The organism is Pantoea sp. B65 (genome assembly GCF_047308185.1).
Classification (GTDB): domain Bacteria; phylum Pseudomonadota; class Gammaproteobacteria; order Enterobacterales; family Enterobacteriaceae; genus Erwinia.
Window position 1 is genome coordinate 1 of sequence record NZ_JAHXPU010000036.1, and the last position, 57,671, is coordinate 57,671.

Annotated in this window: 51 protein-coding genes, 3 tRNA genes, 1 other RNA gene and 1 other annotated feature (1 of these 56 running past the window's edge); of the genes, 26 read left to right on the plus strand and 29 right to left on the minus strand. The window is 54.5% G+C overall.

Annotated features, from left to right (window positions below; all coding sequences use genetic code 11):
* Positions 1-1,405: RHS repeat-associated core domain-containing protein (locus tag JWF83_RS14335; protein ID WP_413650970.1), on the plus strand; the 1,405-nt coding region annotated here is incomplete at its 5' end.
* A gap of 92 nt (positions 1,406-1,497) precedes the next feature.
* Here JWF83_RS14335 and JWF83_RS14340 read toward each other — a convergent pair.
* Positions 1,498-1,587, minus strand: a complete 90-nt coding sequence (locus JWF83_RS14340) for a YnhF family membrane protein (protein WP_267141644.1) — start codon at positions 1,585-1,587, stop codon at positions 1,498-1,500.
* Positions 1,588-1,887: 300 nt separating this feature from the next.
* Here JWF83_RS14340 and purR point away from each other — a divergent pair, with 300 nt between their 5' ends.
* Complete coding sequence (gene purR / locus JWF83_RS14345) at positions 1,888-2,913, plus strand: HTH-type transcriptional repressor PurR (RefSeq protein WP_413650971.1); 1,026 nt, start codon at positions 1,888-1,890, stop codon at positions 2,911-2,913.
* A 31-nt stretch (positions 2,914-2,944) separates the two neighbouring features.
* Here purR and punR read toward each other — a convergent pair whose 3' ends face one another.
* A complete protein-coding gene (punR, locus tag JWF83_RS14350; protein ID WP_413650973.1) occupies positions 2,945-3,853 on the minus strand; it encodes a DNA-binding transcriptional activator PunR in 909 nt (302 codons plus the stop codon).
* 113 nt (positions 3,854-3,966) lie between these two features.
* Here punR and punC point away from each other — a divergent pair, with 113 nt between their 5' ends.
* Together punC and cfa are read left to right on the plus strand one after the other, a co-directional pair.
* Positions 3,967-5,172 (plus strand): purine nucleoside transporter PunC, encoded by a 1,206-nt coding sequence (gene punC / locus JWF83_RS14355; RefSeq protein WP_413650975.1) that lies wholly within the window; start codon positions 3,967-3,969, stop codon positions 5,170-5,172.
* 407 nt (positions 5,173-5,579) lie between these two features.
* Entirely contained in the window at positions 5,580-6,728 is a 1,149-nt protein-coding gene (gene cfa, locus JWF83_RS14360) for a cyclopropane fatty acyl phospholipid synthase (RefSeq protein WP_413650977.1), read from the plus strand.
* 106 nt (positions 6,729-6,834) lie between these two features.
* On the opposite strand, the gene JWF83_RS14365 is transcribed toward cfa, so the two are convergent.
* Positions 6,835-7,485, minus strand: a complete 651-nt coding sequence (locus tag JWF83_RS14365; protein WP_413650978.1) for a riboflavin synthase subunit alpha — start codon at positions 7,483-7,485, stop codon at positions 6,835-6,837.
* Between the two features lie 233 nt (positions 7,486-7,718).
* On the opposite strand from JWF83_RS14365, the gene JWF83_RS14370 reads away from it, so the two are divergent.
* The 4 genes from JWF83_RS14370 (at position 7,719) to JWF83_RS14385 (ending at position 9,543) form a co-directional block, all read left to right on the plus strand.
* On the plus strand, positions 7,719-9,092 hold the full coding sequence (locus tag JWF83_RS14370) for an MATE family efflux transporter (protein WP_413650979.1): 1,374 nt from the start codon (positions 7,719-7,721) through the stop codon (positions 9,090-9,092).
* A 151-nt stretch (positions 9,093-9,243) separates the two neighbouring features.
* Positions 9,244-9,320 (plus strand) — tRNA-Val (locus tag JWF83_RS14375).
* Positions 9,321-9,334: 14 nt separating this feature from the next.
* Positions 9,335-9,411, plus strand: a tRNA-Val gene (locus JWF83_RS14380).
* Positions 9,412-9,466: 55 nt separating this feature from the next.
* Positions 9,467-9,543: transfer RNA gene (locus tag JWF83_RS14385), tRNA-Val, on the plus strand.
* 46 nt (positions 9,544-9,589) lie between these two features.
* On the opposite strand, the gene JWF83_RS14390 is transcribed toward JWF83_RS14385, so the two are convergent.
* Entirely contained in the window at positions 9,590-10,432 is an 843-nt protein-coding gene (locus JWF83_RS14390; RefSeq protein WP_413650980.1) for an alpha/beta hydrolase, read from the minus strand.
* A gap of 598 nt (positions 10,433-11,030) precedes the next feature.
* Here JWF83_RS14390 and pykF point away from each other — a divergent pair.
* Positions 11,031-12,443 carry a pyruvate kinase PykF gene (gene pykF / locus JWF83_RS14395; protein WP_413650981.1) on the plus strand — a complete coding sequence of 471 codons (1,413 nt, stop codon included), beginning with the start codon at positions 11,031-11,033 and terminating at the stop codon, positions 12,441-12,443.
* Positions 12,444-12,747: 304 nt separating this feature from the next.
* Positions 12,748-12,984, plus strand: a complete 237-nt coding sequence (locus JWF83_RS14400) for a major outer membrane lipoprotein (protein WP_413650982.1) — start codon at positions 12,748-12,750, stop codon at positions 12,982-12,984.
* 138 nt (positions 12,985-13,122) lie between these two features.
* On the opposite strand, the gene JWF83_RS14405 is transcribed toward JWF83_RS14400, so the two are convergent.
* The 7 genes from JWF83_RS14405 to sufA form a co-directional block, all read right to left on the minus strand.
* Entirely contained in the window at positions 13,123-14,163 is a 1,041-nt protein-coding gene (locus JWF83_RS14405; protein ID WP_413650983.1) for a L,D-transpeptidase family protein, read from the minus strand.
* A gap of 70 nt (positions 14,164-14,233) precedes the next feature.
* Positions 14,234-14,650: a cysteine desulfuration protein SufE gene (gene sufE / locus JWF83_RS14410; RefSeq protein WP_413650984.1), complete on the minus strand. Its 417-nt coding sequence runs from the start codon at positions 14,648-14,650 to the stop codon at positions 14,234-14,236.
* 28 nt (positions 14,651-14,678) lie between these two features.
* Positions 14,679-15,902, minus strand: coding sequence for a cysteine desulfurase SufS (gene sufS / locus JWF83_RS14415; RefSeq protein ID WP_413650985.1), 1,224 nt, complete (start codon positions 15,900-15,902; stop codon positions 14,679-14,681).
* Entirely contained in the window at positions 15,892-17,181 is a 1,290-nt protein-coding gene (gene sufD / locus JWF83_RS14420) for a Fe-S cluster assembly protein SufD (protein WP_413650986.1), read from the minus strand. Before sufD ends, sufS begins: the two co-directional genes overlap by 11 nt.
* Complete coding sequence (sufC, locus tag JWF83_RS14425) at positions 17,156-17,902, minus strand: Fe-S cluster assembly ATPase SufC (protein WP_413650988.1); 747 nt, start codon at positions 17,900-17,902, stop codon at positions 17,156-17,158. Before sufC ends, sufD begins: the two co-directional genes overlap by 26 nt.
* Positions 17,903-17,953: 51 nt before the next feature.
* Positions 17,954-19,450 carry a Fe-S cluster assembly protein SufB gene (gene sufB / locus JWF83_RS14430; protein WP_413650989.1) on the minus strand — a complete coding sequence of 499 codons (1,497 nt, stop codon included), beginning with the start codon at positions 19,448-19,450 and terminating at the stop codon, positions 17,954-17,956.
* An 8-nt stretch (positions 19,451-19,458) separates the two neighbouring features.
* The gene (sufA, locus tag JWF83_RS14435; protein WP_413650990.1) at positions 19,459-19,833 is read right to left on the minus strand and encodes a Fe-S cluster assembly scaffold SufA; all 375 of its coding nucleotides are present in this window, start codon (positions 19,831-19,833) and stop codon (positions 19,459-19,461) included.
* A 394-nt stretch (positions 19,834-20,227) separates the two neighbouring features.
* On the opposite strand from sufA, the gene JWF83_RS14440 reads away from it, so the two are divergent.
* Positions 20,228-20,632 (plus strand): hypothetical protein, encoded by a 405-nt coding sequence (locus JWF83_RS14440; RefSeq protein WP_413650992.1) that lies wholly within the window; start codon positions 20,228-20,230, stop codon positions 20,630-20,632.
* A 21-nt stretch (positions 20,633-20,653) separates the two neighbouring features.
* On the opposite strand, the gene JWF83_RS14445 is transcribed toward JWF83_RS14440, so the two are convergent.
* Positions 20,654-21,469 carry a helix-turn-helix domain-containing protein gene (locus JWF83_RS14445; protein ID WP_413650994.1) on the minus strand — a complete coding sequence of 272 codons (816 nt, stop codon included), beginning with the start codon at positions 21,467-21,469 and terminating at the stop codon, positions 20,654-20,656.
* A gap of 289 nt (positions 21,470-21,758) precedes the next feature.
* Here JWF83_RS14445 and JWF83_RS14450 point away from each other — a divergent pair, with 289 nt between their 5' ends.
* The 5 genes from JWF83_RS14450 to JWF83_RS14470 all read left to right on the plus strand — a co-directional run bounded on the left by JWF83_RS14450 (position 21,759) and on the right by JWF83_RS14470 (position 29,152).
* A complete protein-coding gene (locus JWF83_RS14450) occupies positions 21,759-23,150 on the plus strand; it encodes an MFS transporter (RefSeq protein WP_413650996.1) in 1,392 nt (463 codons plus the stop codon).
* Between the two features lie 28 nt (positions 23,151-23,178).
* Positions 23,179-25,167 carry a glycoside hydrolase family 127 protein gene (locus JWF83_RS14455; RefSeq protein WP_413650998.1) on the plus strand — a complete coding sequence of 663 codons (1,989 nt, stop codon included), beginning with the start codon at positions 23,179-23,181 and terminating at the stop codon, positions 25,165-25,167.
* A gap of 320 nt (positions 25,168-25,487) precedes the next feature.
* Complete coding sequence (locus JWF83_RS14460; protein WP_413650999.1) at positions 25,488-26,501, plus strand: iron ABC transporter substrate-binding protein; 1,014 nt, start codon at positions 25,488-25,490, stop codon at positions 26,499-26,501.
* 37 nt (positions 26,502-26,538) lie between these two features.
* Positions 26,539-28,113 (plus strand): ABC transporter permease, encoded by a 1,575-nt coding sequence (locus JWF83_RS14465; RefSeq protein WP_413651001.1) that lies wholly within the window; start codon positions 26,539-26,541, stop codon positions 28,111-28,113.
* Between the two features lies 1 nt (position 28,114).
* Positions 28,115-29,152, plus strand: a complete 1,038-nt coding sequence (locus JWF83_RS14470; protein ID WP_413651003.1) for an ABC transporter ATP-binding protein — start codon at positions 28,115-28,117, stop codon at positions 29,150-29,152.
* An 80-nt stretch (positions 29,153-29,232) separates the two neighbouring features.
* Here JWF83_RS14470 and JWF83_RS14475 read toward each other — a convergent pair whose 3' ends face one another.
* Positions 29,233-29,661 carry a hotdog fold thioesterase gene (locus JWF83_RS14475; RefSeq protein ID WP_413651005.1) on the minus strand — a complete coding sequence of 143 codons (429 nt, stop codon included), beginning with the start codon at positions 29,659-29,661 and terminating at the stop codon, positions 29,233-29,235.
* Positions 29,662-32,715: an FAD-binding and (Fe-S)-binding domain-containing protein gene (locus JWF83_RS14480; RefSeq protein WP_413651007.1), complete on the minus strand. Its 3,054-nt coding sequence runs from the start codon at positions 32,713-32,715 to the stop codon at positions 29,662-29,664.
* A 230-nt stretch (positions 32,716-32,945) separates the two neighbouring features.
* Between JWF83_RS14480 and ydiK the strand changes: the two genes are divergently transcribed.
* From ydiK to JWF83_RS14495, 3 genes are all read left to right on the plus strand, one after another.
* Complete coding sequence (gene ydiK / locus JWF83_RS14485; RefSeq protein WP_413651008.1) at positions 32,946-34,073, plus strand: AI-2E family transporter YdiK; 1,128 nt, start codon at positions 32,946-32,948, stop codon at positions 34,071-34,073.
* 248 nt (positions 34,074-34,321) lie between these two features.
* Positions 34,322-34,430, plus strand: an RNA gene (gene rprA, locus JWF83_RS14490) — antisense sRNA RprA.
* Between the two features lie 286 nt (positions 34,431-34,716).
* The gene (locus tag JWF83_RS14495) at positions 34,717-34,917 is read left to right on the plus strand and encodes a hypothetical protein (RefSeq protein WP_413651010.1); all 201 of its coding nucleotides are present in this window, start codon (positions 34,717-34,719) and stop codon (positions 34,915-34,917) included.
* Positions 34,918-34,926: 9 nt separating this feature from the next.
* Here the strand turns inward: JWF83_RS14495 and ppsA are convergent, their stop codons facing one another.
* Positions 34,927-37,305 (minus strand): phosphoenolpyruvate synthase, encoded by a 2,379-nt coding sequence (ppsA, locus tag JWF83_RS14500; protein ID WP_413651012.1) that lies wholly within the window; start codon positions 37,303-37,305, stop codon positions 34,927-34,929.
* Between the two features lie 485 nt (positions 37,306-37,790).
* Between ppsA and JWF83_RS14505 the strand changes: the two genes are divergently transcribed.
* The 7 genes from JWF83_RS14505 (at position 37,791) to JWF83_RS14535 (ending at position 45,885) form a co-directional block, all read left to right on the plus strand.
* On the plus strand, positions 37,791-38,624 hold the full coding sequence (locus tag JWF83_RS14505; protein WP_413651014.1) for a pyruvate, water dikinase regulatory protein: 834 nt from the start codon (positions 37,791-37,793) through the stop codon (positions 38,622-38,624).
* Between the two features lie 220 nt (positions 38,625-38,844).
* On the plus strand, positions 38,845-39,891 hold the full coding sequence (locus tag JWF83_RS14510; RefSeq protein WP_413651016.1) for a 3-deoxy-7-phosphoheptulonate synthase: 1,047 nt from the start codon (positions 38,845-38,847) through the stop codon (positions 39,889-39,891).
* Positions 39,892-40,180: 289 nt separating this feature from the next.
* Positions 40,181-42,196: a TonB-dependent hemoglobin/transferrin/lactoferrin family receptor gene (locus JWF83_RS14515; protein WP_413651018.1), complete on the plus strand. Its 2,016-nt coding sequence runs from the start codon at positions 40,181-40,183 to the stop codon at positions 42,194-42,196.
* A 48-nt stretch (positions 42,197-42,244) separates the two neighbouring features.
* Positions 42,245-43,276, plus strand: a complete 1,032-nt coding sequence (locus JWF83_RS14520) for a hemin-degrading factor (protein ID WP_413651020.1) — start codon at positions 42,245-42,247, stop codon at positions 43,274-43,276.
* Complete coding sequence (locus JWF83_RS14525; RefSeq protein ID WP_413651022.1) at positions 43,273-44,091, plus strand: heme/hemin ABC transporter substrate-binding protein; 819 nt, start codon at positions 43,273-43,275, stop codon at positions 44,089-44,091. Before JWF83_RS14520 ends, JWF83_RS14525 begins: the two co-directional genes overlap by 4 nt.
* Positions 44,088-45,089 carry a FecCD family ABC transporter permease gene (locus tag JWF83_RS14530; RefSeq protein ID WP_413651024.1) on the plus strand — a complete coding sequence of 334 codons (1,002 nt, stop codon included), beginning with the start codon at positions 44,088-44,090 and terminating at the stop codon, positions 45,087-45,089. Before JWF83_RS14525 ends, JWF83_RS14530 begins: the two co-directional genes overlap by 4 nt.
* A complete protein-coding gene (locus tag JWF83_RS14535) occupies positions 45,082-45,885 on the plus strand; it encodes a heme ABC transporter ATP-binding protein (RefSeq protein WP_413651026.1) in 804 nt (267 codons plus the stop codon). Before JWF83_RS14530 ends, JWF83_RS14535 begins: the two co-directional genes overlap by 8 nt.
* Here the strand turns inward: JWF83_RS14535 and JWF83_RS14540 are convergent.
* The 14 genes from JWF83_RS14540 to infC all read right to left on the minus strand — a co-directional run.
* The gene (locus tag JWF83_RS14540; protein ID WP_413651027.1) at positions 45,882-47,321 is read right to left on the minus strand and encodes a protein adenylyltransferase SelO; all 1,440 of its coding nucleotides are present in this window, start codon (positions 47,319-47,321) and stop codon (positions 45,882-45,884) included. The genes JWF83_RS14535 and JWF83_RS14540 overlap by 4 nt on opposite strands.
* A gap of 172 nt (positions 47,322-47,493) precedes the next feature.
* The gene (locus JWF83_RS14545; protein WP_413651029.1) at positions 47,494-48,234 is read right to left on the minus strand and encodes an EAL domain-containing protein; all 741 of its coding nucleotides are present in this window, start codon (positions 48,232-48,234) and stop codon (positions 47,494-47,496) included.
* Between the two features lie 381 nt (positions 48,235-48,615).
* Positions 48,616-49,074: a C40 family peptidase gene (locus JWF83_RS14550; RefSeq protein ID WP_413651030.1), complete on the minus strand. Its 459-nt coding sequence runs from the start codon at positions 49,072-49,074 to the stop codon at positions 48,616-48,618.
* A 76-nt stretch (positions 49,075-49,150) separates the two neighbouring features.
* Positions 49,151-49,903, minus strand: coding sequence for a vitamin B12 ABC transporter ATP-binding protein BtuD (gene btuD / locus JWF83_RS14555; protein ID WP_413651031.1), 753 nt, complete (start codon positions 49,901-49,903; stop codon positions 49,151-49,153).
* Positions 49,904-50,449 (minus strand): glutathione peroxidase, encoded by a 546-nt coding sequence (locus tag JWF83_RS14560; RefSeq protein WP_413651032.1) that lies wholly within the window; start codon positions 50,447-50,449, stop codon positions 49,904-49,906.
* Between the two features lie 33 nt (positions 50,450-50,482).
* Entirely contained in the window at positions 50,483-51,472 is a 990-nt protein-coding gene (gene btuC / locus JWF83_RS14565) for a vitamin B12 ABC transporter permease BtuC (protein WP_413651034.1), read from the minus strand.
* Between the two features lie 93 nt (positions 51,473-51,565).
* Positions 51,566-52,000 carry a DUF2502 domain-containing protein gene (locus JWF83_RS14570; protein WP_413651035.1) on the minus strand — a complete coding sequence of 145 codons (435 nt, stop codon included), beginning with the start codon at positions 51,998-52,000 and terminating at the stop codon, positions 51,566-51,568.
* Between the two features lie 319 nt (positions 52,001-52,319).
* Positions 52,320-52,619, minus strand: coding sequence for an integration host factor subunit alpha (gene ihfA, locus JWF83_RS14575; protein ID WP_017802142.1), 300 nt, complete (start codon positions 52,617-52,619; stop codon positions 52,320-52,322).
* 4 nt (positions 52,620-52,623) lie between these two features.
* On the minus strand, positions 52,624-55,011 hold the full coding sequence (gene pheT, locus JWF83_RS14580; protein ID WP_413651037.1) for a phenylalanine--tRNA ligase subunit beta: 2,388 nt from the start codon (positions 55,009-55,011) through the stop codon (positions 52,624-52,626).
* Between the two features lie 15 nt (positions 55,012-55,026).
* Positions 55,027-56,010: a phenylalanine--tRNA ligase subunit alpha gene (pheS, locus tag JWF83_RS14585; RefSeq protein ID WP_413651038.1), complete on the minus strand. Its 984-nt coding sequence runs from the start codon at positions 56,008-56,010 to the stop codon at positions 55,027-55,029.
* 75 nt (positions 56,011-56,085) lie between these two features.
* Positions 56,086-56,211, minus strand: a sequence feature (Phe leader region).
* Positions 56,162-56,206, minus strand: coding sequence for a pheST operon leader peptide PheM (pheM, locus tag JWF83_RS14590; protein ID WP_106120997.1), 45 nt, complete (start codon positions 56,204-56,206; stop codon positions 56,162-56,164). It overlaps the preceding feature by 45 nt.
* Positions 56,212-56,464: 253 nt before the next feature.
* Positions 56,465-56,821 carry a 50S ribosomal protein L20 gene (gene rplT, locus JWF83_RS14595; protein ID WP_413651039.1) on the minus strand — a complete coding sequence of 119 codons (357 nt, stop codon included), beginning with the start codon at positions 56,819-56,821 and terminating at the stop codon, positions 56,465-56,467.
* 109 nt (positions 56,822-56,930) lie between these two features.
* Positions 56,931-57,128, minus strand: a complete 198-nt coding sequence (gene rpmI / locus JWF83_RS14600; RefSeq protein ID WP_010275699.1) for a 50S ribosomal protein L35 — start codon at positions 57,126-57,128, stop codon at positions 56,931-56,933.
* A 94-nt stretch (positions 57,129-57,222) separates the two neighbouring features.
* Positions 57,223-57,671, minus strand: the 3' portion of a protein-coding gene (infC, locus tag JWF83_RS14605; protein ID WP_040462415.1) for a translation initiation factor IF-3. It continues 103 nt past the right edge of the window; the window shows 449 of its 552 coding nt (coding positions 104-552); its start codon lies off the right edge, out of view; the stop codon is at positions 57,223-57,225.

Here is a 57,671-nt window from a genome sequence, read left to right on the forward strand (position 1 = left end):
CGAATGTTACCGCTATGGCAGCGACGGCATGCGTATCAGTAAAGTCAGCCGCCGCCAGAGCGGCAACAGCCTGCAGACGCAGAGGGTAACCTATTTACCCGGCCTTGAGCGGCACACCAGCCATACCGGCGAAACCCTGAAGGCGGAGCTGCACACCCTCACCGCCGGTGAAGCCGGTGCGGCGCAGGTGCGGCTGCTGCACTGGCAGAGCGGACTGCCCGCCGGTATCAGCAATAACTCGCTGCGCTACAGCTACGATAACCTCACCGGCAGCAGCGGGCTGGAAGTGGATGCGCAGGGCGAGTTAATCAGTCAGGAGGAGTATTACCCGTATGGCGGTACGGCGATCCGCACGGCAAGAAGCCAGGCGGAAGCGGAGTATAAAACCCGCCGCTACAGCGGCAAGGAACGCGATGCCAGCGGGCTGTATTACTACGGTTACCGTTATTATCAGTGCTGGGCCGGGCGCTGGCTGAGCGCCGATCCGGCCGGGAACCTGGCCGGGCTCAATTTGTATATAATGGTAATCAATAACCCGGTGAGCTATCGTGATCCTGATGGGTTAATGCCACATAGAATTTATCCACCTGGCGAGCACCCCGATACTGATCAACGCATCTATAAAAAACTATCACAATGGACGGCAATGCATGGTGCTGAAATTATCGCTGAGAATCTGACGATCATTGCACAACAAGATAAAGAGAAACGGGTAGTGATTGAAAATAGTTTAAAACGCGCTAAAACGGTACTGGATAGGGCTCTGCTTATGGCACATAGTCATCCTTCCGCCACACAAACGCTGCTTGAACCCTATATAGGTAAAGCTGATGTTGAGTTATTTTCATCATTAGTCAAAGTTTGGGCGATGACCAGAGATGTTATTCAGACGATTCGGAATGATACAGTAAAACGCTCGCGATTTTCCCTAATAAGATATTTGCATGAAAAATCCGATGTTATCGCTGCGGCAATAGCTGATGAGGGCGCAGTTATTCTGGCTGAAAGCTTTTTTAGCGACTCCCCTGAGGTCAGGGTTAAAAATCTGATTCACGAATACAGCCATATGGAAACATTCAAAGATACCGCTTTGGGATTGAGTGTAACCGGTCCGGAAACGACCGATTACTGGTATCTTGATGATGAAATGACGGCAGAGCATTCCACAGATATTTTGTCACAGGGTATTATGGGGATCAAAGAAGAGGAAGGGATTTTCCAGACGGATGCTATCAGGAATAAAATAAGAGAATTAACCGGATACCCTACCCTGACGCGCAGGCAAGCTGTACGCGGCTTTAATAAATATCTTTGGATCCGTCAGGCGCTGGGGGTGCTTAATCCCGATACTGTCGCCGGATCGGGGATGGCGATTTACCGTGCCAGCGCTCACTATTTTGCGTAACATCAACGCATAGATGCAAAAAAAAACGCCTGACGCATACCCCATCAGGCGTTTCTTACCGCTAGTGGAAAAACCGCCGGGTGGTGAGAAAATCAGTTCATCACCGCAACAAAGCTAAAAGCGATAATCACTAACAGTGAGCCAACGGTGGTCATCAGAGATAACTTCAGATTGGTATCCATACTACGCTCCTAAAAGACCCATAAGTCATGAGTATACAATCAATAACTGTGTGGATTTTCCCACAGTTGCAAGTAAAAATCTCGTTTTCTTCTCACAGCCTTGATAGAATTCTTTTTTTCCGTTGCGCAACAACTGCAACACCGCGTTACTTGCCGTGTTTCCTGACGTCATTCTCCTTCCCGACGTCACTCAGAATGCAACAATGAACCCCCATGGCCGCCTGAAAATCGCCAGGGGTACGCAAACGTTTAACATGCTATTTATCAATGCGTTGAGATAAGCGCAGGAGTACCAGTTTAATGGCAACAATTAAGGATGTGGCGAAACGCGCCGGTGTTTCCACCACCACCGTTTCACATGTCATCAATAAAACACGCTTTGTCGCTGAAGATACGCGCGAAGCGGTTTGGGCCGCCATCAAAGCGCTGCACTACTCGCCCAGCGCCGTTGCACGTAGTCTGAAGGTTAACCATACCAAATCGATTGGTCTGCTGGCGACCTCCAGTGAAGCGCCCTACTTTGCTGAAATTATTGAAGCGGTAGAGACCCGCTGCTTTGCCAAAGGCTATACGCTGATCCTCGGTAACGCCCATAACGATCTGCAAAAGCAGCAGGCGTATCTGTCGATGATGGCGCAAAAACGCGTCGATGGCCTGCTGGTGATGTGTTCTGAGTATCCGGATGACCTGCTGAAAATGCTGGAAGAGAATCGCAATATCCCGATGGTGGTGATGGACTGGGGCGAATCGCGCGGCGACTTTACCGATACCGTGCTGGATAATGCCTTTGAGGGTGGTTATATGGCGGGTCGCTATCTGATCGATCGCGGCCACCGCGATATCGGCGCGATCCCCGGCCAGCTGGAGCGTAATACCGGCGGCGGCCGTCATGCCGGTTTTCTGAAAGCGCTGCACGAAGCCAGCATCCATGTGCGCGATGAGTGGATTGTGCAGGGTGACTTTGAACCGGAATCCGGTTATCGCGCCATGCAGCAAATTCTGTCGCAGAAGCAGCGGCCAACCGCAGTGTTTTGCGGCGGCGATATTATGGCGATGGGGGCGATTTGCGCCGCCGATGAGATGGGCCTGCGGGTGCCGCAGGATATTTCGGTGATCGGTTATGATAATGTGCGTAACGCGCGCTATTTCACACCGGCGCTGACCACTGTGCATCAGCCAAAAGAACGTCTCGGGCAAACCGCCTTTGATATGCTGCTGGACCGCATTACCAGTAAACGCGAAGATCCTCAGACCATTGAAGTGCATCCTTCACTGATCGAGCGCCGTTCCGTCGCCGATGGCCCATTCCGCGATTATCGTCGCTAATCTTCTGGCCGGCCACGGCGGTGGCCGGTGATCACGCCTCGTGCAACCACTCGGCATTCATGGTTTCCGCATCGCCCAGATAATCCAGTAGCCAGCTCAGCGCCGGCGACGCGCTCTGTTCTGCCCAGCTGACGCAACATGGGCTGTCGGGAAAACCCGCCGGCAGGCTCAGCTCCGTCAGTTCGCCACTGGCGAGCAACGGTGCGGCGAAGTGCCCGGGCACCATACCAACGCATAATCCCGCCAGCAGACAATCAAAGGCGGTATCCCAGTCCGGCGCCACCAGACGCCGCTGATTATCCAGCGTCCAGGTAATCCGCTTCGGTAAGCTGCGCGAGGTATCTTCCAGCACCAGCGACGGCCACTGACGAATCGTCTCTTCCTCTATCGTTCCCTGCTGCCGCGCCAGCGGATGTCCGGCACTGACCACGCAGCGCCAGTTTAGCGCCCCCATATCGCGAAAACCAAAACGCCCGCCGACCGGGATCGCCTGGGTGGCGCCAATCGCCATATCAACCCGCCCGTCCACCAGCGCATCCCAGACGCCATTAAATACCTCATGGGAAACCAGCAGTTCCATATCCGGGAAATGGCGATAGAAATCGAGTACCAGCTGGCGGCTGCGCTGCGGTTTAACAATCAAATCGATCGCGATACTTAACTGCCCGCGCCAGCCATTGGCCACCTGCTGACACTGACGGCGGGTGGCAAGCATTTTTTTGATAACAGCGCGGCCTTCCTGAATAAAAACTTTACCGGCAGCGGTAAGTACCACATCGCGATGGCGGCGTTCAAACAGCTGAACCGCCAGCCACTGCTCCAGCTGACGTACGGTATAGCTGACCGCCGAGGGCACACGATGCAGCTCACTGGCGGCGGCGCTAAAACTGCCGGTACGTGCAACCGCATCAACCACTTCAAGAGAATGTTCTGACCACATATCCTGCCTGCAAAATTTTTCAACGCAATAGGCAAATATTAGCGTTTCACAAGCCACAGTGCACCCGCTTACACTCTGCGCGTTACATCACCTGCATAAAAAAGAGTTATCTGATGATCAAGTCAAAAGGATTTATTGTTTACCTGGCGCTGTTAAGCATGCTGGGTTTTCTTGCTACCGATATGTACCTGCCGGCGTTTGGCGCCATGCAACAGGACCTGCACACCCATCCTGGCGCTATCAGCGCCAGCCTGAGTATCTTCCTTGCCGGTTTTGCCTGTGCGCAACTGTTCTGGGGGCCACTGTCGGATCGCATCGGGCGTAAACCGGTGCTGGTAATGGGGCTGAGTCTGTTTGCCCTCGGTTGCGCCGGTATGCTGCTGGTGCAGGATGCCACCCTGCTGCTGGTGTTGCGCTTTATCCAGGCGGTGGGGGTCTGTTCCGCAGCGGTCAGCTGGCAGGCGCTGGTCGTCGACCGCTATCACGGTGCGCAGGCTAATCGTGTCTTCGCCACCATTATGCCGCTGGTAGCGCTCTCTCCGGCGCTGGCGCCGCTGCTGGGCGCCTGGCTGCTGAACCATTTTAGCTGGCGCGCGATCTTTGTCGCACTGCTGCTGATTGCGCTGGCATTGCTGATCCCGACGCTGCGGCTTAAATCTGCGACAGTAAAAAACCGCGTCAGCGTGCAACCCCTGGTCAGCTTTCTGCTGTTGCTGAAATCGCGCATCTGGAGTGGCAATGTGCTGATTTATGCCGCCTGTTCCGCCAGTTTTTTTGCCTGGCTGACCGGTTCGCCGTTTATTCTTGCCGATCTGGGGCTGACGCCAGGCGATATCGGTCTGAGTTATATTCCGCAAACGCTGGCTTTTTTACTGGGTGGTTTTGGCTGTCGCGCGTTGCTACAGCGTCTGGCAGGCGCCACCCTGTTGCGCTGGCTGCTGCTGGGTTATGCCATCAGCATCAGCGCCATCTTTGCCGTGGCGCTGTCCGGCCAGGTAACACTGACGGCGCTACTGGTCCCGTTTTGCGGTATGGCGATGGCGAATGGCGCGATCTATCCGATTGTGGTGGCTAACGCACTGCTGCCCTTCCCCGAGGCCACCGGAAAAGCCGCAGCATTACAGAATATGCTGCAACTCGGTCTGTGCTTTCTCGCCAGCATGGCCGTATCGACGCTAATTGCCGAAACGCTGCTGACCACCACCGCAATTATGTTGCTGACCGTTGTTCTTGCTTTGATCGGATATGCGCTACAATTTCAGCGCAAGAGCGAAAAACAGCGGTTGGTCAAAGCAGTCGACGCCACATCACATCAGTGAATGAAATCATTTAGTTAGCTCGCTAACAATATTGTATTGAATATTGCCTGCCGTGAGCATATACTCATCTAAGGCAATATTATATAACAATAAATTAACATTATTTGGTCAGACCTGACAGGGCTGTCGTGGTGTTTTACGGCGTGGCATTCGCAACGCATCTCTGCAGGACCAAACCTGAGTATCGATATTGCAGCCAGTCGCGGGAAACCGGGGCAGCATATCTGCCGCCTGCGCTACTAACATCGCTGCAGCATCAGTAAGGCAAGGTATTTTTCGTTCATTTTCAATCCTCTGTTAAACGTCGGATATCAGGCGCACGGATTTTCCGTGAGTTCTCTCACAATCCTGTAGAAATTAGCTATTCTAATTCTCAGGTTCTAATCACAGCAGGTGATGGAGAAGCTATGAGTTCATCGTGTATAGAAGAATTGGGCCTGGAAGAAAATCACTGGTATCGCATCGTCCATGAAATGCTGCAGGTAGCCGGTGTGGAAGTGAATGGCTCTCACCCCTGGGATATCCAGGTGAAAAATCCCGATTTTTTCCGGCGTGTATTGCAGGAAGGCTCACTGGGGCTCGGCGAAAGCTATATGGATGGCTGGTGGGAGTGTGAACGCCTCGATATGTTTTTTCATCGGGTGTTAAAACATAAACTTGACCAGCAACTCCCGCGCCATTTCAAAGATACGTTGCGCATCGCAGCGGCACGGCTGACTAATCTGCAATCAAAAAAACGCGCCTGGATTGTCGGCAAAGAGCATTACGATCTCGGTAACGATCTTTTCTCATTCATGCTCGATTCCCATCTGCAATACTCCTGCGGTTACTGGAAACAAGCGAAGACGCTTGAAGAAGCGCAGCAGGCCAAGCTGAAAATGATCTGCGAAAAACTGCAGCTGCAGCCAGGCATGTCGCTGCTGGATATCGGCTGCGGCTGGGGCGGTCTGGCGGCGTTTGCCGCGCGCCATTATCATGTCAGGGTAGTCGGCGTGACTATCTCTGCCGAGCAACAGAAACTGGCGCAACAGCGTTGCGAGGGTCTGGACGTGACCATCCTGCTGCAGGATTATCGCGATCTGGCGCAGAAGTTTGACCGAATTGTTTCCGTGGGGATGTTTGAACATGTCGGGCCGAAAAATTATGCCACCTATTTTGACGTTGCCGACCGCAATTTAAAACAGGATGGCATTTTCCTGCTGCACACCATTGGCACGATTAAAACCGATATGAACGTTGACCCGTGGATTGATAAATATATCTTCCCGAACGGCTGTCTGCCGTCGATACGTCAGATTGCCGATGCCAGTGAGCCGCACTTTGTGATGGAAGACTGGCATAATTTTGGTGCGGATTACGACACCACCCTGATGGCATGGTATCAGCGTTTCCTTGAAGCCTGGCCGCAGCTGGCGGAAGATTACGGCGAACGATTTAAACGGATGTTTAGTTACTACCTTAATGCCTGTGCCGGTGCTTTTCGCGCCCGCGATATCCAGTTGTGGCAAGTGGTATTCAGCCATGGGATTGAGGGTGGATTGCGGGTACCGCATTAACGACGGGATGTATTAATGCAAAGGGAGGCATTAATGCAAAGGGAGGCATTAATGCAAAGGGAGGCATTAATGCCTCCCCTACGGTTAGGGTGTGATAGATCGCCCTTTATTGTTCTGCCGGGGATTCCGCTTCCGCCAGCAGCGCCGCTTCGCGCTGTGCCAGAACCCGCTCCACCGTTTCCACTATCGCCTGGGTCTGTGGGTCAATTTCAATATTGACACGCTGCCCCAGTTTTTTCTCGCCCAGCGTGGTACGCGCCAGCGTCTCGGGGATCAGGTGCACGCAGAATTTACTTTTAGTGACATCTCCCACCGTCAGGCTAATACCGTCAATACCGATATAACCTTTACGCAGAATAAATTTCATCACCTCTGCATCCTGCGGTTTAAACCAGATTTCGCGATTATTCTCTGAATTAATAATCTTGCAGATCTCAGCGGTGGTCATAATATGGCCGGACATTAAATGGCCGCCGATCTCATCGCTAAATTTCGCCGCACGTTCCACGTTAACTTTATCGCCGCTCTCCAGCTCACCGAGATTGGTAATACGCAGCGTCTCTTTCATCAGATCAAAACTGACCTGTTCACCGTCAACCCGGGTAACCGTCAGGCAGCAGCCGTTATGGGCCACCGAGGCGCCTAAGGCCAGGCCTGGCATCATCTCAGCCGGTAATTTGACGATGTGCGTACGGAAATTGGTTTTCTCTACAATAGACAGCACCTCAGCGGTGCCCTGCACAATACCAGTAAACATGCTTCAAGCCTCAGTCTGTTTTTGGCAATCTTAACACATCTGCCATGCTGCTCTGATACCAGCCGGCAGCAACCTGTGCTGAGTGTATAACATAAAGAGCGATTATCAGGCCAGGTGATTGGCTTAAAGCGCCACGACCGTTACACTACGCGGCTTAATCTACTGATTTATATTCATTCGCCCATCAGGGCGTTAAATTTTTTCACCCTGATAAAACCAGACAAGGTGTTTGTGTGCAGAAGTATCTGACAGAAGCGCGTCAATTATTAGCCCTCGCCATCCCGGTGATCCTCGCGCAAGTCGCGCAGACCGCCATGGGTTTTGTCGATACCATTATGGCCGGCGCCGTCAGCGCCACGGATATGGCCGCCGTCGCAGTCGGCACCTCCATCTGGTTGCCGACCATCCTGTTTGGTCATGGCCTGGTGCTGGCCTTAACGCCGATTGTTGCGCAGCTTAACGGTTCCGGCCGCCGCGATCGCATTGCCCATCAGGTTCGCCAGGCCTACTGGCTGGCGGGATCGGTTGCCGTACTGATTATGCTGGTGTTGTATAACGCCGGCTTTATCATCAGCGCGATGAAGGGGATGGACCCGGAGATGGCGCGTATTGCCATTGGTTATCTGCATGCCCTGCTGTGGGGGGCGCCTGGTTATTTATTCTTTCAGGTGGCGCGTAGCCAGTGTGAAGGGCTGTCGAAAACCAAGCCTGGTATGGTTCTGGGTTTTATCGGTCTGCTGGTCAATATTCCGGTTAACTACATTTTTATCTATGGCCATTTCGCTATGCCGGCGCTGGGCGGCATTGGCTGTGGCGTCGCCACCGCCTCGGTATATTGGGTGATGTTTATTCTGATGAAAGCCTGGATCAATCGCGCCTCTTCACTGCGCGATATCCGCTTAGCCAGCCGTTTTGATGCCCCTGACTGGAAAGTTCTCTACCGCTTAGCCAGCCTGGGTATGCCGGTGGCGCTGGCGCTGTTTTTCGAGGTGACACTGTTTGCGGTGGTGGCGCTGCTGGTGGCGCCATTGGGTATCGTCAAGGTGGCCGGCCACCAGATCGCACTCAACTTCAGTTCGCTGATGTTTGTTCTGCCGCTGTCGCTGGGAGTGGCAACCACCATTCGCGTCGGCTTTCGTCTCGGCCAGGGATCCACCGAAGGCGCCCGAATCGCGGCATGGACCGCGCAGGCGGTTGGCGTGATGCTGGTATCGGTTACCGCCACCTTTACGGTGATTTTCCGCGAGCAAATTGCGCTGCTGTATAACGATAATCCGGAAGTGGTCACGCTGGCGGCGCAACTGATGCTGCTGGCGGCGATTTATCAGTTTTCCGACTCCATTCAGGTGATTGGCAGCGGGATTTTGCGCGGTTATAAAGATACCCGTTCGATCTTCTTTATCACCTTTATCGCTTACTGGGTGCTGGGGCTGCCGGCGGGTTATGTGCTGGCGCTGACCGACTGGGTGGTGCCCGCTCTCGGTCCGGCCGGGTTCTGGTGCGGCTTTATTATTGGCCTGACCTCATCGGCGGTGATGATGATCTGGCGGATGCGCCGGTTGCAGCAGCTACCGGCGGAAGTGATCCTCGCACGCGCAGCACATTAATTTTTGCCTCCGGTCGTGCGGCGCACGTTTAAAAAAACGGCGTGTCGCACAGTTGCGCAGCAATCGGCAACAAAAATAGATGTTTCCGCTTGCCAGCCGGATAAGCTGCCGTTAATATTCGTCCCCGTTGTCAACACGATAGCGATTGATTGCGTTCTTAGCTCAGTTGGTTAGAGCACCACCTTGACATGGTGGGGGTCGGAGGTTCGAGTCCTCTAGAACGCACCAAAGCACCAGTTTGTGCGTCCGTAGCTCAGTTGGTTAGAGCACCACCTTGACATGGTGGGGGTCGGTGGTTCGAGTCCACTCGGACGCACCAAAATGGGTTGCCGTTTTAACTGCCATAATTCGCCATCGTTTAATCATAGTTATTTGCGTTCTTAGCTCAGTTGGTTAGAGCACCACCTTGACATGGTGGGGGTCGGAGGTTCGAGTCCTCTAGAACGCACCACTCCCCTGTTGCCGCAATACTCTCCCGGTTTCCCTCTGAAATCAGCTTAGCGCTGAAAATGATGCATAAAAGCTTTTTGCAACGCCAGCATCGACACCGACTGGTGTGACTGATCCGCATGAATAAATAGCTCAAGCTGTAGATCGGTTATCGCGCCGGCCTGTAGCGTCCACGCCAGCTCCCTGATGCCATCCACCATGCGCCGTTGCCTGCGATGCCGGGTCAGCGTAACCCGTTCCTCCTCCGCCAGCCCCAGCTCCCAGCGTTGCAGCGACTGCTCATATTCCCCCACCGAAAGAAACAGCACCGATGGCTGCTGCAGGGTCGGCTGCCGGGCAAAATGCGCGGCTACTTTACTGATATAGCCATCATTCCACCAGACTGACGGGCTTGACGCATAGTAGTGGCTAAAGCTGTCACTGCGGGTAAATAGCGTATTGAGCGTAAACAGTCCGCCATAAGAGTGGCCGAACAGCGCCTCGCGCTGCCGGTCGATCGCCAGCCATTCGCCAACCCGGCACTTCAGCTCCTGGCGGATAAAGGCCAGAAAAGCGTCCGACTGCCCGGCCATCCCCGGCGGATACCAGCCGCCATGCGGACTGGCTTCCGGCGTCAGCTGTTGCACGGCCGGGCGATAGTCGCGCTCACGCCGGCTGCCGTCCGGGTAATCAATCGCCACCACTACGCCGGGGGTCATGCCGCAACGCGGGTGCGCCAGAGTACGCATCAGATGTTCCGCAATCGGAAAATGGCTGGCGCCGTCCAGCAGATAAATAACCGGCCACCCCTGTTGCGGCGGCGTTTCATCCGGCCAGCACAACTGGATACGGTAATCGCCGCAGGCTGATGAATGGAAAATTTCTTCCCGGCTATGACAGAACTGATACATATGGCTAAATTCCCGCTTCTGTTATCCACTGATTATCGCTGGTATGATCACAATATCTATCATACTGATAAACAAGGCTGATGCCATCACGCCGTCAGGATAAAATCGCTATTGCGCCGGATGCATTTTCCCGCGCGCTGAAAGCTATTTTCTCCATGCCGCAACCGCCGGATGGCTGCCCCTGACGATGATCGACAGGGTATTTTACCGCTTACATTGCCTTTTTTATCTGACTCTCTCATCACCAACAATTTGGCTTACGTTTGCGCAACATCACTTTTCCTTGATCTCAGCCGGTTTGTTGCACCGCTTTTTAATTGGTTTTCGCACACTTAGCGACTATAATACCAGGCGTTGTTTCACTTGAATGGTTTCAGCCAATTGACGTGTCCTTACTTACAACGATTATCGTTTGCGCAACACAGCCCGGCGGGCTTGCTGAACCATCCGCACAACTTCCTCTGCACGCTTTATATCTGTCACCTATTCTTATTCTGTATCGCAGTTCGCTTGTTACCAGGCACTAATTTCTCCTTCGGTGGCTACACCATCGAAATCAATCCTTTATCATCCATCACAACTTATAGATAACTTGCTCATGAAAAAGACCAAGATCGTATGTACTATCGGACCAAAAACCGAATCAGAAGAAATGCTGACCAGCCTGCTTGATGCAGGTATGAACGTAATGCGCCTTAACTTCTCACACGGTGATTATGCCGAACATGGTCAGCGCATCACTAACATGCGTAACGTCCTGAGCAAAACCGGTCATCAGGCCGCAATACTGCTCGACACCAAAGGCCCGGAAATCCGCACCATGAAACTGGAAGGCGGTGTTGATGCCTCCCTGAAAGCGGGTCAGACCTTTACCTTTACCACTGACCAGTCAGTTATCGGTAATACCGAGCGTGTGGCGGTGACCTACCCGGGTTTCGCTTCTGACCTGAAAATTGGCAACACCGTACTGGTTGATGACGGCCTGATCGGAATGGAAGTGACTGAAGTCACCGAAAACACCGTGGTCTGTAAAGTGCTGAACAACGGCGACCTCGGCGAAAACAAAGGTGTTAACCTGCCAGGCGTTTCCATTCAGCTGCCAGCACTGGCAGAAAAAGATAAACGCGACCTGATTTTTGGTTGCGAGCAGGGCGTTGACTTCGTTGCCGCCTCTTTTATCCGTAAACGTTCTGACGTGCTGGAGATCCGCGAGCATTTGCAGCAGCACGGCGGCGAGCATATCCAGATCATCTCCAAGATCGAAAACCAGGAAGGCCTGAACAACTTCGACGAAATCCTTGATGCCTCTGACGGTATCATGGTGGCGCGTGGTGACCTCGGCGTGGAAATCCCGGTTGAAGAAGTGATCTTCGCTCAGAAGATGATGATCAAAAAATGCAATCGCGCGCGTAAAGTGGTGATCACCGCCACCCAGATGCTCGATTCAATGATCAAAAACCCACGCCCTACCCGTGCGGAAGCCGGTGACGTGGCTAACGCCATCCTTGACGGTACCGATGCAGTAATGCTGTCAGGCGAGAGCGCTAAGGGTAAATACCCGCTGGAGTCCGTGACCATTATGGCGACCATCTGCGAACGTACCGATCGCGTGATGAAGAGCCGTATTGACGCCCAGAACGACAACCGCAAAATGCGCATCACCGAAGCGGTATGTCGCGGTGCGGTAGAAACGGCAGAAAAACTGGAAGCGCCACTGATTGTGGTAGCAACCGAAGGCGGCAAATCCGCCAAGTCCATCCGTAAGTACTTCCCGAACGCAACCATCCTGGCGCTGACCACCAATGCCCTGACAGCACGTCAGTTGCTGCTGAGCAAAGGCATCGTTACCCATGTGGTGAAAGAGATCGCCTCTACCGACGATTTCTACCGTATTGGTAAAGAAGCGGCACTGGAAAGTGGCTATGCGCAGAAAGGCGAAGTCGTGGTTATGGTATCCGGCGCATTAGTGCCAAGTGGCACCACTAACACCGCATCGGTTCACGTCCTCTAATCCAGGATTACCCCTTATTGCTAAAAAGCGCCCTCCGGGCGCTTTTTTTATGACACGGATAAACAGTTTCTAAGAAAATTCCAATCGAAAATAACTATTCAATTTCGGAAATAACAAAGATTAATCCGATTAAAACTTTCTGTTTTCTTTTAATTTTTTGTTTTTTTTGAGCAGAAAGATGCTTCTTTGAGCGAACGATCAAATTTAGGCGTGTTATCAGCAAAAAATTATTCTCATTAGAAAATAGTTTGTGTAATACTTGTAACGCTACATGGAGATTAACTCAATCTAGAGGGTATAAATAATGAATCGTACTAAACTGGTACTGGGCGCGGTAATCCTGGCTTCAACTCTGCTGGCTGGTTGTTCTAGCAATGCTAAAATCGACCAACTGTCTACCGACGTTCAGACTCTGAACGCGAAAGTTGACCAGCTGAGCAACGACGTGAACGCAATCCGTTCTGACGTTCAGGCTGCTAAAGATGACGCAGCTCGTGCTAACCAGCGTCTTGACAACCAGGCTCACGCTTACAAAAAATAAGCGTTCTGGTACTGTAAAAATGGCGCACATAGTGCGCCATTTTTTTTGTCTGTTTTTCCGCACTTACCACGTCTCCTGCCCAATTCCTCCTACCAGCAGCACCTGCTGCCAACCACAGCCCTCCATGGCCATTCAGCGCTATTGTGCCGGCTTTTCTCCACTGGCCTGTGAGATGGTGGCGGGTTGAGTTACCGGCGCCGCAGAATGCGTCTGCTGCTGTATAATCGCTGGCAGTGGCGTATTTTCATCCACCTGTTCCCCGGTATTCACCAACACCGGCATCCCTGAGCGCCGCGCCATCACCTGGGCGATAAGCTGGCGGTCACTTTCCGGGCGGTTGATAAAAGCCCGCGCCTCTTTCGTCAACGGTAACGTCATGGTTTGCGGATCGTCACTCTCGGCATGTGATAGCGGCTGATGCACTTCGATGTAGCGCTTACCGTCCGGCTCAACGGCATACTTCACCGGCTGATTAATCACCTGCACACGCGTACCGACCGGCACGCTATTAAACAGCGCCTCGATATCCTGGGGCCGCAAACGGATACAGCCGGAGCTGACGCGCATCCCGATACCAAAGTCGGCATTAGTACCATGGATCAGGTACTGGCCCTTACCGTACGCCAGGCGCAGCGCAAACAGCCCCATCGGGTTATCCGGCCCGGCCAGTATTACGCCGGGCAGCGTCACGCCATTCTGCGCATAGCGTTTACGGATATTGGCGGTAGGCGTCCAGCTGGGGTTGGGGATTTTCTGTCCGATACTGGTGACCACCAGCGGGGTAATGATGCCCTGCTGACCAATGCCGATGGGGTAAACAATCACTTTGTTCTCGCCCGGTGGGTAGTAGTAGAGGCGTAACTCGGCAAGATTGACCACGATCCCTTCGCGTTTGGTATCCGGCAACAGCATCTGGGTGGGGATAGTGAGTTCAGTATTGGCTTTCGGCAGCCAGGGATCGGTGCCCGGATTCGCTTCCAGCATGCCCAGCAGGCCAATCTTATAGCTGGCGGCAATGCTTTCCAGTGAACGGTTATCGCCTGGCACGATATAGGTACTGTTCTCGCCGATCAGGCGGCTGTTTTCGGCAGGCAAGGGATATTCTGTCGCGCTGGCGACGCGCGTCCCGGCAATCAGAGTAAGGAGTAAAACTCCGACAAGGTGTAACACAGGTTTCATGCGCAACTCTCTCGTTATGAAATAAGGACACCCCGCTAAGCGAGACGAGGTGTTCAACGAGAAGTGTAGCTTAGCTAAGCGCCTGCGCTTTGAGGCGAATTGCGCGGATCATCGCTTCCAGCCCCTGCGAACGGGACGGAGTGAGGTGCTGGGTAAGGGCAAGCTGCTCAAACCACGGACGCACATCAAAGCTGACGATTTCACGCGCCGTCATCTGCTGATACAGGATAAATACGATAGCAATCAGTCCTTTAACAATAGCTGCATCGCTGTCGCCACGCAGCTGAATGGTACCGTCGCTGGCCTGATCCATTACTATCCATACCTGGCTCTGACAACCGGAAATGCTGTATTCCGGCAGGTGCAATGAATCGGACAATTCTGGTAAAACTGCGCCCAATTCAATTACGTACAGATACTTTTCTTCCCAGTTGGCGCAGCGATTAAAATTGCGCACCAGCTTTTCTTTATCTGGCAGTGTCGCCATCAGTTCCTCCCTTGCCTGCCAGGCAGACTCAGCCGCCCAGCAAACGATGAATACGTAGCAGACCAGCCACCAGCCGATCGGCCTCTTCTTCGCTATTATACATAGCAAAAGAGGCACGACACATCGCCGGAACCTGGTAATAACTCATCAGCGGCATGGCACAGTGATGGCCGGTGCGGATCGCAATGCCATACTGATCGAGAAAACTGCCCACGTCATAGGCGTGATGGCGGCCAAGATTAAAGGCAATCACGCCAGCGCGCTGCTGCGGTCCGTAGATAATCAGATCGGGAACCGTTGCCAGTTTATCCAGCGCATAGCGCATCAGCATCTGCTCACGCTGGTGGATATTGTCCAGCCCCAGCGCTGTCACATAGGCCAGCGCGGCGCCAAAGCCGATAATCCCGCCGGTGTTCGGCGTGCCGGCCTCAAAACGCCATGGCGCAGCGGCAAAGGTGGTGCCTTCAGTCAGGCTGACGCTGGCGATCATCGAACCGCCCCCTTCCCACGGCGGCATCTGGTCGAGCAGCGCTTTGCGCCCGTACAATACCCCAATACCGGTCGGACCATAGATTTTATGGCCGGAGAAGACGTAAAAATCGCAGTCAATATCCTGCACATCGACGTGCTGGTGCATGACCGCCTGAGCGCCATCGACCAGCGTGACGACACCCGCAGCTTTCGCCTGCGCCACCAGCGCTTTTACCGGGTTAACGGTGCCAAGCACGTTGGAGACCTGCGTCACCGCCAGCAGGCGCGTGCGGCTGTCGATCAGCGACGGCAGTCGCGCCATCTCCAGTTCGCCTTCCGGCGTCAGCGGCAGGACACGAATTTCAGCGCCCACACGCTCCGCCACCATCTGCCATGGCACAATATTGGCGTGATGCTCCATCTGGGTGATGATAATGTTATCACCCGCCTGCAACTGGCTACCGCCCCAGCTGCTGGCCACCAGGTTAATCCCTTCGGTGGTGCCCTTCACGAACACAATCTCTTCCGGTGAAGCGGCATTCAGGAAACGCGCGGCCTGATTACGCACGTTTTCCATATCGGTGGTGGCTTCAGCGCTCATGGTATGAATGCCACGGTGCACCGCGGCATAACCGTGCTGATAAAAATGGCTTTCCGCGTTAATCACCGACAGCGGTTTTTGCGCACTGGCAGCACTGTCGAGATAGGCCAACGGCTGGCCGTTGACCTCGCGCGCCAGAATCGGGAAATCCGCTCTGACGCGCGCAAGATCAAAATTCATTGTTGGCCTCCGGGAAGCGCCGGGAGATACGCTGCAACACCACCTCTTTCAGCGCTTCATCAGTTATCGCTTCCGTCAGTTCAGCGGCGAAAGCATAAATAATCATGCGCTGCGCTGACTCTTCGTCAATCCCGCGCGAGCGCAGATAGAACATCTGCTCATCGTCAATCCGGCCAATGGTCGCGCCATGGCTGCATTTCACGTCATCAGCATAGATTTCCAGCTGCGGTTTGGTATCCACTTCCGCCAGGCGTCCCAACAGCAGGTTGTTGTTGGTCATCTGTCCGTCAGTTTTTAGCGCGTGCTTCGCCACTTTAATCATGCCGTTAAACACCGCTTTGGCGCGGTCGCGCACAATGGTTTTATGCAGCTGACGGCTCTGGCAATAGCCTTTATTGTGTTCCAGATAAGTCCGGCTATCGGACACGTCTTTATCCACCGGCAGCATCAGGCTGTTAATCACCAGGTCACTGTTTTCGCCATTGAGCTGAGAGCTGGTGTTGTGCCGCGTCAGACCGGCGCCCAGCAAGAAGCTCTGGCTGCGCATCCGGCAATCACGCAGCAGCGTAATGTCATTGTGGGAAAAGTGGTAGCTACCGGCATTCTCAAACGCCAGTTTGCTATGGGTCAGGCGGGCATTATTACCCAGCGCCATGGTGAGGCGCGCGCCGGTAAAATGTACCGCATCATTCAGGCTGACATAGTGCTCAATCACTTCGGCTTCAGCGCCATCGTCAAGTTGCAGATGGTGGCGATAGTGCGAGGTATTCATCTGCGCCGTACCGCTGCCGCTGCTAATATGCAGCAGATAAAGCGGACGCGGCGCCAGTTTGCCACGGGCCAGATGCACGGTAGTCGCCTCTTCCGCCAGGCTTTCCGTCAGATGCAGAAACACTTCCGGCTGAATCGGCGCCTCAAAGGCGCGCCGCGCTGCGGAGTGCGAGATCTGTACATCAAACAGATCAAAGTGGCTGTCACTGAATTCGGCGCTGAACTTGCCGTCAATATACACCAGCCGCACCGCATCAAGATCCAACGACAGCGCCGCCAGCTGTTCCGCGCTGACATGGCCGTTTTCCGCCAGCACAAAGCTTTCGGCAAACAGGGTTTCCAGGGGGGTATATTTCCAGTTTTCCTGTTTGCGCGTCGGTAAACCTAAACGCAGCAGTTGCTGCCAGTGTTGCTGGGCCTGCAGCGAACGATTCCCGCCGCGCGACTCAAACAGATGGTGCCACTGTTGCAGCGCGTTTTCACTACTCTTCGTCGGTAAGCCAGCCATAGCCCTGCTCCTCCAACTGTTTGACTAAGCTAAAATCGCCCGATTTGACGATTTTGCCCTGATACAGTACATGGACGAAATCCGGTTTAATGTAGTCAAGAATACGCTGATAGTGGGTCACGATAATAAACGCGCGTTTGCCATCGCGCAGGCTGTTGACACCGTTAGCGACGATTTTGAGCGCATCAATATCCAGACCGGAGTCGGTCTCGTCCAGAATGCACAGTTCAGGCTCCAGCGCCGCCATCTGCAGAATATCGTTACGTTTTTTCTCACCGCCGGAGAAGCCGACATTGACCGAACGGGTCAGTAAATCTTCCGGCATTTTCAGCAGATGAATTTTATCTTCGATAAAGTCCTGGAAATCGAACCGATCCAGCGCTTCCTGACCGCGATACTTACGCACCGAGTTCACCGCCGTCTGCAGGAAGAACTGGTTACTGACGCCCGGGATCTCAACCGGATACTGGAACGCCATAAAGATACCTTCGCCGGCACGCTCTTCCGGCGCCAGCTCCAGCAGATCCTTGTTCTTAAAGCTGATGCTGCCGCCGACCACTTCATACTCTTCACGCCCGGCCAGGGTCGCGGAGAGGGTACTTTTACCGGAGCCGTTCGGCCCCATAATGGCATGCACTTCGCCGGGCTTGATGTCCAGATCCAGACCGCGCAAAATCGGCTTATCTTCGATACTTACCTGTAAATCTTTAATACTTAACATAGAATTTCCTTCACATTGCCTTCCGGCAACGGTTCTTATCGCGACGCGGGGTTAACCCACGCTATGTTCCAGACTGATGGCCAGCAGTTTTTGTGCTTCAACCGCGAATTCCAGCGGCAACTCGGAAAAGACGTCTTTACAGAAGCCATTCACAATCATTGAAATGGCGTCATCTTCACTGATGCCACGCTGCACGCAATAGAACAGTTGATCTTCACCGATGCGGGAGGTGGTCGCCTCGTGCTCGAGCTGCGCGGTGTTATTACGCACTTCCACATAGGGGAAGGTATGGGCGCCGCAGTCGGCGCCGATCAGCATCGAGTCGCACTGGGTGAAATTACGGGCATTGGTGGCGGTCGGCATGATCTTAACCAGACCACGATAGGTATTTTCACTTTTACCGGCGGAGATCCCTTTCGAAATAATCGTCGATTTGGTGTTTTTACCGATATGGATCATTTTGGTGCCGGTATCCGCCTGCTGATGGCCGCTGGTCAGCGCCACCGAGAAGAACTCGCCAATGGAGTTATCACCGCGCAGAATCACACTCGGGTATTTCCAGGTAATGGCTGAACCGGTCTCTGACTGGGTCCAGGACATTTTACTGTTCTCTCCTTCGCACAGCGCACGCTTGGTAACGAAGTTGAGGATACCGCCTTCGGCTTCACCGCCGGAGAACCAGTTTTGTACTGTGGAGTACTTCACTTCGGCATTTTTGTGGATAATCACTTCCACCACCGCCGCATGCAGCTGATAGGTATCACGCACCGGCGCTGAACAACCTTCGATATAGCTGACATAGCTGTCTTCATCGGCCACCAGAATGGTGCGTTCAAACTGGCCGGTTTTCGCCGCATTAATGCGGAAATAGGTCGACAGCTCCATCGGGCAGCGCACCCCTTTCGGGATATAGACAAAAGTACCGTCCGATGCCACGGCGGAGTTCAGCGCGGCAAAGAAGTTATCGTTCGACGGCACCACGGTACCGAGATACTTTTTCACCAGTTCCGGATGGTCATGGATCGCTTCACTGAACGAGCAAAAAATAATCCCCTGCTCTGCCAGCTTATGGCGGTAAGTAGTGGAAACCGACACCGAGTCGAAAATGGCATCGACCGCCACTTCCTGACCTTCACGTACCGGCACCCCCAGCTGTTTAAACGCCTCTTCCACTTCCTGCGTCAGATAATTGCTGGCGGGCTGGCCGCCGGAGGTCTGAGTGGCGCCCGGTTCCGAGGCGCAGCTGTCGTCGCAGTTACCGCAGGATGGCGCTGAGTAGTAGCTGTAATCCTGATAATCGAGGGATTTGTAGTTCGCCTTCAGCCAGTGCGGCTCTTCCATCTTCAGCCAGGCTTCATAGGCTTTCAGACGGAACGCCAGCATCCACTCAGGCTCATTGCGTTTCGCGGAAATCGCGCGTACCACCTCTTCGCTGAGGCCATGCGCCAGCTCATCGGTATCGAGTTTGGTAAAGAAGCCCTCTTTATAATTCTGATGGCTGCCTTCCCAGATTTGTACATCGTCAGATGCTTCGTTGTGTCGCGACATAACGTTAGTTACTCTACGCCAAAGCTCTCACCACAGCCGCAGGCGTGTTGAGCTTTGGGGTTATTAAATTTGAAAATCTGATTCAGGCCTTCACGCACGAAGTCGACTTCGGTACCGTCGACAAACGGCATCGCCTGAAGCGGAACAAACAGGCTTGCTCCCTGATGGCTGAACTGAAGATCGTCCTGAGCGGGCTGTTTCACCAGTTCCATTACATAACCAAAACCGGCGCAGCCAGACTGCTTCACGCCGAGCTTGAGTCCCTTCACATCAGGGTCGCTGGCGGAGAGCGTAATAATTTGCTTTGCTGCGCTGTCGGTAAGCGTAAGTCCCTGCCAGACAAAGTCGTCAGGTGAGAAAGATGCAGGATTAGCAGATTGCATAATAAAGTACCTCGCGATGCGATAGCCCTTCGGGCTAATATCCCTATGTTAGTGATAATGATTAACGCTTCAACCTCTTGTTTTGCAGGGATATAGCTAAAATGGCCTTTTTCGTACCTGTTTACTAAGGATAGACCCTGTCCTGAGGATTGCGATCTGCGCCTCATACTGCAAAACCGAATGGATAAGTCGTTAAAAAACCACAACTATTTTGTTAATGTAACGTAACGAATATGAATAATACTCATTTTACCCGTTTATCCGGGGCCGGGTATCGATAATATCAATTTAATTAACAGGCAGCATTTATCGATAAATTTGTCACTTGAATCTTTTGCCAATTACCCTGATTATAATATGATAATGATTATCATTACCGTGATTGGGTGGTTGCATGAATGTCTCGATGAGTGCCTGGCTGCAGTACAAAATTGATGAATATAAGTTTTCGGTGCGTGATATCACCGTTGATTTCTACATGGCGCAAGCCAAACTCAACCGCCCGGACTGCTCACTCGATCAACTGCGCAAGTTTAGCGATACCTGTTTAGATATGGCCGAACTGTGTCAGCTCAATGGCGATGACCAGAGTTATCTGCACGCACTGGGAAAATTGCATCACCGACTGGTCAGTGAAATGGTTAATCCTGAACGTGAACGGCTGTTCCGTATGCAAGCCTGGCAGCTGGCGCGCCACTCCCTGACCCGCCTGTGCCACCAGTTGGCGATCGGCGGCGAGTGGGATAAGGCTACGGTGTTACAGAGTGATTTTGTGAAGCATGCGTCGTGGAATATCTGAGGCGCAGAGACGCACTGCCGGTTAATCGCTGTTAATATGCTCGCGGCAGTAGCGTTGCTTATAGACTGATGGCGTAATCCCCATAATCTTGCGAAACACCCGGCGAAACCAGGCGACATCATTAAAGCCACAGCGCGCGGCGACTTCCGCCAGACTGCCGGTATCGGTCATTAACAGTTTCTCTGCCGCCGTCACCCGCTGCTGATGCAGCGCCTCGGTGAGCGTCATCTGGAACGTCATACGAAACACCCGCCCCAGATAATCGGCATTACAGTGCAGTCGTGCGGCGAGTTCGGCAGCGCCAAGCGGCTGATGAAACTGGGTAGCAATTAACTGGCGGGCTTTCCATGCCAGCGCCACGCCCGGCCCATCGGGTTCCACTTTATCCGGCCAGCCGCGCGCCACCTCCTGCAGCAGCAATAGCAGCAGCAATTCCAGCGCCATACTTTCGCCATCGCGCTCCTGTTCGTTTAAAAACAGACGAAACAGCGTCAGTACTCTTTCGGCGTCGCGGACTTTTGCCTGCTGTGGAATAGTTAACTGCATACAGGGACTATTCTGCTGTCCGCTAATAATATCGAAGTGCAGCCAGTAAAATTTTAACTGCGCATCAAATATGCTTAACCCACGATGTTTGCGGCCGGGAAACAATAATAAGCTCTCCCCCGCATTAAGCAGAAAATCGGTTTTCTCCTCTTGTAGCGATAGTGTGCCGCGCACCACATAGATCAATTCGTATGAACTGAGCGTCCGTACCGGATGTGTCCCGACGCCGCGGGAGATAAACAGCCCGCCATTTTGCACTTTAACCGGATAACTCACTGGAAGAGAAAGCATTTTAAAATATCACCTGTGGCGTTATTCATCCGCAGAGTAGCACAGCGCCCCGCTATCTCGCAGTGATTAACCGCAGGATTTGATCCGTCTCACAAAAGCTTTATCAGGTCGGAATCGTGCCATTTTACTACCTGTTTCGCCTCTTGTTGCTATTGATACCCTATGCCAGATTTAAAGCGTAAATTATTTAACGCCCGTTAGTCGCGCCGGAAAATATATTTTTAGCGCCTGAATTGACGCGATAAATAATGAATCCTTTTATCACCTCATTAATGCGAGGAATCAGACCATGCCAACGGTTTCAATTGATACCGTGCCGTCACGGGTAAAAAATAACAGCGACAGAATAACTCTCGGTGAAAAAATAGGTTATGGCCTCGGCGATGCGGGCGGTACCATTATTACCTGCCTGATTGCGAACTTTCTGACCTTTTTCTATACCGATATTTTTGGCCTGACACCGGCGCTGGTCGGCACCCTGTTTATTACCCTGCGGGTGATTGACGCCATCTCCGACCCGCTGATGGGGATTGTCGCCGACCGCACCCACAGCCGCTGGGGACGCTTTCGCCCGTGGCAGCTGTGGATCGCCCTGCCGATCGGCATAGTCGGTTTTCTCACCTTTAGCGTACCAGGGCTGGCGGGGGATGCGAGAATCGCTTACGCCTTCTTCACTTACTTTTTGTTATCGCTCTCTTACACCGCGATCAATGTGCCCTACTGCGCGCTGATCAATACCATGACTACCGATCATCGCGAAGTGATCGCCTGCCAGGCGTGGCGCTTTGTGTTATGCGGCGTGGCCGGATTTATGGTCTCCGTCGGCCTGCCGTGGCTGGTGCAATATTTTGGTCAGGGGAATCTGGCGCGCGGCTATCAGCAGGGGGTGGGGCTGCTGTGTGTGATAGCGGTGATGATGTTTCTCTGGTGTTTTTTCACCGTCCGCGAACGCGTCCCGCTGGCGCTGATGGGCCAGTTCAGCATACGTCAGCACCTGCGCGGCATGTTGCAAAACGATCAGTTGCTGCTGGTATTGTTGATGTCATTCCTGCTGATCAACGTGTTTAATTTGCGCGGTGGCGGCTATATGTATTTCATTAGCTATGTCCTGAAAGGCGGCACCGCCTATGCCTCACTGTTTTTCGGCATGGTGACGCTGGCGTCGATCCTTGGCGCCGTGCTGGTCAATCAGCTGACCCGGCTGATCGACAGCGTCCGCCTGTATCTGATCACCAACCTGGTGCTGGCGGCGTTCTCGCTGCTGATGTGGTTTATGCCTGTCGGCCTGCAGTTTCAGACGCTGTGGCTGGGGATTATTTTTATTAACTGCGTAATCCTTGGCTTTACTCTGCCGCTGCACTTCTCACTGATGGCGTTTGCCGATGACTACGGCCACTGGAAAAACGGCATCCGCTCATCCGGGATGAATTTCGCCTTCAATCTGTTCTTTATCAAACTGGCGTGGGCATCGAGCGCCGGGATTATCAGTCTGGTATTTATTCTCGTCGCCTATCAGGCCGGAGAGGCGCATCAGACACCGGCGTCGCTGCGTGGCATTACGCTGACGGAAACCCTGCTGCCCGCGCTGCTGCATCTGCTGCTGGCGGTCACCCTGCTGTTCTGCAAGCTAAAAACCCCGCTGCTGAACCGCATGTCATTAGATCTGAAAAGTAAAATGTGACTCTTTTTGTTCTCATTCAGGAGGTTTTATGCCGTACTCCCCGCCAGAAATGGCTGAAGTCCCGTTACAGCAGATTGCCATCACCGATGCTTTCTGGCTGGAGTATCAACGCCTGGTAAAAGAGGTGGTGGTGCCCTACCAGTGGCTGGCGCTAAACGATCAGGTAGCCGACGCCGAGCCCAGCCATGCTATCGAAAACTTTCGCATTGCCGCCGGACAGGCTGACGGTGAATTTTACGGCATGGTGTTCCAGGATAGCGACGTAGCGAAATGGCTGGAAGCGGTGGCCTATTTGCTGGCGAAAAGTCCGGACGCGGAACTGGAGTCCACCGCCGATCGGCTGATTGAACTGGTCGGCGCGGTGCAGCAAGCGGATGGTTATCTCAACACCTACTTTACCGTCCGGGAGCCGCAACAGCGCTGGACCAATCTGGCGGAGTGCCATGAGCTCTATTGCGCCGGGCATCTGATTGAAGCGGGCGTCGCGTATTACCAGGCCACCGGCAAAAAACGCCTGCTGCAGATCGTCAGTAAGCTGGCCGACCATATCAGCGATGTCTTTGGCCCTGATGAACATCAGTTGCATGGCTATCCCGGTCATCCGGAAATCGAGCTGGCGCTAATGCGCCTGTACGAAGTGACGAGTGAAGCGCGCTATCTGCTGCTGACGCGCTATTTCGTGGAACAGCGCGGCAGCTCGCCCCATTTTTATGATATCGAATATGAGAAACGCGGAAAAACCTCACACTGGCATACCTATGGTCCGGCGTGGATGGTGAAAGACAAAGCCTACAGTCAGGCGCATTTGCCGATCGCACTGCAGACCAGCGCCATTGGCCACGCGGTACGCTTTGTCTATCTGTATGCCGGTGTCGCTCATCTGGCGCGACTGAGCCAGGATCAGGAGAAACGCGAGGTCTGTCGTCGCCTGTGGGATAATATGACCCAGCGCCAGATGTATATTACCGGGGCGATAGGCTCACAAAGCAGTGGCGAAGCCTTTAGCTGCGATTACGATCTGCCCAATGATACCGCCTACACCGAAACCTGCGCGTCGATTGGTCTGATGATGTTTGCCAACCGCATGCTACAGATGGATGCTGACAGCCGCTACGCCGATGTGATGGAACGGGCGCTGTATAATACCGTACTGGCGGGGATGGCGCTGGATGGCAAGCATTTCTTCTATGTCAACCCGCTGGAAGTGCATCCGCAAAGCATCAAATTTAATCATATCTACGATCACGTGAAGCCGGTGCGCCAGCGCTGGTTTGGCTGCGCCTGTTGTCCGCCGAATATCGCCCGGCTGCTGGCATCGCTGGGCCATTATATTTACACCCAACGCCCGGACGGTATGGATATTAATCTGTATGTCGCCAGCGAAATCGTTACCGCCGTCGACGGCAAACGCTGGCAGGTGACTCAGCGCGGCAACTATCCATGGCAGGATCAGCTGACCATCGATATTGACTGCGATGGGCCGCTACCGGCTACGCTGGGGTTGCGGCTGCCGGACTGGTGCGCGCAGCCGCAGGCCACCCTGAATGGTCAGCCGCTGGATCCGGCGGCTCTGAGCCAGCGCGGCTACCTGCGGCTGAACCGCCGCTGGCAGGCTGGCGACCGCATTGAGTTACAGCTGCCGATGCCGGTTACCCGGGTCAGCGCTCATCCGCGGGTACGCCATCTGGCGGGCAAAGTGGCGATCCAGCGCGGTCCGTTAGTGTACTGTCTTGAGCAGGCCGACAATGGCAGTGAGCTGCATAATCTGCAGCTGCCCGACGATGCCAGTTTTACTCTGATTGCCGGTCGCGGGGTACTGGCAGGTAAAACCCTGTTGCAGGCTGCAGGGACGCGTTATGCCCCGGGCGACCATGGCGGACAACCGCTATACCGCTTTGATGCGCCAGCGCCGGTTAGCAGCCGGCAAAAGCTGACCTTTGTTCCCTATTTTAGCTGGGCCAATCGCGGCGAAGGTGAAATGCGGGTGTGGATTGATCGCCGCCCGTCGGGCAACTGACCGGCAACACCCGAGGCGGCGCTGCCGCCGCCTCGGTCAATACCATCATAAAACCCATCGGTTTTTAATTCGCGCAGGCAACTTTTTGGCGAAAATAACCAGAAATTAAGGTTACGTTAAGAGATTTATTTGTAAATTACCCCGCGCAATTTACTCCCCGGTTTATTTCGTTAATAAATAACTTGGCGTGACAGTGTCGCTATTGACGCAAATAAGAATTATTTTTATTATTATTTTTGTTTTGGTTGAATCCACTGTTTTCCGGCCGGTATTTAACCTGCCGTTATCTTACGATTTTGCGTTTTTAAAAGGACCCTGGCATGAAATTCAGACTCTCTTCCCTTTGCTCAATCGCTGTTATCGCCTCTTCACTGACATTTGCCGCCGCCGCTAACGCTGCCGATGATCAGGGAATCGTGATTTATAATGCTCAACATGAAAATCTGGTGAACGCCTGGGTCGCAGGTTTTACCAAAGAGACCGGAATTAAAGTCACGTTACGCAATGGCGGCGACAGCGAGTTGGGTAACCAGCTGGTGCAGGAAGGCAGCGCCTCACCTGCCGATGTCTTTCTGACCGAAAACTCCCCGGCGATGGTGTTAGTCGATAATGCCAAACTCTTCGCCCCCCTCGACGCCGCGACGCTGGCGCAGGTGGATGCGGCATATCGTCCGCAGCATGGTCGCTGGATCGGTATCGCCGCGCGCAGCACGGTATTTGTCTATAACCCGCAAAAAATCAGCGAGCAACAGCTACCGAAATCCCTGCTCGATTTAGCGCAGCCCGAGTGGAAAGGACGCTGGGCGGCTTCACCTTCCGGCGCCGATTTCCAGGCGATCGTCAGCGCACTGCTGGAGCTTAAAGGCGAAAAAGCCACGCTGGAGTGGCTGAAAGCGATGAAAACCAATTTCACCGCCTATAAAGGCAACAGCACCGTGATGAAAGCGGTCAATGCCGGTCAGATCGATAGCGGCGTGATTTATCATTACTATCGTTTTGTTGATCAGGCAAAAACCGGTGAGAATAGCGGCAACACCCGCCTGCACTATTTTAAACATCAGGATCCGGGCGCTTTTGTCAGTATTTCCGGTGGCGGCGTGCTGGCTTCCGGCAAACACCAACAGCAGGCGCAGGCATTTATGAAGTGGATCACCAGCAAATCAGGTCAGGAAATCCTGCGCAGCAATAATGCGTTCGAGTATGCCGTCGGCGTCAATGCCGCCTCCAATCCGCAACTGGTGCCGCTGAAAGATCTGCAGGCGCCGAAAGTTGAACCTTCTCAGCTTAACAGCAAAAAAGTGACTGAATTAATGACGCAGGCAGGTCTGCTGTAATCGTCAGAGCGTGTTCCTGTTACGGGTGTCTTAATGTATGTCAAACCTCAGTATTCGTGATCTTGCGCCAGCGCGTCTTCCCTCCGCCGGGCAACGTCCGACGCTGCCGCTGATCTGGCTGGCGCTGCTGTTAGCGCTGCTGGCGTTACTCCCGCTGGCTTTTGTGATTAGCGTGGCGCTGGACAGTGGCTGGGAAACCATTAAGACACTCGTCTTTCGCCCGCGCGTTGGCGAATTGCTGCTGAATACCACACTATTAGTGGTATTTACTCTGCCGCTATGTGTGGTGACCGGCGTCATGCTGGCGTGGCTAACCGAGCGCACTTCGCTGCGTGGACGGCGCGTCTGGTCGCTGCTGTGCACCGCGCCGCTGGCGATACCCGCTTTTGTACAGAGTTATGCCTGGGTCAGTGCCGTGCCATCCCTGCACGGCACTGGCGCCGGCATCTTTATCTCTACCCTTGCCTACTATCCCTTTATCTATTTGCCGGTCGCCGCCGTGTTGCGCCGACTCGACTGTGGCCTCGAAGATGTGGCCGCGTCTCTTGGTACGCCGCCGCTGGCGATCTTTTTTCGCGTGGTGCTGCCACAACTCAGACTGGCGATTTGGGGCGGCGCCCTGCTGGTGGCGCTGCATCTGCTGGCCGAATATGGTCTGTATGCCATGATCCGCTTTGATACCTTCACCACGGCGATTTTCGATCAGTTTCAGTCAACCTTTAATGGTCCGGCGGCCAATATGCTGGCCGGGGTGCTGGCGCTTTGCTGCCTGGCCCTGTTGCTGCTGGAAACCAGCACGCGCGGCAAAGCACGCTATGCGCGCGTCGGATCCGGTAGCGCACGGCAACAGCAGTGCTGGCAGTTAGCCTGGCCCGGTCAGTTTGGCGGACAACTGCTGCTGCTAACGTTACTGGCGCTGGCGCTGGGGGTGCCGTTAATTACCCTTGGCCGCTGGATCTGGCTGGGCGGTACCGCCAGCTGGGCGAATGCCGATCTCTGGTTGTCGTTACAACAAACCTTAATTCTTGCCGGCGGCGGTGCGTTGCTGACCACCGTTTGTGCGATTCCGATGGCATGGTTGTCGGTACGCTATCCCGGCCGCCTGTATCGACTGCTGGAAAGTTGCAACTACATTACCAGCTCGTTACCGGGGATTGTGGTGGCGCTGGCGCTGGTGACGATTACCATCCGCGTTGCCCGTCCGCTGTATCAAACTGAAATCACCCTGCTGCTGGCTTATGTACTGATGTTTATGCCGCGTGCCCTGATCAATTTGCGCGCGGGTATCGCCCAGGCGCCGGTAGAACTGGAAAATGCCGCGCGCAGCCTGGGGAAAACCCCGCTGCAGGCGCTGTGGCATACCACCATGCGCCTCGCGGCGCCGGGCGCGGCAGCGGGTGCGGCGCTGGTGTTTCTGGCGATCACTAATGAATTAACCGCGACCCTGCTGTTGTCGCCCAATGGCACGCGCACCCTGGCGACCGGTTTTTGGGCGCTGACCAGTGAGATAGACTACGTGGCGGCGGCCCCTTTTGCCCTGATGATGGTACTGCTGTCGTTACCGCTCACCTGGTTACTCTATTCGCAATCAAAACGTACGGCGGGCTTATAACATGCTGGAGTTACAACAGATCACCAAACGTTTTGGCGCAACCACGGTGCTGAACGCGGTGGACTTACAGGTGGCGGCGGGAAGCCGTACGGCGATTGTCGGTCCTTCCGGCTCGGGAAAAACCACTCTGTTACGCATTATTGCCGGATTCGAAATGCCGCAGCAGGGGCGAATTACACTGCAGGGCGCCCGGCTGGTGGATCAACAGCTTCAGCTGCCAGCCCACCAGCGCGGCATCGGCTTCGTGCCGCAGGATGGCGCGCTATTTCCGCATTTCACTGTCGCCGGCAATATCGCTTTTGGTGTAAGCGGCAGCAAGCGTGAAAAGTTGCGACGCGTTGAAGAGTTAATGGAGATGGTCGCCCTCGATCGGCGCTTAGCGGCGCTGTGGCCACATGAACTTTCCGGCGGTCAGCAACAGCGCGTGGCGCTGGCCAGGGCCTTAGCGCAGCGCCCGGTGTTGATGCTACTGGATGAGCCATTCTCCGCGCTGGATACCGGATTACGCGCCGCCACGCGTAAAGCCGTGGGGTCGTTGCTGACCGATGCCGGTATCGCCTCGATTCTGGTCACACACGATCAAAACGAGGCGCTGTCATTCGCTGACCAGATTGCCGTTATCCGTGATGGCCGCCTGACGCAGGTCGGTACGCCGCGCCGGCTCTATACGCAGCCGGTTGATGAAGCCACCGCGCATTTTCTCGGCGACGCATTAATCTTTCCGGCGCGGGTTGAAGATGGCTGGGCAGCGTGTGCGCTGGGCCGGATCGCCGTTGATAGCGATGACTTTAGCGGTGACGCCCGCGTGATGTTGCGCCCGGAGCAGTTGCAGATCGCCGTTGCCGCCACCCGCGCGCATGGCTGCGCTCAGGCCGAGGTAACCGATATTGATTTCGCCGGTTTTATCTCGCGGGTGACACTGCGCTTGTCGGCGGATAATCGTATCATTGAGATGAAAACCCTCAGCCAGCCGGGTTTACAGCGCGGTATTACCGTCACCCTGGCGGTTAAGGGTAAAGCCCATCTGTTTGCCGGGTAACACCGGCGCTGACCATCCGCAGCGGGATACTGCTTCGTGCGCAATGGCGAAAACGGGAGACCAGGCGGTCTCCCGGCGGATTAACCGACTCGGGGTTGCATTACCGCAGTGGTTAATCGCGAGGTACAACACAGGCGGTTTTTCTGATCAAAAATTTCGATCTGCCACACCTGGTGTGAACCACCAAGATGCAGCGGACGACAGACCCCGCGCACCTCGCCGTGGTTAGCCGCCCGCAGATGGTTAGCATTGACCTCCAGCCCAACCACCCACTGTTCCCCTGCGGTACAGAGATAACCGGCCATCGAACCCAGCGTTTCCGCCAGCACCACCGACGCGCCGCCATGCAGCAGGCCGAACGGTTGGGTGGTGCGCTGATCAACCGGCATCACCGCTTCAATACTGTCGTCATTCAGTGCGGTAAAGCGAATACCCAGATGCTCCACCATACAGCCGACGCTGCGCTGATTCAGCAGCTCCAGCGTTGCTTCACGTTTCCAGATAGCCATTTACACCATCTCCAGCAGTGCCTGTAATGGATGCCGCATGCCATTGCCCTCAATGCGTTTTACCTGGCTGCGACAGGAGTAACCGGTAGCCAGACAGCGCTGACGCGGCAGCTTCTGCAATGCCTGATGCCAGGAAAGCTCATAAATCCCCAGCGAATTTTCGAGGTTTTTGCTTTCATGACCATAGGTGCCTGCCATCCCACAACAGCCGACGCTGACGTTTTCCAGTCTGGCGCCAAAGCGGGCAAAAATACCCTGCCACTGTTTCGGTGTCGCAGGCAGCGCCGTCACCTCGGTACAGTGACCAAACAGGTACCAGGCTTCGCCGCTGGTCGCCGGCGCATCACGCAGATCGAGCGCATTCTGCAGCCACTCATGCACCAGCTGCACATGGAAATCGCCGCGTTGATCGCCGAGAATCTCCCGGTACTCATCACGATAACAGAGCACCAGCGCCGGATCGACCCCCACCATCGGCATCTGCAACTGCGCCACGCGATTGAGGAAATCAGCCGTCTTTTGCGCGGTGCGCGCAAAGCGCCGCAGGAAACCTTTAATATGCTGTGCCTTACCGTTAGGGGAAAACGGCAGCAGCACCGGCTGATAACCCAGTTTTTCTACCAGACGCACAAAATCGGCTACCACCTGCGCTTCGTAGTAGCTGGTAAACGGATCCTGAACCACCAGCACCGTTTTTGCCCGCTGTTCCGCATTCAGCTGTTCAAGACTTTCCAGCGTGGTTTTGCCGGCAGGGTGTCCGGCCAGATGCTGTTTCAGGGTTGGCGAGGAGAGCAGCGGCAGATCGACCATGCCGATATGTTTTTTACTCAGTTCGCGCAGCCACGGCTGCTTCAGAAAGAAGTTAAAGGTCTTTGGCGCACGCGCCATTAGCGGCGCATAGCTTTCGACGCTGGCAACCAGATGATCGCTTACCGGCCGCAGGTAGCGGGTGTGATACAGCTGCAGAAAACGTGAACGGAAGCCCGGCACATCGATTTTAATCGGGCACTGGGTTGAGCAGGCTTTACAGGCCAGACAGCCCGACATCGCCTCTTTTACCTCATGGGAGAAATCATACTCACCACGCTTCGCATGCCAGCTGTTGCGGGTACGTTCAATTAACCCGCGCAGACTGATACCGGCAGGCGGCAACTGCTGCTCCAGCACCAGCGGGTCCACCCCTTTCTCCGCCAGTAGCCGCAGCCACTCACGCGTCAGTGTGGCGCGTCCTTTCGGCGAATGAATACGATTGCCGGTAATTTTCATCGACGGGCACATCGGGCTGCGGACATCAAAGTTAAAGCACAGGCCGTTGCCGTTGCACTCCATCGCCCCGCGCCAGTCATTGCGGACATTCACCGGGATCTGGCGGTCATAAGTGCCTCGCTTCACCCCATCAACTTTCATCATCGGCTCATCAACCGCCAGCGGGGCACAGATTTTCCCCGGGTTAAGACGGTTGGCGGGATCAAATGCCGACTTAATACGGCGCAGCTCATGATAGAGCACGTCACCAAAGAACGCCGGACTGTATTCAGCACGGAAACCTTTGCCGTGCTCGCCCCACAACAGACCGCCATAACGGGCGGTCAGCGCCACGACTTCATCGGAGATCTGTTTCATCAGCATCTCCTGTTGCGGGTCGCACATATCCAGCGCCGGTCGCACGTGCAGCACCCCGGCATCGACATGCCCGAACATACCGTAACTCAGGTGATGACTGTCGAGTAAAGCACGAAACTCAACGATATAATCGGCCAGGTGCTGCGGCGGCACCGCGGTATCTTCCACAAATGGAATCGGCTTGGCGCGCCCTTTGGCATTGCCCAGCAGGCCAACCGCTTTTTTGCGCATCGCATAAATGCGCTCAATACCGTCCACATCATTACAGAGTTGATAGCCAATTACGCCGCCTTCGCGCGCCGCCATTAAGTCATCCAGTCGCTCACAGAGCGATTCGACCTGACTGTCGATCAGCGCCTTATCGTCACCGGCAAACTCAACAATATTCAGTCCCAGCATCTGCTGATCCGGCACGTCAGTAATCAGTTCCCGCACCGAATGCCAGACAATATCTTCGCGCGCCAGGTTCAGCACTTTCGAATCGACGGTTTCTACCGACAACGCTTTAGCTTCCACCATAAAGGGGGCATTACGCAGCGCAGAATCAAAGGCGTCATATTTGATATTTACCAGCCGACGCACCTTCGGCAGCGGGGTTATATCAAGGCGGGCTTCGCTGGTAAACGCCAGCGTGCCTTCGGCGCCGCACAGAATGCGCGTCAGATCAAAACGCTGCAGATCGTCACTCAGCACATGACGTAAATCGTAACCGGTGAGAAAGCGGTTCAGTTTCGGGAATTTTTCCACAATCAACTTACGCCGATCGCGACAACTCTCCAGCACCGTACGGTAGATCGCGCCTTCCGGGGTGGCCTCCTGCGCCAGCTTCTCCGCCAGCGCCACCGGCATTTCGCGGGTGTCGATAATGTCCCCTCCCAGCAGCACTGCGCGCAGGCCCAGTACGTGATCGGAGGTTTTACCATACACCAGTGACCCCTGTCCGGAGGCGTCGGTGTTAATCATACCGCCAAGGGTGGCGCGGTTACTGGTGGAGAGTTCCGGCGAGAAGAAAAAACCGTACGGCTTTAGCCAGGCATTGAGCTGATCTTTGATCACCCCGGCTTCCACCCGTACCCAGCGCTGTTCGACGTTGATTTCAAGGATGCGGTTCATATGGCGTGACATATCCACCACAATTCCCTGATTCAGCGACTGACCGTTGGTACCGGTGCCGCCGCCGCGTGGGGTAAATACCAGACTGCTAAAACGAGCTTCACCGGCAATGCGCGCGATTAACGCCACATCGGCGGTGGATCGGGGAAAAAGGACGGCATCGGGCAACAGCTGATAAATACTGTTATCCGTCGACATAATAAGACGATCGGCATAGCTGGTGGCGGTATCGCCGGTAAAGCCCTGCTGCTGTAAAGTGTCCAAAAATGTCAGCACCAGCTGAACGAGGCCAGGTGCCTGAGAAATCTGTGGGATCATTGTCGGGTGACCAGGATGTTGAGTGAAACGTTTGCGTTTGTTTTTTTCTGTAAGTTATCCGTTTTATCACATTTTTTTATGACCTGCCGTTTTTTCAGGATTTGTAAAATCAGTTTTTTTATCGCTACTGTCGCAAATGACATAAATGCATCATTATTAGTCGGGTAGCCCTGATGGCTAACGTCATGGACAGAAACCGTGAAGGATTTATTTGAGGTGTTAATTTTCGTATGAAAAACCTGCAACGAGGTATGGATTTACCGCAGATGTTGTTCTCGCTGCTGTTCATAATGGTGATGACCGTCGCGTGTTTTTGGGTGGTTCAGCCGTTTATTCTTGGTTTTGCCTGGGCCAGCATGGTGGTGATCGCCACCTGGCCATTAATGATTAAAATACAGAGCTGGCTCTGGGGACGACGTTCACTGGCGGTGATCGCCATGACGCTAATCCTGATTTTACTGTTTATTATCCCTATCGCGCTGCTGGTCAATAGCCTGATTGATAACAGCGCGCCAGTGATTGAGTGGGCCACTTCCGGTCATATTCAGATACCACAACTGAGCTGGCTGCATGAGATCCCGTTGGTGGGTGACAAGCTCTACGCCAGTTATCACAAACTGATTGCCGGCGGCGGTTCCGCCCTGATGACCAAAGTACAACCCTATATTGGCCAGACAACCGGTTTCTTTGTCGCTCAGGCCGGGCACTTTGGTCGTTTTATGATGCATCTGGGCCTGATGTTGCTGTTCAGTATGCTGCTGTACTGGCGTGGCGAGCAGGCTGGCAATGGTATTCGTCATTTCGCCTATCGCATGTCTGGCCGTCGCGGCGACGCAGCGGTATTACTGGCGGCGCAGGCGATTCGTGCTGTGGCGCTGGGGGTCGTGGTTACGGCGCTGGTGCAGGGCGTGCTCGGGGGGATCGGGCTGGCAATATCCGGCATTCCGTATGCCACTCTGCTGACGGTAGTGATGATTCTGTTCTGTCTGATCCAGCTCGGTCCGTTACCGGTGCTGATCCCGGCGATTATCTGGCTGTACTGGAGCGGCGACACCACCTGGGGCACGGTACTGGTGATATGGAGCTGCGTGGTGGGCACCCTTGATAACGTGTTACGCCCAATGCTAATCCGCATGGGCGCCGATCTGCCGATGATCCTGATCCTCTCCGGGGTAATCGGCGGCCTGCTGGCGTTTGGCATGATCGGTCTGTTTATCGGCCCGGTAGTGCTGGCGGTCTCGTACCGACTGGTTGCCGTCTGGATGCATGAAACCCCGCCGCCGGATGAAGATCCGCAGGATGTGGTCGAAGAGCTGGCGGAAATTGAAAGCGAACCCGTTGAGCATCACCACTCTTAATCAACAACCGCGGCCAGAGAGAACTGGCCGCTAAAAAAAATTACGTCACGTCGTAAAAAAATTTGTTTAGCTTTTTTTATCAGTAAAAGCCTGTTTTTGCCCTTTCCAGTGAATTATCCGCGCTATTGATTACTTTCCACACAGTTTCCCCGTGCAATTTGCGTTAAGAGTGTCACAAAGGATTATTGCCTTTAAACTAATAAGAGGATTCTTAAAGACGCCTGGAGCGATGCTGAATAGTATGAATTACATGTTCAGGATCAAATCCCTGATTTTTAAACAACCTTTTTACCCTGAGTAAGTAAAGAATTGCTGTGTGTAGTCTTTGCCCATCCCATGTGATGGGCTTTTTTTTGCCGCCAGTCCGGCATAACCGCCGCCGCAGCAGCGCAGAAAAGATTATTGATTTATAAGTAATAAATAGATTGTGCGTCGATTCCGTCTCTGGCGGCTATTTTTAGCATTTTCCCGTGGGAAAATGGCAGCGTGCGAACCAGGCAGAACCACAAACGCCAGTAACAGAAAGGCGGCATAAATGCCGTCCGTACGCGGAAATAGCTGGCATCTTGTAGCTACCGTCTTGAACGTCAAGCGGTAGCTGCATAGTTTGCGTCCCATGGCTGCCGTCCCGAAGGTGGCAGCAGTGCAAACCATTGATACGGGCGGCATAAATGCCGCCCCTACAGAAGAATATCTGCCTCCTGATGTAGGGGAGCCATTAATGGCTCCCGTCCCGAAGGTGGCAGCAGTGCAAGCCATTGATACGGGTGGCATAAATCCCGCCCCTACAGAAGAATATCTGCCTCCTGATGTACGGGAGCCATTTATGGCTCCCGTAACATAAATACCGCGTCTAGGATTTAATTTTCGCCAGGCTTAACCAGGTCTGCACCACGGTATCCGGGTTCAGCGACAGGCTATCAATGCCCTCCGCCATCAGCCATGCGGCGAAATCCTCATGGTCAGAAGGCCCCTGGCCGCAAATACCGACATACTTGCCCTGTTTCTTCGCGGCGCGGATCGCCATCGACAGCAGCGCTTTTACCGCCTCGTTGCGCTCATCAAACAGCTCCGACACCACGCCAGAGTCGCGATCCAGCCCCAGCGCCAGCTGCGTCATATCGTTAGAGCCAATCGAGAAGCCGTCGAAATACTGCAGGAACTGATCGGCCAGTAGGGCGTTAGAGGGGATCTCGCACATCATAATCAGCTTCAGCCCGTTTTCACCGCGCTTCAGGCCCTGACGCTCCAGCTCTTCCACCACCGCTTTAGCCTGCGCCACGGTGCGGACAAACGGCACCATAATCTCAACGTTGGTCAGCCCCATCTCATTGCGCACGCGTTTCACCGCCTGACACTCCAGCGCAAAGCAGTCGCGGAAGCTGTCAGAGACGTAGCGACCGGCACCACGGAAGCCCAGCATTGGGTTCTCTTCCTCCGGTTCGTAACGATCGCCACCTACCAGATTGGCGTACTCGTTAGATTTGAAGTCAGAAAGACGCACAATCACCCGTTTCGGCGAGAAAGCCGCGCCAAGGGTAGCGATACCTTCGGTCAGACGCCCGATATAGAACTCGACCGGATCGTCAAAGCCTTTCATCAGTTCGCGAATCTGCTTCTGCAATTCCGGGGTTTGCTGATCAAACTCCAGCAGCGCCTTAGGATGCACGCCAATCATGCGGTTGATAATAAACTCCAGACGCGCCAGCCCCACCCCTTCATTCGGCAGACAGGCGAAGTCAAATGCGCGATCCGGATTGCCGACGTTCATCATAATTTTCAGCGGCAGAGCAGGCATTTCATCTACCTGCGAACGGGTAATATCAAAGTCCAGCAGATCGTCATAGACATAACCGGTATCGCCTTCGGCGCAGGAGACCGTCACTTTACGCCCCTCTTTCAGCCGTTCAGTGGCATCACCGCAGCCAACGACCGCCGGAATACCCAACTCACGGGCGATAATCGCCGCATGACAGGTCCGCCCGCCACGGTTGGTAACGATGGCCGAGGCTTTCTTCATGATCGGTTCCCAGTCCGGGTCGGTCATATCGGTAACCAGCACATCGCCTTTTTCAATACGGTTCATTTCGCTGATATCGTGGATCACCTTCACTTCACCGGCGCCAATGCGATGACCAATGGCGCGGCCTTCGATCACCACTTTGCCCTTGCCCAGCAGCGAGTAGCGCTCCATCACCTGCCCATTGGAACGGACGGTTTCAGGACGCGCCTGCACAATAAACAACTTGCCGGTATGGCCATCTTTTGCCCATTCGATATCCATCGGCCGCTGATAGTGCTTCTCGATTTGTACCGCCTGACGCGCCAGCGCCTGCACTTCATCGTCGCTGAGACAGAAGCGGTCGCGCTCCTCCTGCGGCACATCTTCAATGCGTACCTGTTCGCCATGCTGCTGCGAATCGGCATACACCATACGAATTTTTTTCGAACCCATATTACGGCGCACAATCGCCGGGCGATTGCCCGCCAGCGTCGGTTTATGCACGTAGAACTCATCGGGGTTGACCGCCCCCTGCACCACCATTTCACCCAGCCCCAGCGCGGCGGTGATAAACACCACCTGATCGAAACCGGATTCGGTATCAATGGTAAACATCACGCCGGAGGAAGCCAGGTCGGAACGAACCATGCGCTGCACGCCCGCAGAGAGCGCCACACCGCGATGGTCATACCCCTGATGCACCCGGTAAGAGATGGCGCGATCGTTAAATAGCGAGGCGTAGACATGTTTCACCGCCACCATCACCGCATCGATGCCCTGCACATTCAGGAAGGTTTCCTGCTGACCGGCAAACGAGGCATCGGGCATATCTTCCGCCGTGGCGGAAGAACGGACGGCAAATGACGCCTCGGCATCATCGGCGGAGAGCTGCTGATACGCCGTCAGAATCGCCTGTTCCAGCCCGGGCTGGAATGGAGTATCAACAATCCACTGGCGAATCTGTTTACCGGCTCTCGCCAGCTCATCAACATCATCAATATTGGTTTTATCCAGCAGCTCATAGATACGCTGATTGACGCCGCTTTGGTCAAGGAATTGGTTGAAAGCATCGGAAGTGGTGGCAAAGCCATTCGGCACCGAGACACCCAGTGACGACAGATTAGTAATCATTTCACCCAGAGAGGCATTTTTGCCTCCCACCCGATCAACATCATTCATGCCGAGCTGGTTGTACCAGAGCACGAGCGGCACTTCACCTATATTGGACATTGAAGCAATCCTTTTCAGATTTAAATGGGGGGGCACTAAAGCATTTAAACGTACTGATAGCACTTCTCCAGCCTGGCACATTCATTTAACAAAGAGAAAGTGGTGAATCGTTCAAGCAGACAAAAAATGTGTTTTTAAGAAAACTCCGCGCTTATTTGTTTTGTTGCGCAACAAAATTAATTGAAAGAAAAACCAGTAAAATCATCATCATGATTACAAATACCTGATTATATGCGCTATTTCGTTTGCGCAACGAAACCAGTGGGGAAATAATAATTTCTACGGGTTTTACCCGCGACCGGGTAACAATTAAAAAAGAAACATCATTTCATTTTGTTATGCTGTCATATTCAGCGCAATCAACTAAAAATGAATGGTTCACTTTATTTATTTTTGAATTATTCATTTTATTTAGTGCTATCCTTTGCTATCAGAACGCCCCTTTAGGCGCATTCAGGCTTAAACCGGGCATGTCAGGAGATAAAATGGACTCAGCCAGCGAACGAAGTGTTTTTTACATCTCTGACGGCACCGCCATTACTGCCGAAGTATTAGGCCATGCGGTGATGTCGCAATTTCCGGTGAGGATGAACAGCGTCACGCTGCCCTTTGTGGAAAATGTGCAGCGTGCACAGGCAGTAAAGGGCCAGATAAATGCTATCTATCAGCAAAGCGGTATCCGGCCGCTGGTGTTCTTTTCGATCGTCACGCCGGACGTGCGTGAGATTATTATGCAAAGTGACGGCTTTTGTCAGGATATTGTGCAGTCGCTGGTGGCTCCGCTGCAGCAGGAGCTGGGGATGGCGCCGGCGCCGGTCGCCCACCGCACCCATGGCCTGACGGCCAGCAATCTCGGCAAATATGATGCACGTATCGCGGCGATTGATTATGCGCTGGCGCACGATGACGGTATCTCGCTGCGCGGTCTGGAGGATGCCCAGGTGATCCTGCTGGGGGTCTCACGCTGCGGTAAAACCCCCACCAGCCTCTACCTGGCGATGCAGTTTGGCGTACGCGCCGCCAACTATCCTTTTATCGCCGACGATATGGATAACCTGAAACTGCCGCCGGCGCTGCGGCCCCATCAGCATAAGCTGTTCGGCCTCACCATCGATCCGGAACGTCTGGCGGCGATTCGCCAGGAGCGGGCGGAAAACACCCGTTATGCTTCCATCCGTCAGTGCCGGATGGAAGTGGGTGAAGTCGAAGCGCTGTTCCGCACCCATCAAATTCGCTACCTGAACAGTACCAATTATTCGGTCGAGGAAATTGCCACCAAGATCCTCGATATCATGGGTCTGAACCGGCATATGTACTGACTCTGCGGCGGCCATGGGGTATTTCAGATGCCCGGTGCAGCGGCGCCATATCTGCCGCCCACGCTTAACCGGGCCTCTGAGCGCGAAAAACACGGCGATTTGTGTGGCGCAACGCGTTTTACTCGCCTTTCTGGTTGAATTCAGCGTTATTTGGTCTATTGTGATCGCCATCACTTCCCGGTACTTCTGCCGCTGCGAAGAAAAAAATTTAGAGATCCAAATGAACAAAACAGATGAACTGCGAACCGCGCGCATCGAGAGCCTGATTACGCCTGAAGAGCTGGCGTCCCGGCATCCGATTACGCCGGCAATCGCAGAAAATGTGACAACGTCACGAAAACGTATTGCCCGCATCCTGTGCGGAGAAGATCAGCGCCTGCTGGTGGTGATTGGCCCCTGCTCGCTGCACGATCCGCAGGCGGCGATCGAGTATGCGGAAAAACTTAACGCCCTGCGCATCCGCTATCAGCATCGTCTGGAAATTGTGATGCGTACTTACTTTGAAAAACCGCGCACCGTTGTCGGCTGGAAAGGTCTGATCTCCGATCCCGACCTGAATGGCAGTTTCCGCGTCAATCACGGTCTCGATATCGCCCGCAAACTGTTGCTGGATATCAATGCGCTGGGTATGCCAACCGCCACTGAATTTCTCGATATGGTGATCGGTCAGTTTATTTCCGACCTGATTAGCTGGGGCGCGATTGGCGCACGCACCACCGAAAGCCAGATCCATCGTGAAATGGCTTCCGCGCTCTCTTGCCCGGTGGGCTTTAAGAACGGTACCGATGGCAATACGCAGATTGCGGTTGACGCCATTCGCGCCGCGCGCGCCAGCCATATGTTTTTATCCTCCGATAAACAGGGACGGATGACGATTTATCAGACCAGCGGTAATCCGTCTGGCCATATCATTATGCGCGGTGGCAAACAGCCGAATTATCACCCGGAAGATATCGCCGCCGCTGCCGCCAGCCTGCGCGAATTCCATCTGCCGGAACAACTGGTGGTCGATTTCAGTCATGGCAACTGCCTGAAACAGCATCGTCGCCAGCGTGATGTCGCCGCATCGGTAGCGCGGCAGATCCGCGACGGCTCACGCGCCATCGCCGGGGTAATGATTGAGAGCTTCCTGCAGGAAGGCACGCAGAAAGTGATTGCCGGACAACCTCTGATATACGGCCAGTCGATTACCGACCCCTGTCTCGGCTGGGACGACAGCGAAGCCGTGCTGGAGTTATTGGCGCAAGCCGTCGACAGCCGCTTCTGATATTCTGCGCTGACCCGTTCTGGTCAGCGCATTCTCCCCTTTGTCCCCCTCTCTTCCCCAGGCCAGTTTTGATCATTTTGTTCTTGCCTCGTTTAGACTTTTGTTGATAATGATTATCATTGTTAAAATGATTAACATTATTGTTCATGCGGATTTACCTCCGGTTGCTCCGCCAGACGGTCGGCATCAGCATCCGGCAGCCTGAATAACAATCCGCCAGCTTCCCTGACGCCGTCAGCGGCGAGCCAGCACATCCCTGCATTCAAGTACAATATGGAGAGTTGCACTTATGCTTAACCTGCCTTCAGCCAGTTTGCGCCTGTCGCGCTTAACGATGGCGATTACCTGCGCGGCACCTTTTTGCGCCGAGGCCGCTGCCAGCGGCACCGACGCCAGGGAGACGGCGCTAAAGCCAACAGCCATTACGGTGGTTGCCACCGGGACACCACGACCGACCTTTGAAGCGCCGATGATGGTGACGGTGATCGATGGCGACGCGCCGCAAACCCGGAGCGCCGCCTCCGCCGCCGGGATGCTGCGCGGCGTACCGGGCATCACGATTAGCGGCAGCGGACGTACCAACGGTCAGGATCTGAGTCTGCGTGGCTACGACCGCCGTGGCGTGCTGACGCTGGTTGACGGCATACGCCAGGGGACCGATACTGGCCATCTGAACAGCGTATTCCTCGACCCGGCGCTGATTAAACGTATTGAAGTGGTGCGCGGTCCTGCGGCACTGCTGTATGGCAGCGGCGCCCTTGGCGGCGTCATCTCTTATGAAACGGTTGACGCGGCTGACCTGCTGGCCGCGGGCAGCAGCAGCGGTTATCGCGTGTTCGCCAGCGGCGCCAGCGGCGATCACAGCCTTGGCACCGGCGCCAGCGCTTTTGGCCGCACGGACGATCTCGACGGGCTGTTGTCGTGGAGTTCGCGCGACCGCGGTGATATCCGGTTAAGCAGTGGCGATAATGCGCCTAATGATGAAAATATCAGTAATATGCTGGCAAAAGGCAGCTGGAAAGCGGATCAGGCGCAAACCTTTAATGGCAGCCTGCGCTACTATCATAACCGGGCCAGAGAACCGCTAAACCCGCAGGCGGTCAATCCCGACCGCAGTAACCCGATGACCGACCGCTCGACGATTCAGCGCGATCTGCAACTCGGCTATCAACTGAATCCGGCGCAGAGCGACTGGCTGGATGCCCGGCTGAACAGCTACTGGTCAGAAACGCGCATCCACGCCGGTAGCGGTGATCTCGCCAGTCAGTATCGTGAACAGACCACCAAAGGCATCAAACTGGATAATCGCAGCCGCCTGTTTGCCGACACGCTGGCCGCGCATCAGCTGACCTATGGCGGCGAATACTATCGTCAGCAGCAACAGCCCGGCGGCGCCGCCACCAGCTTTCCGCAGGCCAGCATCGATTTTTCTTCCGGCTGGCTGCAGGATGAGATCACCCTGCGCGATCTGCCGGCCTCGCTGCTGCTCGGCAGCCGTTTTGACAACTACCGCGGCAGCAGCGACGGTCACGCCGATGTCGACGCCGACCGCTGGTCATCGCGCGCCGCGCTTTCCGTTACGCCGGCTGACTGGCTGATGCTGTTTGGCTCTTATGCCCAGGCTTTCCGTGCGCCAACCATGGGTGAACTGTACAACGACGGCGTGCACTTCTCCTTCCCTGGGTACGTCAATCGCTGGGTGCCGAACCCGAATCTGCGTCCGGAAACCAATGCCACCCGCGAAGCGGGATTCGGCTTGCGTTTCGACGATCTGCTGCTGGCGCATGACGATATCGAATTTAAAACCAGCTACTTTGACACCAAAGCGCAGGACTATATTTATCCGGTGGTCGATATGCGCGCCGGCACCAGCTATAACGCCAACCTGCCTGAGGCCAGAATCTGGGGCTGGGATGCCAGTATACGCTACAGCAGCGCGCTGTTTAGCTGGAACCTGGCCTGGAATCGTACCCGCGGGAAAGACCGCGATAGCGGCGCCTGGATCTCCAGTCTGAATCCGGACACCGTCACCAGCATCGTTGATGTGCCGATCGGCCACAGCCCGTTCTCCGTCGGCTGGGTCGGCACCTTTGCGCAACGCTCCACCCATATCAGCGGCGACTATGTCAGTCAGCCCGGTTATGGGGTTAACGACTTCTACCTGCGCTACAAAGGGCAGGATCGCTATCAGGGACTCACCACCACGCTGGTGCTGGGTAATGCCTTTGACCAGCAGTACTACTCTTCGCTGGGCATTCCACAAGACGGGATCAACGGAAAGGTCTTCGTCAGTTATCAATGGTAATCATTATTCCCGGCCGGCGCCGGAGATAGGTTAATAAGGAAACATATAATGACCGCACTTTATCAGCAATATCAGGCACTGAAGGCCGCCAACCCGAAGAAATATGCCCGCGATCTCGCGGCTGAGATGGCCATTAGCGAGGCGCAACTGGCCCACGCGCGCGTCGGTCACGACGCACAACAATTACGTAATCAGATGCCTGAGATTTTACAGGCGCTGGAGGCGGTCGGGGAAACCAAATCGATTACCCGCAACCAGTACGCGGTGCATGAACATCTCGGCCACTACACCAATCTGAATATTGGCGCTCATGCCGGTTTGGTGTTGAATCCGCGCGCGCTGGATCTGCGTCTGTTTGTAAATCAGTGGCACAGCGCTTTTGCGTTAAAAGAGCAGAGCCCGCGGGGTGAACGTCACAGCCTGCAGTTCTTTGATGCCCATGGCGATGCGGTGCTGAAAGTGTATGCCACCGAACAGAGCGACTACGCCGCCTGGGATGCGCTACTTGCCCGCTTTGTGCAACCGCAAGCCACTGAGCTGAGCGTCGCCCCGTTAGCGGCCGACACCAGCAACAACGCCCCGGATGCGGCGCGGATTGAGCAGGAGTGGCGCGCAATGACCGATGTTCATCAGTTCTTCCATCTGCTGAAAGGTCACAATATCAGTCGTCAGCAGGCTTTTCGTGCCGTACCGGACGATCTGGCCTGCAGGGTCGGCAACCATTCCCTGCGCCAGCTACTGGAACTGGCAAAAAACGACGGCAATGAAATTATGATTTTCGTCGGTAACCGTGGCTGCGTGCAGATCTTTACCGGTGCCATTGAGCAACTGCGGCCAATGGATAACTGGCTGAATATTTTTAATCCGCAATTTACCCTACACCTGGTAGAAGATGCCATCGCCGAAAGCTGGATAACCCGTAAACCCACCGCTGATGGCTTAGTGACCAGCCTTGAACTGTTTGCCGCCGACGGCACGCAAATTGCCCAGTTATATGGCCAGCGCAGCGAAGGCCAGCCGGAGCAGAGCCAGTGGCGCCAGCAGCTGGCGACGCTAACCCGTGAAGGAGTGTACGCATGAAACATCTGCTAATTGCCCTGCTGGCGCTGCCGCTTTGTGCCCTGGCGGATGAGCGTGTGGTGTCGATTGGTGGCGACGTTACGCAGATTATCTACGCACTGGATGCCCAGCAGCATCTGGTCGGTCGCGACAGCACCAGTTTACACCCGGCGCAGGCCACCAAATTGCCTGACGTTGGCTATCTGCGTCAGCTGAATGCGGAAGGTATTCTGGCGCTGAAGCCAACGCTGCTGCTGGTCAGCGAGCTGGCAAAACCCTCACTGGCGCTGGAACAGGTGCAACAAGCCGGGGTGCAGGTGGTAACCGTTACCGGGGCGACGCAGCTAAAAGCCATTGACAGTAAAATTGCCACCATTGCCCATGCGTTACAGCGTGATAAAGCCGGGCAAGCGCTGCAACAGCGGATCGATAAACAGCTGGCAACACTGCCAACGCAACCTCTGGCGGTAAAAGTGCTGTTTATTCTGGCCCACAGCGGGATGACCACCATGGCGGCTGGCCGTGATACTGCCGCCGATGCCGCCATCACCGCTGCCGGGTTGCAAAATGCCATGGCAACCCTCCAGCGCTACCAGCCACTGTCGCAGGAAGGGGTCATTGCCAGCGCACCGGACCTGGTGGTCGTCAGTGTCTCGGGCATGGACAAGCTGGGCAGCGAGGAAAACCTGTGGCAACTGCCCGGCCTGGCGCTGACGCCGGCCGGGAAACATAAACAACTGCTGGTGGTCGATGATATGGCGCTGCTGGGTTTTGGCCTCGATACCCCGGACGCTATTGTTAAATTGCGTAAAGCGGCGGAAGCGGTAGCGCAATGATCGCGCGTTTTCACCTGCGCTGGCTGCTGGCGATGCTGTTCAGCCTGCTATTGCTGGCGGTGCTGGCCGCTAATTCTGGCGCCATGCGGCTGTCTCTGCCGCTACTGTGGCAGGCGCCGCACGACAGTATACTGCGGCAGATTTGGTGGAATATCCGTCTGCCGCGTGTGCTGCTGGCGATGCTGGTCGGCGCCGCATTGGCTTTAGCCGGGGCGGTGATGCAGGGACTGTTCCGCAATCCGCTGGCCGATCCGGGTCTGCTGGGTATCAGCAGTGGCGCCGCGCTGGCGGTGGCGATTTCGCTGGTGCTGCCGCTGGCGTTACCGGCGGTGCTGGCGCTGTATCTGCCGATGCTGGCAGCCTTTACCGGCAGTCTGGCGGTAACGCTGGTGATATTTGCCCTGAGCCGCTCAGGCCAGAGCGGATTATCACGCCTGTTGCTGGTCGGGATCGCGATCAATGCGCTCTGTGGCGCGGCGGTCGGCGTGCTGTCGTGGGTCAGTAACGATCAGCAGTTACGCCAGCTATCGCTGTGGGGCATGGGCAGTCTCGGACAGGCGCAGTGGTCGACGCTGCTGGCCAGCGCTTCACTGATTATCCCGGCCTCACTGCTGATCCAGCGGCGCGCTACGCGTCTTAATCTGCTGCAGTTCGGCGAGGAGGAAGCGCACTATCTCGGTGTCGATGTCGCGCGCACCCAGCGGCATCTGATGATCCTCAGCGCGCTGCTGGTCGCGGCGGCGGTGGCGATCAGTGGCGTAATTGGTTTTATCGGCCTGGTGGTGCCGCATCTGATGCGTATCTGTCTTGGTGCCGATCACCGCTGGCTGCTGCCAGGGTCGCTGCTGGCAGGGGCGATTTTATTACTGATCGCCGATACGCTGGCGCGTACTCTGGTAGCCCCGGCGGAAATGCCGGTCGGTTTGCTTACCAGCTTACTCGGCGGCCCGTGGTTTCTGTGGCTTATTTTACGGCGGCAGGGAGGTAACCATGGATAAGTTACTGCAGGCGCACGCCCTCAGCTATCGCGCCGCCGGCCGCACGCTGATTGACGGTATTTCCCTGCAGTTGCGGGCCGGGGAGATGGTCGCGCTGATCGGCCCGAATGGCGCCGGAAAATCGACGCTGTTACGTTTACTGACCGGTTATCTGACGCCCGACGCCGGCAGTTGCGATCTGCAGGGTATCCCCCTCTCCGGCTGGTCGCGACAGCAGCTGGCACGGCAGCGTGCGGTGATGCGTCAGCAAAGTTCGCTGGTGTTTCCGCTGAGGGTGCAGGAGGTGATCGCCATGGGACGCGCGCCCTGGCCGCAGCTGCCGGTGATGCCGGTGGTAAACGAGGTGATGGCATTAACCGGCTGTGAGTCACTGGCGCAACGCGATTATCGTCAGCTCTCGGGGGGCGAGCAGCAGCGAGTACAACTGGCGCGCGCGCTGGCGCAGTTATGGCGGCAGGATGGGCCGCAGGGCTGGCGGCAGGATGGGCCGCAGGGCTGGTTATTTCTTGATGAGCCAACCTCGGCGCTGGATCTCTATCATCAGCAGCATGCTCTGCGCCTGCTGCATCAGCTGACACGTGACGGCCAGCTGACGGTATGTTGTGTGCTGCACGATCTTAACCTGGCCGCGCTGTGGTCGGACCGGATGTTGCTATTACATCAGGGCACGCTGGTGGCCAGCGGCACGCCGGCGCAGGTGATGACCGAAGCTACGCTGACGCGCTGGTATCACGCCGATCTGCTGGTACGGCCGCACGCCAGTGAAGCCGTACCCCAGATCGCGCTGCGCCGTTAACTGGAGCAGCTGACCTCAAGTTTTTTTCCCCAGTCTGGCGGACGTTGCGCCAGATCCGCAAACTCAGGCGCATCGTCAAACGGACGGGCGAGCGCCTGATGCAAACGCGTCAGTACGCTAATGTCGTCCAGCTCCGCACGTTCAATCGCCTGCTGCGCCAGGTAGTTACGCAGAATAATCGCCGGGTTAACCGATTTCATCAGTTGCTGGCGCTCGCTGTCGCTGCGCTCATCACGCAATAGTCGTTGCCGGTAGCCCTCGTACCAGCGGTCAAAGGCGTCACGATCGATAAACTCATCACGCAACGGCGAGCGACGCTCCTGCTGTTGCGTGGCGCTCAGCAGCCGGAAGGTACGCGTATAGTCACTACCCTCTTTCGTCATCAGGGCCAGCAAGCCGGTCAGTATTTCGTTGTCGCCGCTCTCATCGCTGAGCAGCCCCAGTTTGGCGCGCATTTTCGTTCCCCAGGCGCGCATCAGCTCGGGTTCGTACTCCGCCAGCGCCTGTTTCAGCTGCTCCGTACTCATCAGCCCTGACAACGCATGCGCCAGCCGGTTAAGGTTCCACAGGCCGACCACCGGCTGGTTGTCGAATGCGTAGCGCCCCTGATAATCAGAATGATTACAGATAAAGTCTGGTTGATAGTCATCAAGGAAACCATAGGGGCCATAATCCAGCGTGATACCGAGGATCGACATATTATCGGTATTCATCACCCCATGGGCAAAACCGATGCTTTGCCAGTGGGCAATCAGCTGCGCGGTACGTTTTACCACATCAGTAAACCACAACAGCCGGGCGTCCGGCGCGCCGGTCAATTCCGGCCAGTGATGGGCAATAACGTAATCCGCCAGTTGCTGCAGCTTGTCCTGCTGCCCCTGATAAAAGAAGTGCTCGAAATGGCCAAAGCGCACATGGCTTTCAGCCACGCGCAACAGCATGGCGCCGCGCTCGGCGGTTTCACGATACACTGGCTCATCGCTGGTGATCACCGTTAAGGCGCGCGATGTTGGCACCCCAAGATGGTGCATCGCTTCTGACGCCAGAGACTCACGTAGGGTGGAACGCAGTACCGCGCGGCCATCTCCCATGCGCGAATAGGGTGTCAGTCCGGCGCCTTTCAGATGCCAGTCAAATTTACGGCCATCGGCAAGCTGTTGTTCACCGAGTAATATACCGCGTCCATCCCCTAACTGCCCGGCCCAGACGCCAAACTGATGGCCGCTGTAGACCTGGGCCAGTGGTTGCATCCCCGGCAGCAGCGTCGCTCCGCTCCAGATGTTGGCTTTATCGGCGGTAAACCAGCTGTCATCAAGACCCAGCTGTTGCGCCAGGGCCTGACTGTGCCACAGCAAACGTGGATTTTTTAACGGTGTGGGAGCGAGTGCGGTGTAGAAGCCAGGCAGCTCATTAAACCAGCTATTATTGAACTGCATACAGCCTCCTTCAGACTAACATCGAGGCGATTTATGATAAAATCAGTGGATATACAATAGGTTAACCAGCGCCGGAGGACACTATTTATCGCGTCAGCGCCATGGTTTTCACACCTCAATATGGACAGTTTACCCCCTGCCCGATGCATTAAACAGGGGGAAACCGGCTTTTCTAACCGCGGCTATCCGAGAGTTCTTTTGGCGGATGAATTAACGCTGCTAATGACAATTCATCTACCGGCGGAAACAATGCGCTCTGAATGCCGTCGAAGGGAAATTGACTGATTTTATCCAGCATTTGCTTATCATCAACTCCCTGTACAATGATCTGCTGGCAATGTGGCGTGATATTATTCAGCACCGCATTTATAAACGGCGGGAAAGAGAGCCGTCTGATATTGTGCTGGATAAAAGCTTTATCTAATTTAACCCGGTAAAAAAGGTTGTCATAAACCGCTTTTGGTGTTGCTTTCCCCGCCCCAAAATTGTGCAGGCTAAGATAAAACCGATCGTGTAAGGCTGCCAGCAGCGGATTATCTATGCCAGCAGATAAATCCACAAAGGTTTCATTAATTTCCAGTTCAAGACAATCTAACAACCCCATTTTGTGTAAAAGAAACTCGCTATCTAAAATCGCCTGGGCGATCATTTCATCAATATTAATAGCGACATGCAGACCGTGGTGACTGAAGAAATCATAATGTTTTTCTACTAAACTAATTTGACTTTGCAGCAGTGAAATGCGTTGCTCGAATGTAAGCTGAGCCATCATCATCTCCACCGGGATCGCCACATTAGCCGTTTCGTGCGAGAACCACGAGAGAAGTTCCACGGCAGTCAACTGACCCGTCAGGGTGTAAATAGGATAAAATGCTGCGCTAATATCATAGTCAGCAGCTAAATGGATTTTCATTTTGTTAAGCCATTATTAAGTGGCAATTTGCGCATCCTATAACAACAAATTATGACAATCAATAGCGCTAATGGCCGTTCGGGTGGTTTGCACTTTTTTTACGCAGAAAATTACCGCATAAAACTTAAATAAAATTAACGTTTGAAAGTCGTAAATTGTGCTTATCCTGAGATAGCAGGTACGCGGCGGAAAGGTTTTCTTCTATCGCAACGAGTGATGAAGAGGGAAAATCTGAGTTAAGGGAATATAAAAAAATTGTCTAATTGAAATAGTGACATTCACAACGCCGAAAAACCTGTGATCATTATCTACTTTTTTTACTGCTGATTAAATACGCATTTATCCGAAACTATTCGCAGACTATTAAATAGTTCATGGTTTTTATATCCTGCGGGCTTGCCAGAATACTTTTCGCCAATAAACATTATCCAGTGAAGATCGAATCACGCCCTGGCTGGTTGAAGCATGAATAAACTGATTATCAGTATCATAAATGCCAACATGCAGCCCATTCTCACCGCTACCGGTTTTGAAAAACACCAGGTCGCCCGGCAACAATTGCTCTTTGTCGATGCGGGTGCCGACATCGGTCTGGGCCGCGGTGGTCCGCGGTAACTGCAGATCAAACCGGTCGCGAAACGTAAGATAGACAAAGCCGGAACAATCAACCCCGCCGCGGCTCATACCACCATAACGATAAGGTGTGCCGTGCCACTGCCCCAGTTGATCATTAAGCTGGGCGATAACCGTGATCGAATCCGCAAGTCGTCCATTTGGCGGCGGCGCATGACGACTGCAACCAGCCAAAATAAGTACGACAAGCAAAAAGCAGATTCGCATAACAGCTGTTCCAGGAAAAAAATCAGACAAAGTAACTTTAGCGGTAAACTCATCGCACTGGCAACAACACAAACGTCTATTCTGCCAGGGTGATCAGCATTTGATGCCCTTCGACCGTCAGTTTACGCAATGGCACCTGATATACCCGCTCAAGAATCGCCGGTTGCATCACCTGCTGCGTATCCCCCTGGGCAATCATCTCTCCGCCCCGCATCAACCATACCTGCTGCGCATGACGCAGGCTGTGATTAAGATCGTGACCACTCATAATGATGCTGATGCCAGCCTGACAAAGCGCCAGCAATAGACGGTCCAGTGCCGCCTGTTGTGCAACATCCAGCCCGGCCATCGGTTCATCCAGCAGCAGCAGTTTCCCCTGGCTGTTAGCCTGCGGGCTAATCTGCAATAACACCGCGGCCAGCCGCACCCGCTGCCATTCGCCGCCGGAGAGTTGATTCAACGGCCGCGCCAGTTTATCGCTCAGCTGCAGTTCAGTAATAACCTGCGCTAATGCAGCATCAGATTGCTGGTCGGCATATTGCAGATGCTGTTGCAGATAGTGAAAAACCGCCATCAATCCGGGCGGCAGCTGTTGCTGATGCAACCAGCCGCGATGGCGCGCCAGCTGGTGACCACTCCAGCTCTCCAGCGGCCGGGCCAGAAACTGAATACGCCCGCTGCCGGGTAATAAACCGGATAAACGCGCCAGCAGCGAACTTTTCCCGGCCCCATTGGGGCCGAGCAGGTGGATCAGTTGCCCGCTGCCCACCTGAGCGCTGAATGGCGCCAGGCGCCCGCTAACCGCAGCGCCTTCTATCTCCAGCAACATTTACTGTGCCAGAGCCTGCTTAATACTGCTCTGCACGGTCTCATCGTCAGGCGTCATATCCGGCGAGAAACGTTGCAGCACTTCGCCGTTACGGCCAATCAGGAATTTTTCAAAGTTCCACAGAATATCGCCGCTCTGTTTTGGCGCCCGCCCTTTGCTGGTCATACGCTCAAGGAAACCGCTGCCCTGCGGCGCGATGGCCTGCGGCTGCGCCGCCGTCAGCTGTGCATATAGCGGGTGACGGTGATCACCATTAACTTCAATTTTACTGAACATCGGAAAAGTGACGCCGTAAGTGGTGCTGCAGAAAGTTTTAATCTCTTCATTGCTGCCCGGTTCCTGCTCAAGAAATGCGTTACACGGAAAGCCCAGCACACTAAATCCCTGCTGATGGAAGTTTTTCTGCAACTGTTCTAACTGCTCATATTGCGGCGTCAGACCACATTTTGAGGCCACATTGACCACTAACAGTACTTCGCCTTGCCACTGCTTCAGGCTGGTTTTTTCACCATCCAGCGTCACCAGTTCTGTTTCATAAATGCTCATGCGGATTTCCTGTGTCAGAGTTGAATTTGCCAGCTAGTACTGGCGACGGTTTTTCAGTAATAACCAGATAAATACCGGCGCGCCCAGCGTGGCAGTGACCACGCCAATCGGGAGTTCCGCTGAAGTGAGCGATACACGCGCCACAATATCGGCCGCCAGCAGCACTGCGGCGCCGGCGAGGGCGCAACCGGGTAACAGTATGCGGTGATCGGTCAGCCCATTTAGCCGCAACAGATGCGGGATCACCAGGCCGACAAAACCAATCGCCCCCGCCAGCGCCACGCTGACGCCGACCAGCCAGCCAATCGCCATCACCAGCAGGTTGCGCCACAGCGCTAACGGCAGGCCAAGCTGGCGGGCGGAAACTTCGCCCAGCGCCAGTAAATTCAGCGCCCGCGACTGGCAGGTCAGCCACAACAAAATCGGTACCAGCGCCAGTATCAGCCAGCGATAGCGCCAGTCAATGCCGCTGAAACCACCCATCATCCAGTACATCAGCTGGCGCAGGTCGAGACTACTGCTGAAATAAACCGCCCAGGTCATTACGGCGCTGCAGATAATCCCGAGCGCCACGCCGGCCAGCAGTAAGCGGCTGACGGAGAGTTGATGACGGGCAAAACGCAGCAGAATCAGTGTCGCCAGCAGGGCGCCAGCAATAGCCGCCAGGCTCAGACTCCAGGGCTGACCGTTGCCGAGCATCACGCTTAATACCAGCCCGACGCCGGCGCCATTCGAGACACCGAGCAATCCCGGCTCCGCCAGCGGATTATCGAACAGCGCCTGCATCACCGCGCCAGCCACCGCCAGCGACGCACCCACCAGCAATACCGCCAGCGTGCGCGGCAAACGCAGCTGCCAGACAAACAGCTGCCCCTGGCGGGTAAACCAGTGATTGGGAGCAATCCAGCTATCCCCCGCGCACAGGCTGATGGTGGCGACGACCAGTACCAGCGCCAGCAGTGCGACTAACCAGCGCCGCCCGTAACGATCGGCTCGCTGCGACAGGTGGGAAAGCAGAGACATCAATGGCTCTTTATGAAAGAAAACAGGGTTTTAATTGTAGTGGCTATGGCAGAAAAAGAAAGAGCCAGCAACGCTGGCTCCGGGGGAAAGGGATTAATGATGTTGTTCCTGCGGCGGGATCGGTTGTGAATTATTCCCCTTACCCTGTCCACCCTGTCCGCCATGTTCACCCTGCTGACCCTGCGGCGATTTAGCGTGGCCATTCTCCTGTCTGCCAGACTGCTGATGCTGCGGCTGACGCTCAGGTTGCTGTTGCGGCTTAGACGCATGCTGCTTTGGTGAATGCTGCTGCCAGCCATTACCATTCCAGTAGTCGCCACGCGGACCGCGTTCACCGACGCGACGTCCTTTATGCGCATTCCACCACTTTGGCCCCCGCCAGTCATAACCGTCCCAGTAGTAACCACGGTCGTCGCGATCGCCAATCGAGATGGAAACGCCGGGTGTATTAATATTGATGGAAACACCGGCTTTTGCCAGCAGCGGCATCCCTAACAGGACACAAAATAACATAGCCGTTTTTTTCATCAGGCTTACCTCTCTTTATAAGATGGGCTTGTTATAGCAATACCGTATGCCGCTAACTATCAGCTGACGGATGATTTTCATGATGCTTTCCGAAGACTTACGAAATCCTGACATTATGGAGGGAGCGTGGAGTGGCAACAGCGGAGAAAAACACCACTGCTGCTGAGGTTAAGGCGCAACCTGTACTGCGAATTGCAGAATAATTCGCCAGCTATCGGGTTTATGATCGGATTTTATGATGGCAAAAGGGCGAACGTCCCCGCCCTTTTGCCGGTGGGAGTGAAAAAGGCCGCGTATGCGGCCTTTTGTATGACTGAAATTAGTCTTCTTTCGGCGAGGCGTTCTCAACCCGACTTTTAAGCTTCTGACCAGGGCGGAACGTCACCACGCGCCGTGCCGTAATCGGAATATCTTCGCCAGTCTTAGGGTTACGTCCCGGACGTTGATTCTTGTCACGGAGGTCAAAGTTACCAAAACCTGATAACTTCACCTGCTCACCATTTTCCAAAGCACGTCTGACTTCTTCGAAAAACAGCTCAACCAACTCTTTGGCATCCCGCTTGCTAAGCCCAAGCTTCTCAAACAGGTATTCTGACATTTCAGCTTTTGTAAGCGCCATAGGTTCAATCCCTCAAGGATGCTTGGAATCGCTCTTTCAGTGCCTCTACACATCTGCTAACAGTAGCGGCAATCTCCTCTTCTTCGAGTGTCCGGCTGGTATCTTGCAAAATCAGGCTGATAGCGAGGCTCTTATAACCCTCATTTACACCCTTACCACGGTACACGTCAAACAAGTTTACGCCAACTACCTGATTTACGCCAACTTTCTTACACTCGGCGATGATATCTGCTGCAGGCACGTTTTCAGCCACGACAACAGCGATATCGCGGCGGTTTGCCGGGAAGCGTGAAATCTCGCGCGCTTCAGGCAATACGCGGTCTGCGACCTTATCCCAAAGCAGTTCAAACACTAAGGTACGACCATTAAGATCGAGCTTACGTTCCAGCTCCGGATGCACCACACCGATAAATCCGATTTTCTCACCGTATAAATAAATTGCCGCACTTTGACCCGGATGCAGCGCCGGATTGGCCTCGGCACGGAACTCAACCGACTCCAGTTTGCCGGTCAGATCGAGAACCGATTCTAAATCACCTTTTAAATCATAGAAGTCTACGGCCTGACGCGCCAGGTCCCAATGCTCTTCATAGCGATTACCGCTTAATACGCCTGACAGCATAAGATCCTGACGGATACCGAGGTTTGCCTGTGTATCAGGCACAAAGCGCAAACCGCTCTCAAACAGGCGCACACGGCCCTGCTGACGGTTCTGGTTATATACCACCGCCGCCAGTAAACCGCTCCACAGCGACAGACGCATTGCTGACATCTCGACCGAAATCGGGCTCGGCAGCAGTAAATTTTCTTCACCGGGATGCAGCAGCGCCTGAATTTTGGGATCGACAAAGCTATAAGTGATGGCTTCCTGGTAGCCTTTATCCACCAGCATCGCTTTCGCACGCTTCAGCGACAGGCTGGCCTCACGGTGTTTCGTCATCACCAGGCTGGCCTGCACTGGCATATCAGGAATATTGTTGTAGCCGTAGACGCGCGCCACTTCTTCCACCAGATCCTCTTCGATCTCCATATCAAAGCGCCAGCTTGGTGCGATCGCCTGCCATTCACCGTCGCTTGCCGTCACCTGGCAACCGAGACGTTGCAGGATATCGGTAACCTGATCGTCAGCAATCACATGGCCAATCAGGCGATCCAGTTTTTCACGACGCAAACGGATAGTGGCCGGTTTTGGCAACGCATCCTGATGAGTGACATCGATAACCGGGCCGGCCTCGCCGCCGCAGATATCCAGCAGCAGGCGGGTAGCGCGTTCCATCGCCTTGTACTGCAGCGCCGGATCGACACCACGCTCGTAGCGGTGCGACGCATCGGTGTGCAGGCCCTGACGACGGGCGCGGCCGGTAATCGCCAGCGGGTTGAAGAATGCGCATTCAAACAGCACGTTGCGGGTTTCCGGGTTAACACCGGAGTGCTCGCCGCCAAAAATACCGCCCATCGCCAGCGCTTTCTGATGGTCGGCGATCACCAGCGTATCGCTGCTCAGTTTCGCTTCATTACCATCCAGCAGCGTCAGGGTTTCGCCCTCATGCGCCATACGCACGATAATGCCGGAATCAATCCGATCGAGGTCAAAGGCGTGCATCGGCTGACCCAGTTCGAGCAGGACATAGTTAGTAATGTCCACTACCGCATCAATAGAGCGGATACCGCAACGACGCAGCTTTTCACGCATCCACAGTGGCGATGGCGCATTAACATTGATGCCCTTCACCACCCGCCCCAGATAGCGCGGACAGGCGTCCACGGCATCAACGCGGATCGGGAAAGTATCGTCGATGGTCGCCACTACCGCAGGCATCTCTGGCTCGGTCAGTGGCAGCTGATTCAGTACCGCGACATCGCGCGCCACCCCGATAATACCGAGGCAGTCCGCGCGGTTAGGCGTGACGCTGATTTCGATCGTGTGATCGTTCAGTTGCAGGTAATCACGAATGTCGCTGCCCACTGGCGCATCCGCAGGCAGTTCAATAATGCCATCGTGATCGGCAGAGATCGCCAGCTCAGAGAACGAGCACAGCATCCCTTCTGAAGGTTCGCCGCGCAGTTTCGCCGCTTTGATTTTAAAATCACCCGGCAGCACTGCGCCAACGGTCGCCACGGCCACTTTTAGCCCCTGACGACAATTGGGGGCGCCGCAAACGATATCCAGCAGGCGTTCGCCGCCGACATTAATTTTGGTCACACGCAGTTTGTCGGCGTTGGGATGCTGACCGCATTCAACCACTTCGCCCACCACCACGCCATGAAAGTCACCGGCCACGGCATCAACGCCGTCAACTTCCAGCCCGGCCATGGTGATTTGTTCGGATAACGCTGCACTGTCAATGGCTGGGTTTACCCATTCGCGTAACCAGAGTTCACTGAATTTCATTGGTATAACCTGCCCTTATTTAAACTGTTTGAGGAAACGTAAATCATTTTCGAAGAAAGCGCGCAGATCGGTCACGCCATAGCGCAACATGGTCAGACGCTCCATACCCATACCGAAGGCGAAACCTGAATAGACTTCCGGATCGATACCCACGTTACGCAGCACATTCGGATGCACCATGCCGCAGCCCAGCACTTCCAGCCACTTGCCATTTTTACCCATCACATCCACTTCGGCGGACGGTTCGGTAAACGGGAAGTAAGACGGGCGGAAACGCACCTGCAGATCTTCCTCAAAGAAGTTGCGCAGGAATTCATGCAATGTCCCTTTCAGGTTGGAGAAGTTGATGTTTTTGTCGACAATCAACCCTTCCATCTGATGGAACATGGGGGTGTGAGTCTGATCGTAATCGTTACGGTAGACACGGCCCGGGGCGATAATACGGATCGGCGGCTGCTGATTTTTCATGGTGCGGATCTGCACACCAGAGGTCTGGGTGCGCAGCAGACGCGTAGCATCAAACCAGAAGGTGTCGTGATCGGCACGTGCCGGGTGATGGCTCGGGATATTCAGCGCATCGAAGTTATGGTAGTCATCTTCGATTTCTGGTCCGGTGGCGACGGCAAAACCGAGTTCACCGAAAAAGGTTTCAATACGGTCAATGGTACGCGTCACCGGATGCAGACCGCCATTCTCAACGCGACGACCAGGCAGCGAAACATCAATGGTCTCTTCGGCCAGACGGGCATTCATTGCCGCTGATTCCAGGCCGTTTTTACGTGCATTCAGCGCTTCCTGGACCTGCTGTTTCGCTTCGTTAATCACCGCACCTGCCGCCGGACGCTCTTCCGCTGGCAAATCGCGCAGTGAGGTCATCTGGAGCGTGAGATGCCCTTTCTTACCTAAATATTCGACGCGTACCAGATCTAACGCGGCGACATCATGGGCATCTTCTATAGCTGCCTTAGCACTGGCAACCAGGTCTGCGAGATGTGGCATTGTTTCCTCTTCTTCCAGCCTTCAGGGCCGGTCTGTTTTTGTTGGGACTCGGGGTCCGATTGTCGTTACGCCAAAAACAAAAAAGCCTCCACGTGGGAGGCTTTCAGCGCGATTTTTCGTTTCTTTTCTTTTGCGCAAAAGCCCCCGATTGTCAGGCGCTAAAGTAAAAAAAGAAACGGAAAATAGCAGCATTCATGCTTGCATTACCTTAGTAAGAGTCTGGTCAGCTATCTGAACTGCCCTATTGAAAAGCCAGCAGGCAGAAATGTCAATCTTTTGCTTGAGTTAGATAAAATAAAAGAGGGAGATGACTCCCTCTTTCACCTACCGGTCATACTTCAGGCGCCAGGCGCATTGACACGTCCGTTCACCCCGCGCACAGAGTTATCTATGCTGCCGGGGAGTTGCGGCCTTGCCGCTGACCTGCCACCCGAATTATTTAGGGTATTCTGACTTACGCCAGAGCTGATTTCGCTTTTTCAACCAGTGCAGTAAATGTCACTTTGTCGAATACGGCGATGTCAGCCAGAATCTTACGGTCGATTTCAACAGAAGCCTTTTTCAGGCCATTGATGAAACGGCTGTAAGAAATGCCGTTCTGACGAGCTGCTGCGTTAATACGCGCGATCCACAGCTGACGGAACTGACGCTTACGTTGACGGCGGTCACGGTAAGCATACTGACCAGCTTTGATTACTGCCTGGAAGGCAACGCGGTAAACACGTGAACGTGCACCGTAGTAGCCTTTGGCTTGTTTTAAGATTTTCTTGTGACGTGCGCGAGCAACTACACCACGTTTTACACGAGCCATTTTAGCTCTCCTGAATTATATTCTGATTTTTGCCTTTTATCTTTCGCCACGCTGGCGGCATAAGCAACCAGACGAAAAAACGAAATCTGCCAGGCAGTTAAAAATTTACTTATGCGTACGGCAGGCAGGCAATAACCAGACCCAGATCGCCTTTAGACACCAGGCCTTTCGGACGCAGATGACGTTTACGCTTAGTAGATTTTTTGGTCAGAATATGACGCAGGTTAGCGTGTTTACGCTTGAAGCCACCAGAGGCGGTCTTCTTAAAGCGCTTAGCCGCGCCACGTACAGTTTTAATCTTTGGCATTTCAAAAATTTCCACTTCGCATTGTTAATAAAATGAATCAGACAGGCGAGTCTCCGTGCAGCGCGAACGCTACGCGGAGAGCTACTTGAATGGCCTACTGCTTCTTCTTGGGAGCGAGCACCATGATCATCTGGCGGCCTTCGATCTTCGAAGGGAAGGATTCGACAATGGCCAAATCCAGATCTTCACACAGGTCTTTACGGACGCGGTTAAGCACTTCCATACCGATCTGCTGGTGCGCCATCTCACGACCACGGAAACGCAGCGTGATTTTGGCTTTATCGCCATCTTCCAGAAAGCGAATCAGGTTGCGTAGTTTGACCTGATAGTCGCCATCATCGGTTCCAGGACGGAATTTAATTTCCTTAACCTGAATAACTTTTTGCTTCTTCTTCTGTTCCTTAGAAGATTTGCTTTTTTCGTAGAGGAACTTGCCGTAATCCATAATACGGCATACAGGCGGTTCGGCATTAGGGCTGATTTCAACTAAATCAACACCTGCTTCTTCAGCTTTCTCGATAGCTTCTCGCAGACTAACAATAC

Excerpts from the sequence above, each read along its gene's own strand:
- btuC (WP_413651034.1), bottom strand. The coding sequence starts at position 51,472 with ATGTCTCTGCTTTCCCACCTGTCGCAGCGAGCCGATCGTTACGGGCGG.
- pheS (WP_413651038.1), bottom strand. The coding sequence starts at position 56,010 with ATGCCACATCTCGCAGACCTGGTTGCCAGTGCTAAGGCAGCTATAGAA.
- ydiK (WP_413651008.1), top strand. The coding sequence starts at position 32,946 with ATGAAAAACCTGCAACGAGGTATGGATTTACCGCAGATGTTGTTCTCG.
- JWF83_RS14400 (WP_413650982.1), top strand. The coding sequence starts at position 12,748 with ATGAATCGTACTAAACTGGTACTGGGCGCGGTAATCCTGGCTTCAACT.
- sufA (WP_413650990.1), bottom strand. The coding sequence starts at position 19,833 with ATGCAATCTGCTAATCCTGCATCTTTCTCACCTGACGACTTTGTCTGG.
- JWF83_RS14515 (WP_413651018.1), top strand. The coding sequence starts at position 40,181 with ATGCTTAACCTGCCTTCAGCCAGTTTGCGCCTGTCGCGCTTAACGATG.
- rpmI (WP_010275699.1), bottom strand. The coding sequence starts at position 57,128 with ATGCCAAAGATTAAAACTGTACGTGGCGCGGCTAAGCGCTTTAAGAAG.
- cfa (WP_413650977.1), top strand. The coding sequence starts at position 5,580 with ATGAGTTCATCGTGTATAGAAGAATTGGGCCTGGAAGAAAATCACTGG.
- JWF83_RS14530 (WP_413651024.1), top strand. The coding sequence starts at position 44,088 with ATGATCGCGCGTTTTCACCTGCGCTGGCTGCTGGCGATGCTGTTCAGC.
- sufB (WP_413650989.1), bottom strand. The coding sequence starts at position 19,450 with ATGTCGCGACACAACGAAGCATCTGACGATGTACAAATCTGGGAAGGC.
- JWF83_RS14445 (WP_413650994.1), bottom strand. The coding sequence starts at position 21,469 with ATGCTTTCTCTTCCAGTGAGTTATCCGGTTAAAGTGCAAAATGGCGGG.
- JWF83_RS14545 (WP_413651029.1), bottom strand. The coding sequence starts at position 48,234 with ATGAAAATCCATTTAGCTGCTGACTATGATATTAGCGCAGCATTTTAT.
- JWF83_RS14560 (WP_413651032.1), bottom strand. The coding sequence starts at position 50,449 with ATGAGCATTTATGAAACAGAACTGGTGACGCTGGATGGTGAAAAAACC.
- JWF83_RS14520 (WP_413651020.1), top strand. The coding sequence starts at position 42,245 with ATGACCGCACTTTATCAGCAATATCAGGCACTGAAGGCCGCCAACCCG.
- JWF83_RS14465 (WP_413651001.1), top strand. The coding sequence starts at position 26,539 with ATGTCAAACCTCAGTATTCGTGATCTTGCGCCAGCGCGTCTTCCCTCC.
- sufC (WP_413650988.1), bottom strand. The coding sequence starts at position 17,902 with ATGTTAAGTATTAAAGATTTACAGGTAAGTATCGAAGATAAGCCGATT.
- JWF83_RS14480 (WP_413651007.1), bottom strand. The coding sequence starts at position 32,715 with ATGATCCCACAGATTTCTCAGGCACCTGGCCTCGTTCAGCTGGTGCTG.
- JWF83_RS14340 (WP_267141644.1), bottom strand. The coding sequence starts at position 1,587 with ATGGATACCAATCTGAAGTTATCTCTGATGACCACCGTTGGCTCACTG.
- JWF83_RS14510 (WP_413651016.1), top strand. The coding sequence starts at position 38,845 with ATGAACAAAACAGATGAACTGCGAACCGCGCGCATCGAGAGCCTGATT.
- JWF83_RS14470 (WP_413651003.1), top strand. The coding sequence starts at position 28,115 with ATGCTGGAGTTACAACAGATCACCAAACGTTTTGGCGCAACCACGGTG.
- JWF83_RS14475 (WP_413651005.1), bottom strand. The coding sequence starts at position 29,661 with ATGGCTATCTGGAAACGTGAAGCAACGCTGGAGCTGCTGAATCAGCGC.
- sufD (WP_413650986.1), bottom strand. The coding sequence starts at position 17,181 with ATGGCTGGCTTACCGACGAAGAGTAGTGAAAACGCGCTGCAACAGTGG.
- JWF83_RS14570 (WP_413651035.1), bottom strand. The coding sequence starts at position 52,000 with ATGAAAAAAACGGCTATGTTATTTTGTGTCCTGTTAGGGATGCCGCTG.
- JWF83_RS14550 (WP_413651030.1), bottom strand. The coding sequence starts at position 49,074 with ATGCGAATCTGCTTTTTGCTTGTCGTACTTATTTTGGCTGGTTGCAGT.
- punC (WP_413650975.1), top strand. The coding sequence starts at position 3,967 with ATGATCAAGTCAAAAGGATTTATTGTTTACCTGGCGCTGTTAAGCATG.
- rplT (WP_413651039.1), bottom strand. The coding sequence starts at position 56,821 with ATGGCTCGTGTAAAACGTGGTGTAGTTGCTCGCGCACGTCACAAGAAA.
- JWF83_RS14440 (WP_413650992.1), top strand. The coding sequence starts at position 20,228 with ATGAATGTCTCGATGAGTGCCTGGCTGCAGTACAAAATTGATGAATAT.
- ihfA (WP_017802142.1), bottom strand. The coding sequence starts at position 52,619 with ATGGCGCTTACAAAAGCTGAAATGTCAGAATACCTGTTTGAGAAGCTT.
- JWF83_RS14525 (WP_413651022.1), top strand. The coding sequence starts at position 43,273 with ATGAAACATCTGCTAATTGCCCTGCTGGCGCTGCCGCTTTGTGCCCTG.
- punR (WP_413650973.1), bottom strand. The coding sequence starts at position 3,853 with ATGTGGTCAGAACATTCTCTTGAAGTGGTTGATGCGGTTGCACGTACC.
- JWF83_RS14390 (WP_413650980.1), bottom strand. The coding sequence starts at position 10,432 with ATGTATCAGTTCTGTCATAGCCGGGAAGAAATTTTCCATTCATCAGCC.
- JWF83_RS14405 (WP_413650983.1), bottom strand. The coding sequence starts at position 14,163 with ATGAAACCTGTGTTACACCTTGTCGGAGTTTTACTCCTTACTCTGATT.
- pykF (WP_413650981.1), top strand. The coding sequence starts at position 11,031 with ATGAAAAAGACCAAGATCGTATGTACTATCGGACCAAAAACCGAATCA.
- btuD (WP_413651031.1), bottom strand. The coding sequence starts at position 49,903 with ATGTTGCTGGAGATAGAAGGCGCTGCGGTTAGCGGGCGCCTGGCGCCA.
- JWF83_RS14535 (WP_413651026.1), top strand. The coding sequence starts at position 45,082 with ATGGATAAGTTACTGCAGGCGCACGCCCTCAGCTATCGCGCCGCCGGC.
- JWF83_RS14450 (WP_413650996.1), top strand. The coding sequence starts at position 21,759 with ATGCCAACGGTTTCAATTGATACCGTGCCGTCACGGGTAAAAAATAAC.
- sufS (WP_413650985.1), bottom strand. The coding sequence starts at position 15,902 with ATGAATTTTGATCTTGCGCGCGTCAGAGCGGATTTCCCGATTCTGGCG.
- pheT (WP_413651037.1), bottom strand. The coding sequence starts at position 55,011 with ATGAAATTCAGTGAACTCTGGTTACGCGAATGGGTAAACCCAGCCATT.
- ppsA (WP_413651012.1), bottom strand. The coding sequence starts at position 37,305 with ATGTCCAATATAGGTGAAGTGCCGCTCGTGCTCTGGTACAACCAGCTC.
- JWF83_RS14365 (WP_413650978.1), bottom strand. The coding sequence starts at position 7,485 with ATGTTTACTGGTATTGTGCAGGGCACCGCTGAGGTGCTGTCTATTGTA.
- JWF83_RS14460 (WP_413650999.1), top strand. The coding sequence starts at position 25,488 with ATGAAATTCAGACTCTCTTCCCTTTGCTCAATCGCTGTTATCGCCTCT.
- JWF83_RS14540 (WP_413651027.1), bottom strand. The coding sequence starts at position 47,321 with ATGCAGTTCAATAATAGCTGGTTTAATGAGCTGCCTGGCTTCTACACC.
- purR (WP_413650971.1), top strand. The coding sequence starts at position 1,888 with ATGGCAACAATTAAGGATGTGGCGAAACGCGCCGGTGTTTCCACCACC.
- JWF83_RS14505 (WP_413651014.1), top strand. The coding sequence starts at position 37,791 with ATGGACTCAGCCAGCGAACGAAGTGTTTTTTACATCTCTGACGGCACC.
- sufE (WP_413650984.1), bottom strand. The coding sequence starts at position 14,650 with ATGGCGACACTGCCAGATAAAGAAAAGCTGGTGCGCAATTTTAATCGC.
- JWF83_RS14455 (WP_413650998.1), top strand. The coding sequence starts at position 23,179 with ATGCCGTACTCCCCGCCAGAAATGGCTGAAGTCCCGTTACAGCAGATT.